General features: G+C 40.0%; 46 protein-coding genes, 2 tRNA genes, 1 other RNA gene and 1 pseudogene. 22 read left to right on the top strand and 28 right to left on the bottom strand.

Going from position 1 to position 57,671, the window contains the following annotated elements; genetic code table 11:
* Window positions 1-287: 287 nt before the first annotated feature.
* On the bottom strand, window positions 288-1,538 hold the full coding sequence (locus DC077_RS09160) for an ArsB/NhaD family transporter (protein WP_109202145.1): 1,251 nt from the start codon (window positions 1,536-1,538) through the stop codon (window positions 288-290).
* A 540-nt stretch (window positions 1,539-2,078) separates the two neighbouring features.
* Here DC077_RS09160 and DC077_RS09165 point away from each other — a divergent pair.
* Entirely contained in the window at window positions 2,079-2,612 is a 534-nt protein-coding gene (locus DC077_RS09165; protein WP_109202103.1) for a GNAT family N-acetyltransferase, read from the top strand.
* A gap of 269 nt (window positions 2,613-2,881) precedes the next feature.
* Window positions 2,882-3,919 (top strand): cation diffusion facilitator family transporter, encoded by a 1,038-nt coding sequence (locus tag DC077_RS09170; RefSeq protein ID WP_275663944.1) that lies wholly within the window; start codon window positions 2,882-2,884, stop codon window positions 3,917-3,919.
* Between the two features lie 145 nt (window positions 3,920-4,064).
* Here the strand turns inward: DC077_RS09170 and DC077_RS09175 are convergent, their stop codons facing one another.
* From DC077_RS09175 to fur, 14 genes are all read right to left on the bottom strand, one after another.
* Complete coding sequence (locus tag DC077_RS09175; protein WP_109217986.1) at window positions 4,065-5,114, bottom strand: cytochrome-c peroxidase; 1,050 nt, start codon at window positions 5,112-5,114, stop codon at window positions 4,065-4,067.
* Window positions 5,115-5,533: 419 nt separating this feature from the next.
* Window positions 5,534-5,875 carry a histidine triad nucleotide-binding protein gene (locus tag DC077_RS09180; protein ID WP_109202105.1) on the bottom strand — a complete coding sequence of 114 codons (342 nt, stop codon included), beginning with the start codon at window positions 5,873-5,875 and terminating at the stop codon, window positions 5,534-5,536.
* 8 nt (window positions 5,876-5,883) lie between these two features.
* Complete coding sequence (gene recR, locus DC077_RS09185) at window positions 5,884-6,477, bottom strand: recombination mediator RecR (protein ID WP_109202106.1); 594 nt, start codon at window positions 6,475-6,477, stop codon at window positions 5,884-5,886.
* A 21-nt stretch (window positions 6,478-6,498) separates the two neighbouring features.
* Complete coding sequence (locus tag DC077_RS09190; protein ID WP_109202107.1) at window positions 6,499-6,828, bottom strand: YbaB/EbfC family nucleoid-associated protein; 330 nt, start codon at window positions 6,826-6,828, stop codon at window positions 6,499-6,501.
* A gap of 387 nt (window positions 6,829-7,215) precedes the next feature.
* Window positions 7,216-9,195, bottom strand: coding sequence for a DNA polymerase III subunit gamma/tau (gene dnaX, locus DC077_RS09195; protein ID WP_109202108.1), 1,980 nt, complete (start codon window positions 9,193-9,195; stop codon window positions 7,216-7,218).
* 34 nt (window positions 9,196-9,229) lie between these two features.
* Window positions 9,230-9,326: signal recognition particle sRNA small type (ffs, locus tag DC077_RS09200), an RNA gene on the bottom strand.
* Between the two features lie 28 nt (window positions 9,327-9,354).
* Window positions 9,355-9,428, bottom strand: a tRNA-Cys gene (locus tag DC077_RS09205).
* A gap of 8 nt (window positions 9,429-9,436) precedes the next feature.
* Window positions 9,437-9,512 (bottom strand) — tRNA-Gly (locus DC077_RS09210).
* Between the two features lie 170 nt (window positions 9,513-9,682).
* A complete protein-coding gene (locus tag DC077_RS09215) occupies window positions 9,683-9,967 on the bottom strand; it encodes an STAS domain-containing protein (RefSeq protein ID WP_109202109.1) in 285 nt (94 codons plus the stop codon).
* Window positions 9,968-10,087: 120 nt separating this feature from the next.
* A complete protein-coding gene (locus DC077_RS09220; RefSeq protein WP_109202110.1) occupies window positions 10,088-10,672 on the bottom strand; it encodes an MlaC/ttg2D family ABC transporter substrate-binding protein in 585 nt (194 codons plus the stop codon).
* Window positions 10,673-10,756: 84 nt separating this feature from the next.
* The gene (murB, locus tag DC077_RS09225; protein WP_239990256.1) at window positions 10,757-11,788 is read right to left on the bottom strand and encodes a UDP-N-acetylmuramate dehydrogenase; all 1,032 of its coding nucleotides are present in this window, start codon (window positions 11,786-11,788) and stop codon (window positions 10,757-10,759) included.
* A gap of 137 nt (window positions 11,789-11,925) precedes the next feature.
* Window positions 11,926-13,833, bottom strand: coding sequence for a peptidylprolyl isomerase (locus tag DC077_RS09230; protein WP_109202111.1), 1,908 nt, complete (start codon window positions 13,831-13,833; stop codon window positions 11,926-11,928).
* A 425-nt stretch (window positions 13,834-14,258) separates the two neighbouring features.
* Window positions 14,259-15,872, bottom strand: coding sequence for an ArnT family glycosyltransferase (locus DC077_RS09235; protein ID WP_109202112.1), 1,614 nt, complete (start codon window positions 15,870-15,872; stop codon window positions 14,259-14,261).
* Window positions 15,857-16,279, bottom strand: coding sequence for a ferric iron uptake transcriptional regulator (gene fur / locus DC077_RS09240; RefSeq protein WP_094568468.1), 423 nt, complete (start codon window positions 16,277-16,279; stop codon window positions 15,857-15,859). Before fur ends, DC077_RS09235 begins: the two co-directional genes overlap by 16 nt.
* Before the next feature lie 278 nt (window positions 16,280-16,557).
* On the opposite strand from fur, the gene DC077_RS09245 reads away from it, so the two are divergent.
* From DC077_RS09245 to DC077_RS09305, 13 genes and pseudogenes are all read left to right on the top strand, one after another.
* A complete protein-coding gene (locus DC077_RS09245) occupies window positions 16,558-17,610 on the top strand; it encodes a class 1 fructose-bisphosphatase (RefSeq protein ID WP_109217987.1) in 1,053 nt (350 codons plus the stop codon).
* Window positions 17,611-18,102: 492 nt separating this feature from the next.
* Window positions 18,103-18,645: a TRAP transporter small permease subunit gene (locus DC077_RS09250; RefSeq protein ID WP_109217988.1), complete on the top strand. Its 543-nt coding sequence runs from the start codon at window positions 18,103-18,105 to the stop codon at window positions 18,643-18,645.
* Entirely contained in the window at window positions 18,639-20,051 is a 1,413-nt protein-coding gene (locus tag DC077_RS09255; protein WP_109217989.1) for a TRAP transporter large permease, read from the top strand. Before DC077_RS09250 ends, DC077_RS09255 begins: the two co-directional genes overlap by 7 nt.
* Before the next feature lie 307 nt (window positions 20,052-20,358).
* A complete protein-coding gene (locus tag DC077_RS09260; protein ID WP_109202116.1) occupies window positions 20,359-21,456 on the top strand; it encodes a TRAP transporter substrate-binding protein in 1,098 nt (365 codons plus the stop codon).
* Between the two features lie 93 nt (window positions 21,457-21,549).
* Window positions 21,550-22,635 carry a TRAP transporter substrate-binding protein gene (locus DC077_RS09265; RefSeq protein ID WP_109202117.1) on the top strand — a complete coding sequence of 362 codons (1,086 nt, stop codon included), beginning with the start codon at window positions 21,550-21,552 and terminating at the stop codon, window positions 22,633-22,635.
* 741 nt (window positions 22,636-23,376) lie between these two features.
* On the top strand, window positions 23,377-24,477 hold the full coding sequence (locus DC077_RS09270) for a TRAP transporter substrate-binding protein (protein ID WP_109202148.1): 1,101 nt from the start codon (window positions 23,377-23,379) through the stop codon (window positions 24,475-24,477).
* A gap of 78 nt (window positions 24,478-24,555) precedes the next feature.
* Complete coding sequence (gene efp, locus DC077_RS09275) at window positions 24,556-25,125, top strand: elongation factor P (RefSeq protein ID WP_094568475.1); 570 nt, start codon at window positions 24,556-24,558, stop codon at window positions 25,123-25,125.
* A gap of 28 nt (window positions 25,126-25,153) precedes the next feature.
* A complete protein-coding gene (gene petA / locus DC077_RS09280; protein ID WP_109202118.1) occupies window positions 25,154-25,750 on the top strand; it encodes a ubiquinol-cytochrome c reductase iron-sulfur subunit in 597 nt (198 codons plus the stop codon).
* A pseudogene (locus tag DC077_RS09285) lies at window positions 25,750-27,018 on the top strand (cytochrome b); the annotation flags it as partial. The gene petA and the pseudogene DC077_RS09285, both read left to right, overlap by 1 nt.
* A 2-nt stretch (window positions 27,019-27,020) precedes the next feature.
* The gene (locus DC077_RS09290; RefSeq protein ID WP_109202120.1) at window positions 27,021-27,842 is read left to right on the top strand and encodes a cytochrome c1; all 822 of its coding nucleotides are present in this window, start codon (window positions 27,021-27,023) and stop codon (window positions 27,840-27,842) included.
* Window positions 27,843-27,942: 100 nt separating this feature from the next.
* Complete coding sequence (locus tag DC077_RS09295; RefSeq protein WP_094568479.1) at window positions 27,943-28,551, top strand: glutathione S-transferase N-terminal domain-containing protein; 609 nt, start codon at window positions 27,943-27,945, stop codon at window positions 28,549-28,551.
* A gap of 9 nt (window positions 28,552-28,560) precedes the next feature.
* Window positions 28,561-29,100: a ClpXP protease specificity-enhancing factor gene (locus DC077_RS09300; RefSeq protein WP_109202121.1), complete on the top strand. Its 540-nt coding sequence runs from the start codon at window positions 28,561-28,563 to the stop codon at window positions 29,098-29,100.
* Between the two features lie 232 nt (window positions 29,101-29,332).
* Window positions 29,333-29,992, top strand: a complete 660-nt coding sequence (locus DC077_RS09305) for an esterase/lipase family protein (protein ID WP_109202122.1) — start codon at window positions 29,333-29,335, stop codon at window positions 29,990-29,992.
* A gap of 33 nt (window positions 29,993-30,025) precedes the next feature.
* Here DC077_RS09305 and xseA read toward each other — a convergent pair whose 3' ends face one another.
* Window positions 30,026-31,426, bottom strand: coding sequence for an exodeoxyribonuclease VII large subunit (gene xseA, locus DC077_RS09310; RefSeq protein ID WP_109202123.1), 1,401 nt, complete (start codon window positions 31,424-31,426; stop codon window positions 30,026-30,028).
* Window positions 31,423-32,289, bottom strand: coding sequence for a nucleoside triphosphate pyrophosphohydrolase (gene mazG / locus DC077_RS09315; RefSeq protein WP_109202124.1), 867 nt, complete (start codon window positions 32,287-32,289; stop codon window positions 31,423-31,425). Before mazG ends, xseA begins: the two co-directional genes overlap by 4 nt.
* Before the next feature lie 727 nt (window positions 32,290-33,016).
* On the opposite strand from mazG, the gene kdsB reads away from it, so the two are divergent.
* The 5 genes from kdsB to rplI all read left to right on the top strand — a co-directional run bounded on the left by kdsB (window position 33,017) and on the right by rplI (window position 36,043).
* The gene (gene kdsB / locus DC077_RS09320; protein WP_109217990.1) at window positions 33,017-33,784 is read left to right on the top strand and encodes a 3-deoxy-manno-octulosonate cytidylyltransferase; all 768 of its coding nucleotides are present in this window, start codon (window positions 33,017-33,019) and stop codon (window positions 33,782-33,784) included.
* 67 nt (window positions 33,785-33,851) lie between these two features.
* Complete coding sequence (asd, locus tag DC077_RS09325) at window positions 33,852-34,688, top strand: archaetidylserine decarboxylase (protein ID WP_109217991.1); 837 nt, start codon at window positions 33,852-33,854, stop codon at window positions 34,686-34,688.
* 222 nt (window positions 34,689-34,910) lie between these two features.
* Entirely contained in the window at window positions 34,911-35,306 is a 396-nt protein-coding gene (rpsF, locus tag DC077_RS09330; protein ID WP_094568486.1) for a 30S ribosomal protein S6, read from the top strand.
* A 43-nt stretch (window positions 35,307-35,349) separates the two neighbouring features.
* On the top strand, window positions 35,350-35,574 hold the full coding sequence (gene rpsR / locus DC077_RS09335) for a 30S ribosomal protein S18 (protein WP_094568487.1): 225 nt from the start codon (window positions 35,350-35,352) through the stop codon (window positions 35,572-35,574).
* A 22-nt stretch (window positions 35,575-35,596) separates the two neighbouring features.
* Window positions 35,597-36,043 carry a 50S ribosomal protein L9 gene (gene rplI / locus DC077_RS09340; protein WP_094568488.1) on the top strand — a complete coding sequence of 149 codons (447 nt, stop codon included), beginning with the start codon at window positions 35,597-35,599 and terminating at the stop codon, window positions 36,041-36,043.
* Between the two features lie 292 nt (window positions 36,044-36,335).
* Here the strand turns inward: rplI and DC077_RS09345 are convergent, their stop codons facing one another.
* From DC077_RS09345 to DC077_RS09395, 11 genes are all read right to left on the bottom strand, one after another.
* A complete protein-coding gene (locus tag DC077_RS09345) occupies window positions 36,336-37,685 on the bottom strand; it encodes a cytochrome c (protein ID WP_109217992.1) in 1,350 nt (449 codons plus the stop codon).
* 10 nt (window positions 37,686-37,695) lie between these two features.
* Window positions 37,696-38,250 carry a (2Fe-2S)-binding protein gene (locus tag DC077_RS09350; protein WP_239990399.1) on the bottom strand — a complete coding sequence of 185 codons (555 nt, stop codon included), beginning with the start codon at window positions 38,248-38,250 and terminating at the stop codon, window positions 37,696-37,698.
* 180 nt (window positions 38,251-38,430) lie between these two features.
* Window positions 38,431-41,352, bottom strand: coding sequence for a xanthine dehydrogenase family protein molybdopterin-binding subunit (locus DC077_RS09355; protein ID WP_109217993.1), 2,922 nt, complete (start codon window positions 41,350-41,352; stop codon window positions 38,431-38,433).
* A 379-nt stretch (window positions 41,353-41,731) separates the two neighbouring features.
* Window positions 41,732-42,925, bottom strand: coding sequence for a cupin domain-containing protein (locus DC077_RS09360; protein ID WP_094568492.1), 1,194 nt, complete (start codon window positions 42,923-42,925; stop codon window positions 41,732-41,734).
* A 106-nt stretch (window positions 42,926-43,031) separates the two neighbouring features.
* Window positions 43,032-43,799 carry a YoaK family protein gene (locus DC077_RS09365; RefSeq protein WP_239990397.1) on the bottom strand — a complete coding sequence of 256 codons (768 nt, stop codon included), beginning with the start codon at window positions 43,797-43,799 and terminating at the stop codon, window positions 43,032-43,034.
* A gap of 604 nt (window positions 43,800-44,403) precedes the next feature.
* Window positions 44,404-46,167 carry a carbon-nitrogen hydrolase family protein gene (locus DC077_RS09370; RefSeq protein ID WP_109217994.1) on the bottom strand — a complete coding sequence of 588 codons (1,764 nt, stop codon included), beginning with the start codon at window positions 46,165-46,167 and terminating at the stop codon, window positions 44,404-44,406.
* 377 nt (window positions 46,168-46,544) lie between these two features.
* On the bottom strand, window positions 46,545-48,278 hold the full coding sequence (locus DC077_RS09375) for a hypothetical protein (RefSeq protein WP_133243712.1): 1,734 nt from the start codon (window positions 48,276-48,278) through the stop codon (window positions 46,545-46,547).
* A gap of 575 nt (window positions 48,279-48,853) precedes the next feature.
* Complete coding sequence (locus DC077_RS09380; RefSeq protein WP_109202135.1) at window positions 48,854-50,137, bottom strand: NAD(P)/FAD-dependent oxidoreductase; 1,284 nt, start codon at window positions 50,135-50,137, stop codon at window positions 48,854-48,856.
* A 499-nt stretch (window positions 50,138-50,636) separates the two neighbouring features.
* Entirely contained in the window at window positions 50,637-52,013 is a 1,377-nt protein-coding gene (locus tag DC077_RS09385) for a cytochrome c (protein WP_109202136.1), read from the bottom strand.
* 19 nt (window positions 52,014-52,032) lie between these two features.
* Complete coding sequence (locus tag DC077_RS09390) at window positions 52,033-53,799, bottom strand: GMC family oxidoreductase (protein ID WP_109202137.1); 1,767 nt, start codon at window positions 53,797-53,799, stop codon at window positions 52,033-52,035.
* Between the two features lie 19 nt (window positions 53,800-53,818).
* A complete protein-coding gene (locus DC077_RS09395; RefSeq protein WP_109202138.1) occupies window positions 53,819-54,583 on the bottom strand; it encodes a gluconate 2-dehydrogenase subunit 3 family protein in 765 nt (254 codons plus the stop codon).
* A gap of 542 nt (window positions 54,584-55,125) precedes the next feature.
* Between DC077_RS09395 and DC077_RS09400 the strand changes: the two genes are divergently transcribed.
* Together DC077_RS09400 and DC077_RS09405 are read left to right on the top strand one after the other, a co-directional pair.
* A complete protein-coding gene (locus DC077_RS09400; RefSeq protein WP_094568499.1) occupies window positions 55,126-55,320 on the top strand; it encodes a hypothetical protein in 195 nt (64 codons plus the stop codon).
* A 226-nt stretch (window positions 55,321-55,546) separates the two neighbouring features.
* Complete coding sequence (locus tag DC077_RS09405) at window positions 55,547-57,109, top strand: AbgT family transporter (protein ID WP_109202139.1); 1,563 nt, start codon at window positions 55,547-55,549, stop codon at window positions 57,107-57,109.
* Window positions 57,110-57,671 lie beyond the last annotated feature (562 nt).

The raw sequence follows: 57,671 nt of genomic DNA on the forward strand, positions 1-57,671 counted from the left end.
TAAACTTGTCAAACTTATTTTTAACTATTTTTTAAACCGTTTCTTAAAGCATTTTAAATTCAAACTTAAACAACTTCGAACCTAAAACTAAACCTTGAAACCAACGTTAAAAAAAGAGACTTAAAAAGTAAAACTGTTTAACAACTTTATTTAAAAACATTCAAAGATTTCAAAAAAACACTACTTATTTATATTGCTTATTTCGTTGCTTTTTGCTGTTTTCAAAAGGGCTGTGTCGCCTGAGGTGATGTATCTTACCCCTTTCAATTTTATTTGCAACTCTTTTTTTAATAAAACCAATAAATCCAACCTGCAGCCATCGCTAAACAGCTTCCAGCTACTAAAAAACCTGATTTCAAAAACTCCCCAAAAGTAATAATTACGCCATGCTTCTTAGATTCTTCAACCGCAATAATTCCGGCTAAGCTACCAAAAATCATTAGATTACTAGCAAATCCGGTACCTAATGTTAAAGCAGCACCTAATGAGGCGGCATTACTTCCTGAATGAAGGTATGGCGTTAATAACATTACTGCCGGATTATTACCAACACTATTACTCAATATTGCTCCGGTAAACAGCAGAGAAAGTGGATCATTAAGGTCCAACCCCCAAGTTTTTAACTCCGCCAAAAATAATTGAGGAAGACCAGTCATAGCCATCGCCTTATTGACTACAAAGAGACTCGCTATCAAGATCAACAAGTTATAATTCACCTCTTTTAAAACATCATCCGATGCGATCTTTTTATTGAGCAGTAGAACTCCTGCCGCAGCAAGCGCTACTAATGATTGGGGCCAAAGATCCCAAACAAATGCAATCATCACTACAATCGCAACTAGCGTTGCTTTTAAAAGCTCAACATGGTTGATAGCTATATTATCCTTTCGTAGCTGCTTATTAGATGATAGCTTATCAATATTTTTCGTATCAGATAGCTGCCAGCGCCCTCTATAAATAAAAGAGGTAACACCCCACACTAAAACCATCGATAGTAATGCTGGAATGCCCGCTATTTTTAACAACTCCGTAAAACTTAGATCGAGAGATTGCGCAATAATCATATTTTGCGGGCTGCCGATTAGTGTTCCTGCAGAGCCTGTATTAGCAGCAAAACAGAAACCTAAAACAAAAGGAATAGGATTTAAATTTCGCGCCATCGTCAAAGATATGAGAAGAGGAGTCATCGCTACAACAACTACATCATTTGTTAAAAGAGAGGAGAGCCCTCCCGAAACACCGATTAAAATTGCCAATAAAAGCGGACTACTCACATTTAAAGAGGCAACTTTGTAAGTTGCATAACTATAAAAACCTGAAACTCCAAAGGCACCAGAGAGAACCATCAACCCAAATAGTAATGCTATAGTTTTATAGTTAATTGCATCCCATGCTTCTTGCCCGGTAATATCACCGATCACCATCAGCCCTAAAGCACCAACTAAGGCACTACCTGTTCTATCTAGCTTAAAACCCGGCAACTTTCCTAATGCCATTGCCAAATAGACTAATAAAAAGAGAACTACGGTACTATTTATCATCCAATAACCCTGCTTACCTTATCGATCTAATTATCATTTATTCTTTACAATCTACTTCTCATTACAGCCTGTTTTATAACAACTACTTAAAATTCCGTAGAAAATATTATTACTCTTTCTATGATGCCCAAAAGAAGCAAAAGAAACAGAAGATTAAAACCAATCATTGTTACCACTTATCTATCTCACTTTATAATATTACCAGTAAGAGTGAAAAGTGATAAAATAAGCACCCCTCATAAGCTCTTATTGCTCTATATAATATTAGAGATAATAGAGAATTCTATATGAGAGTTACGTAGTATAATTTAGGTGGTAGATATTAATAGGATAGAACTTATAGATAAAAATAGATTCTCTTTCCTTCTAGAGTCTTTTTTAAATTCATCCTGCCATAACTAAATTGAACACTATAAATGATCGAATCATTTAAGAAGTAAAACCATTTAAAGATGATCTATCCTAGAATGATAGGATATTTCTCTCTTCCCTAATCTTAGAATCCTCCCATCTATTCAAAATTAGAGGTACTACCTTATGTTTTATCAACTCGCTAAAAACCGCATACTTGAAACCGATCGATTAATCCTTCGCCCTATTACATTAGATGATGCCGAAGATCTTTTCGAGTATGCAAGTGATCCTGAGAATACAAAAAATACATTCCCTACACACCAATCACTAGAAGAGAGTAAGTGGATTATCGCTAATCTCTTTATGCGTAGCCCATTAGGAAATTTTGCTATTGAGCTTAAAGAAAATGGAAAAATGATAGGTACCTGTGATCTTCGTATAAATGAAGAGGAACGATCTGCAGAATTAGCCTACGCTATCAATAAAAAATATTGGGGAAATGGCTATGCTCCAGAAGCTGCAAAAAAATTACTCGATTTTGCCTTCAACACCCTAAAAGTTGAGCGAATCTGGGCTAAATATACAGCAGAAAATGGTGCCTCTGGTCGAGTTATGGAAAAAATTGGCATGGAAAAAGAGGGAGTATTACGCCATACTAAAAACCTCTGTGGCGATTTTGTTGATCAAGTTGTCTATAGCCGAATCAACCAGAAATAGAAACGATACACTCTGTTGATATTTAAACAGGCAATATTCGTGAGTGATACTTGCATATAGACTCACATATACACTTTACCTACCTCATTCAATGAGCTCATTTAATAAACTCGTTTAATAGTTCAATAGGTAATAATTAAGTATCACTTCAACCTATTACTTCAATCTTTTATTATTTTTTAAATCATTTTTTAAATCTTTTAAAGATTTTAATCTCATTACTTAAATCTTAAAAAACCAACACTCAGTAGAAACTTAGGAGCATCATCATGATGAACGCAGATGATCGCGCTAACTATAACTTTCAAAAAATTATACTTGGCGTTGCAATCTTCCTCTTCATATTAAAATTTATTGCTTGGTATGTTACCTCTTCAGTTGCGATCCTAACAGACGCACTAGAAAGTATCACTAACATGCTTGCGGGCGCTTTTACACTTTTCAGCCTCTATCTATCAGCTAAACCAAAAGATCATAATCACCCCCATGGACATGGGAAAATTGAATTTGTCTCCGCAAGCGTAGAGGGAGCTTTAATTCTATTTGCCGGAATTATCATTATTTATGAAGGGGTAAAACGCCTCCTCTTTGATGACACTTCTCTTTCGAGCTTAGGATCAGGACTCTTCTTAATCGCCATCACCGCCATTATCAATTATGTTGTAGGCTACTTCGCAATCAAAAGAGGAAAAGAACATAATGTCCTACCGCTAATTGCCGGCGGTAAACATCTCCACTCAGATACTTACTCAACTGTGGGTATTATTATTGGGCTACTACTTGTATGGCTAACAGGATGGCAATGGTTAGATGCTGCAATTGCACTTATTTTTGGAGGAATTATTATCCATTCTGGAATTCATATCATTCGAGAGTCAATTGCTGGCATTATGGATGAAGTTGATGAAGATCTGATCGAAGAGTTTGTGGAGACTGCCAATGAACATCGATCCCCCTATTGGGTCGATCTTCATAAAGTGAGATTTATTAAGTATGGAAATCATGTTCATCTTGATGCTCATCTTACCCTTCCTTGGTACCTTAATATGCGAGAAGCACATGTTGAACTCGATAAAATGACTAAAGCATTAGAGGATAAGTTTGGCGAGAAACATGAGATGTATATTCATACAGATGATTGTAAGCCTTTTTCTTGCGAAATATGTGCGCTCCAAGAATGCCCACAAAGACAGATGAAATTTGTAGGCGAAATAGAGTGGACGGCAAAACTTGTTGCAGAAGATCAAAGGCATACAATTGAAGATTTGGCGGAGCAGAAGATCAAACGTATTGAGGGTAGAGATTAAATCTTTCCATTTTCTAACTAATTCCCTTAAAAACAACACTATAAATAAATATTATAAATAATTTACTTTATGAAAAGCCCTTATGACTGGATCATAGGGCTTCTCTATTTTATCTCTATTTTATTAATAATGACTAAATTAAACCTTAACTCTCTTCTACAACAATCTCCTCATCTTCATCGAAAGGACGTGGTAAGGGAGTATCATTATTAGAAGGGGGCAAGATAGGCAAAATAATTTGTGGCTGATCACCCGTTAAGGTTCCATAAAATGCAACAATCTTTTTGACTTCATCATCAGTAAAGTTTCGGCCTAATTGTAGTCGTCCCATAATTTGGGTTGCTTCCTCTAAGGTATTGACTTGCCCATCATGAAAATAGGGATAGGTTAAAACAACATTTCTGAGCGTAGGCACCTTAAAAAACATCTCATCTGACTCATTCCCAGTATAATCGGCTAAGCCTTTTGCTAGATTGTCAGTTTTATACTCTTCTAACAGTCCCATTTTCTGGAAGCTTGATCCACCGATCCCCTCGCCGTAATGGCAAGCTACACAGCCACTGTTTCTAAAGAGTTCATATCCTGCTAATTCCTCTGCCGTAATGGCATTGTCATCACCTCGTAACCACTGATCAAAACGAGAGTTTGGTGTAATTAAAGTCTCCTCAAACACAGCAATTGCATCAGTAATACGATCGATATTAATATCCCCATCACCATAGACTTCAGTAAACTCATCAACATAGCCCGGTATTGAGGCTATAACATCAACAACTAGATCATGCGTGGAGGCCATCTCTTTTGGATTTTCAATAGGTCCAGCGGCTTGCTCTTTCAAATCTGCTGCTCGCCCATCCCAAAACTGCACAAAATTGAGACTTGAGTTCAATACAGTTGGTGAGTTGATAGGGCCTTCTTGCCACTTATGTCCAATAGATGTCGGCAAGTTATCTGAGCCTCCCATGCTAAGATTGTGACATGAGTTACATGAGATAAAACCTGACTTCGAAAGCCTAGGATCAAACCAGAGCTTTTTCCCTAACTCAGCCTTCCCCTCATCGACAACAACCTCCTGGATAAGAGGAATAATAGGCTCCTGACGCACTGATCCATTATTCGCAACAGTTTGCCCAAATGAGACCCCTACCGTTAAAGCTAATATTCCGAGAGTATACAACTTCTTCCTACTAAACATCTATCGTCTCCTTTTATAAAAAATAGTGAAAAAGGTATCAATATCACCAATTGACTAACTACTTAGAACTAATCAATCTTTTCCTGCTTACTTATAGTAAGTAATTTCATACAGCAAACCTAGCCGTAGAGGATCTATTTCAAAAAAAGCCTATTTAAATCAAATAATCTCGTTTTATGCTTGCAAATTTATATCCGATCCATACATATGTAAATTATCTTAAATAATAGAGATTTATTGACACCGCCCTACTATCCATCATAGCCACCTATAAATCATCAAAATCTTTTATAAAAATATTTCTTTCAATAAAAAAGCAGTCAATTACGCTATTGACTGCTTCAAACTTCAGATTTCAGATTTCAAATTTTTAGTGTAAAAATTAGTACAAAGCTAATTTCATCTCATAACATAAGCGATTAACCCGGTGGCCAAGTTAAACTTCTACCGGCTAATAGATGAAGATGGATATGGTCAACAGTCTGCCCTCCATCTCCATTACAATTAAAGACAGTCCGATAACCTTTTTCGGCAAATCCTTGCTCTTTCGCAATTTTTTGTGCAACTAAGAAGAGTTTTCCCATCAATTCCGCATCTTCACCTGTTAGGTCATTTAATGTTGGAATCTCTTTCTTTGGAATCACTAAAATATGGATAGGTGCTTGAGGCTGAATATCTTCAAATGCCAACACCTCATTATCTTCATAGACAATCTTTGCCGGGATCTCTTTACGAATAATTTTACCGAATATTGTACTCACACAACCTCCTAATAACTTTTTCGCGCTGAAAATGCATGGGATAGAGTTCCACCATCGAGGTACTCTAACTCACCTCCTAATGGAACACCATGTGCAATTCGACTTACTGCAATATCATATTGTTTTGCAATCTCAGCGATATAATGAGCCGTAGCTTCACCTTCTACCGTGGTATTTGTCGCTAAAATAATCTCTTTAATGACACCCTCCGATAATCGCGACTCCAACAGATCTAAACCTAATTCATGAGGTCCAATTCCATCTAAAGGAGAGAGACGTCCAAAGAGAACAAAATAGCGACCTTTATATTCTATGCTCTGTCTTAATGCAAAAACATCAACTGGATTTTCTACAACACAGAGCAGTGACTCATCTCGGCTCATATCTAAACAATCATCACAAATGTCATTATCCGTTAAGTTGCGACATTGAGAGCATTTTTGAATAGTATTGACCGCATAATCAAGCGCTCTACTAATACTCTTTGCACCATTCTGATTGCGCTCTAAAAGATAGAGTGCCATTCTTAATGCTGTCTTCTGCCCTACTCCAGGCAAAATTCTCAAAGCATCAACGACATCTTGTAATGATTTAGGATACACTCATTCCCCCTTAAGCTTCGATTAGAATCCTGGAATTTTCATCCCTGCAGGAAGACCTAATCCCCCTGTAACTTCAGACATTTTCTCTGAAGATGTTTTCTCTACCTTAGCCAAAGCATCATTAAATGCAGCCCCTAAAAGATCTTCTAACATCTCTTTGTCATCTGTCATCAAAGAGTCATCGATACGAATAGCTCTTACGACGTGACGACAGCTCATCTCTATCTTCACTAACCCGGCGCCTGATTCTCCAGTTACAGTAATATCTGCTAAAGCTTCTTGCGCTTTTTCCATCTCTTTTTGCATGCGCTGCGCTTTCTGCATCATTCCAGCAATTCCACCTTTAAACATAAGGTCTCCTTCTACTCTCTGTAATTTCTATTTATAATCTCTACCCATCCTCATGATTGATAGAGCTGAATTAATCATTAATTTTACAATTGGTTTTTACAATTGCATTTTCACAACTGCTTTGACAAGGCAATTTATATTCAATGAGAATGAGGATCAATAGTAACGAAAAATTGATCGCTTCAATAGCTCAAATAATAACCTCTTCCCCAAATATCTTCTTAGCTCATCGTCTATTGGCGAAAAGGATCTAAAAAATTGTATCGATTTTAAAAAATAGCACAATTGAATCAATATTAATATTAAGTTGCGGTAATTAACCTTTAAAAAATTTTATAAAAGCGAAAAAGAGTCGAGAAAATTTCTAAAGAGAATCTAATCATCCCCTTATTCAATGAGTGATTTAACTGTACGTTCTAATAAGCGTGCCCCATGCTCTCGCTGTAAGTATTGGACAACATCATCTTCTAAGAGATCCTGCAATGCTTTTTGAGCTTTCTCTTCATCAAGCCGCTCAACACGCTCATGAAGATTTTCTGCGGCTAATGTTTCCACATATTCGATTTTGCAGGAGATCTCTCTCCCTAATTGGGATGATATCGCTAAAGCTAACCTTGTTTCAGCCTCGTCAACTCTAAAATCTTTAACTGATAATGGGCGTTCTAAAACTAATAAGTTATCTTTAAAGCTTTTAAAAACAAGACTATGTGCAATTCCAGACAGAACGCTCTCGAGTGATAACTCTGAGACAAGCATCAACCAAGCTTCATTATCAACCAATTGATCCGCATTAATCAGCATCCCCCCTCTAACCGACTTAGATGCTGGTAATCTATTTACACTATCTTCATCACTCTTTAGCTGTGGATCAACTTCTATATCAGCCGGTATATCAGCTTGCATTTCACTAAGATGAGCATCACTGCTCTCCATAGGTAATACTGTTTCGACATCTGTCTCATTCCAAGGAAGATCGATATCTGCAACTCTCTCTCTCTGTTCAAAAGTATCATCTTTGATGATTTCCTCACCCACTGTACCCACTACTTCACCACTTAAATCTTGAGCATGTGAGCCCTCTTTAGAGACTTTAGAATCGATTGTCTCTGCTGTGATAACCGTTGACGCTAATGAATTAGAGTCACTATTAGTTACTCTTTTTTTTTGAGACATTTTTTGCGATGCGATTTGTGATGTTACTTGAGATGCTGTTATCGCCTCATTTCCGGTTTTTCCATCAAGAGAAGTCGAGCCATTATCATCTGTTGTTTGCGCAGTGACATCTATTGGAGCTTGTGGTGCAAAATAGAGCATTCGCAATAGGGTCATCTCAAATCCAACCTCACTATTTGGGTGATTTTGTAGATCCTTCCGCCCATTTAATGCAATTTGATAGAAGAGTTGAAGATCTTCAGCCCTAAACTGCTTTGCTAATAGTTGGTATTCCAAAGATTGAGCATCTGCGACTTCTTGTGAAATCTGAATCATCGTTAAAAGATGAAATGCATCAATAAGCTCTTCTAAAAAACGGTGATAATCCAATCCATTATCCCGAATAATATTGAGAGCAGATAACAGCGATTCAACCTGACGAGATGCTAAAGCAGAAAGGATCAATTGTAGATATTGTGTATCGATTAATCCCAACATCTCACGTGTAGGCTCATAAGCAATATTTTGCCCTGTATATGCTATGGCTTGATCTAGTAGAGAGAGCGCATCGCGCATACTCCCATCTCCCGCTTTTGCAATCAATCGCACTGCGGAAGAATCAAAATCGATCTTTTCACTACTTAATATCTTCTCTAATTGCGCAGCAATCTCATCATCCTGAATTCTTTTCAGCTGGAAACGTAAGCAACGGGACAATACAGTTACAGGGAGTTTTTGCGGATCTGTTGTCGCTAATAAAAACTTAACATGACTCGGCGGCTCTTCAAGCGTCTTTAATAGAGCGTTAAAACTACTATTAGAGAGCATATGTACTTCGTCAATCAGATATATCTTATAACGACCACGTGTCGGCGCATATTGAACATTATCTAAAATCTCTCGCGTATCCTCTACCCGAGTACGAGATGCCGCATCAATTTCGATAAGATCGACAAATCGCCCTTCATCAACTTCCTTACAGATGGAACAAACACCACAAGGGGATGAAGAGACACCTTTTTCACAATTGAGAGATTTTGCAAAGATTCTTGCTAGAGTAGTTTTACCAACACCCCGAGTTCCTGTAAATAGAAATGCATGGTGCAGTCTATTATTATCTAAACCATTTGAGAGGGCTTGAACTACGTGAGGCTGACCAATGACTTCGCTAAAGGTTCGAGGCCGCCATTTTAGTGCGAGAACTTGTTGAGTCATTATGTCATCACTTTCAGATAGATATGGAGATGACCCGTATTAGCCGACCCATAACACATGAAGGTCTTACTAGTGCTGCTTCCTTCCGGACCTGACACGGTTTGCAATAGTTCATTGTTAGGAAGCCAATACAGGCCACCACTGAACGGGCCATAAAATTGGAGGCTGGAGCCAGAATCGAACTGGCGTCTACGGATTTGCAATCCGCTGCATAACCATTTTGCTATCCAGCCTATATATTTGGAGCGGGAAACGAGACTCGAACTCGCGACCCCAACCTTGGCAAGGTTGTGCTCTACCAACTGAGCTATTCCCGCTTAAGTGAAGATACGTATTATATCGACTATTTCATTTCAGTCAAACATTAGAGCAACAATTGAACAATATTTGACTGAGTTACTTTTACTGAATTACTTGCAACTCCGCTACAAGTTAGTCGCAAGATATAAATATAAAACCAATTCGAAAATATTAAGCGTTAATTCACCTATGAAAAGAGATCCTTAACTTGATATAACTCGAGTAATTGTACTAGATTCTCAGGGATTGAGTCAATAGCAAGATTTGGAGATAAACGCTTAGCTTCCACAAGTAATGCAATTAAAGCACTATCACACTCCTCTACTCCGGAAAGATCGATAACGCTAGGGGGATTTGATTCCCACTGACCCTTTAGCTGCTTCCACTTCTCAGGGATAGTAAATTTATCAAAACACCCCTTTAATTGATAAATTGATGCTTCTTCTACAACCTCTGCGATTCTCTTTTCCATCACTTCCCCTTCCCTTAACGATTTATCATCATAACCTTATCTCTATAAAGAAAATGAGGTGGTAAGTTCTATTTACCACCCCCTTATCCCTCTTCTATTCCCAACAACCTTCTACAGAGATTACTTATTCTTTTGCTTTAAGATATTGATCATCCCTTCAATACCATTTCTTGAAACTAACTCTCTAATTTCAGAGCGATAGTTTGCAACGATACTAACGCCCTCAACAGAGACATCATAAACCATCCAACGCTGCCCGGCTTTAATCATAGAGTAGTTAATTGCAATTGGTGGGCGATCTTTAGAGATGATCTCTGAGCGAACAGTCACTTCATCTCCTTTCGCTGCATTAGGGGGAAGAGGTAATACCTTTAGCTCTTCATCAGAGTAGTCGAGCAACACCCCTGCATAGGTATTGATCAAGAGACGCTGAAATTCATTTGTAAATGCCGTTCTTTGTGCAGGTGTCGCCTCTCGCCATGAACGCCCCATGACCCATTGAGAGATTGTTCCAAAATCAAAACGAGGAACTAAAATCTTTTCAACGATGCCATAAACCTTATTAGGATCTTTTTTTAGTGTTGCTCGCTCCGCTTTTAATGTTTTAAAGAGCTGATCAGATGTATTTTTGATAACACTAATAGGATCTTCTTGTGCATTTGCGGCTTGGAAGAAGGAGAGTAATGTCACAAAAAAACCAAACATTATGATCTTTTTAAAGCTATATTTCATTTTAAGTCCTATCTAAAACTAATTAATGGGCTAATTATAACGCTTTAAGGGGAAAAACTACAATATTAAAGGCTCCGGCTCAAGCATAACTCCAAACTTTTCAAACACACCCTCTCGTACTTTAAGCGCATGACTCCATAGTACTTTCCCATCATTACACCCTAAATTAACAAGCACTAAGGCCTGTTTCTCATACATCCCGGCTCCATTCTCATAGAGCCCCTTATAACCACTCAACTCAATCAACTGCCCTGCGGCAAGCTTACAATAACCCAATTGATCTGGGTACATTACAAGCTCAGGGTACTCTTCTTTAACTTTTTCAGCCTGCTGTTTTGTAACAATCGGATTTTTAAAGAAACTCCCAGCATTACCGATAAAGTCAGGATCAGGAAGCTTACTAGAACGAACAGCTATAACCGCATTCATAATATCACTCATAGTAAGCTCCTCTATCTGCTCTCCTCTAGAATCGAAGTACTCCTGAAGCGCCCGATAGCGAAGTTGAGGCTCCATCTTTTTAAGAAGCTTAAATGTCACTGATATGATCAAATATCGACCGCTCTCCTGCTTAAAAAGACTATCTCGATAACCAAATTTACAAGCAGCACGATCGAGTACTTTTATTCTCTCTTCTTGAAAGTCATACACCTCGACTGCCGTAATAAAATCTTTAACTTCAGCGCCATATGCGCCTATATTTTGTACTGGTGCTGCACCGACTCTACCCGGGATTAATGCAAGATATTCTAGCCCTAGATATCCTCGTTGATTCATTTGAACTACAAATGGATGCCATTCTTCTCCTGCCATTGCTTTTACAATGATGAAATTCTCACTATCTCCTAAGATCTCCACCCCCATCAACCGATTGAGTATCACCGTTCCTGGATAATCTTCTGTAAAAAGAATATTACTTCCCCCACCTAATATCAGTTGTGGCTCTGGTAATTTTTTTAAAGAAGGAATCAGAGCTAAATTATCTAACAGAAAGAGATAACGACTCTTGATTGCTACACCAAAAGTATTGAGCTTTTGTAGTGCATAATTTTCCTGAATATTTTCAACTTGCGTCATTTGCTGCATCATTCATGCCTACCATCTAACTATCGAATAGCAATTATCGAATAGCGCTATTTTTTTGATAAAAAAAGAGAGGTTGATATCCCTACCAACCTACTCATCATTATTACTAATGCCTCATACTAACAACTCATACTGACAATCTATTCAAAAAAGCTATTGTTATAGATCTTAATATTACTGTTATTCAAAAGATATTGTTGGAATGCACGATATTCATAGCTCGCCTCAATACCTTGTAAGTACTCTCTAATTTGCATCTGCTCATCATCTGAAAAATCATCTAATGAACCCTTAGCAATATTATTGATTGCAATAACAACAATATGCCCATCGATATCTTCTACCAAGTAAGAAGGTTTCCCCTCCTCTAGAGCCGGCACTTTTTGAAACCCATTAGAGACGGCATGTTGCTCCACAGGCTTAGAAAGACGCCCAATAGAAGAGATTGAAAGATCATTATATTGGTTATAAGCAAATCCCAATTGTTCAATATCATTTCGGAAGCTCTGCTGATCTCCCGCCTCTAACATTGCAGTTACTTGCTTTTGAATACCCTCTTTAGCCTTCTCCTGAGCAAGCTCAGCTTTTATCTCATCAAAACTCTCTTCCAAACTCTTAGGTCGGCTCGACTCTTGCTCAGCAATACGAACAATCATCGCATGATTAGGTTGATCATTGTAAGCAAATGGTAATGAATTACGGCCATTTTCCATCACATCATAACTATTAACTGCATTCCAAACTGTCGGATTAGCTAACAAGCCTTCTTGATTGTCAACATTCAACCAATCACTCTCTTTTAACTCAACACCTAAATCCTGAGCAATCTCGCTTAAAGATTCAGTATAGGTTTCAGCCAATTCTTGAAGACGCATCTCCTGCTCGAGATAACGATCAACTTGCACCTTCTCTTTTAAGGAGATTTCTGCCGCCTCTACTAAAGCCTCATGGCTACTATATGGAGAACTAATATTGAGCAGATGAATCATATGCACCTCACCATCAGTAATAATAGGCACTGATATAGGCTCCTCAATCGTTAAAGAGAATAGCGCATCATCAAAGATTGGAATTCCTGCAACCCCATATTTGAAATTTCCATTCTTATTATAATAGGCATTATCTAACGCAGTAATCCTCTCTTTAGCTTGATCAAAAGTGAGTTCTCCTAAGTCAATTTTCGCCTTCAACTCAGATAAGAGTGCGATTGCATCTTCTTTTTCTGCTTCTGATGTATATTCAATCGTAAACTGCTCTGATAGCCGCTGCTCACTTGCTTTTTGCAAACGCTCCACTTCAGCAGCAACCGCCTCTGCATCGAGATCAGATGATGAATTCGCACTTGATTGCGGTAATAACTCGATATACTGCAACTTAATACGATTAGGAGTTACATATTTCTCATGATTAACATCATAATGCTGAGCAATCGCCTCATCAGAGACAGCTACGCTATCTAAATCCTGTAGATAATTATAGCTAGCGACCTCAATATCTCGTGTTTGACCGGCAAATTCTATCTGCTCAATTAATGATTTCTCAGGAATAAAAACACTATTCACTAATGCTTCTCTTACAACCTTTTCCTGAACATCTCTTCTGACTGCTTCCTCAAAGGACTCAATATTGTATCCTGCATAAAAAAGCGCTGTTTTGTAGGTCTCTTGATCAAAAACACCATCTTTTTGAAAAGCTGGAATCGATATAATCTCTTCTGCAACAGACTTATCAGAAGCTCTGATTCCCCACTTCTTAATCTGCGCATCCATCGCTCGACGCTGCAAGAGATCTTGCCTTGCAATTAAACGATATTGACGTTGCAACTCTTCTGACAGATCGACATTTTGAGCATTCGCATTGAGCAGTTGTTGATACTGTGCTTCAACCTCTTGCAAAGAGATCTTCTCTCCATCAACTGTCGCAACAGTATCCGCACTTGGGCCACTAAATATTTGAGTCCCCCCAATTCCTGCAAGAGAGATAGCCACCCCTCCTAGTAATACCTTTGCCCATACACTATTTGCACGGTCTCTGATGAATTGCATCATAATTAAAAATCACCTTTATTATTTGAATTAATGGCTGATCGATATATGCGATATCTCGATATTTCTACAAACCCAAATTTGAACTCAAAACTTTAAACTCAACATTAAATAAAAACATTGAAATATTAAAACATAAATGTAAGAACTGAGATAGTCACCAACAATTAAATTATCCACCCCATACTACTACTCTATAACCACGACAGATAATTGTAAGATATGGAATGTGCAATATGAAATGTACAATATGAAATCTGCTCTCTAAGCCTCAATTGTAAATGGCAAATTATACCTATTAGCAACTAATTAATAAATAAGTCATTTAAACCGACTCCTAACTCAATTAATCACTGAATCATTACTAAAAAACCAGCTCTGAAAAATTGAGATAAGAGATACCATGAAAAGACTGATTCTAGGACTTCTTACTCTAATGGCCTACTCTCCTCAGGGAGTGTCTTCATCCAAAGATCGAAATCTCCCGCCTTTATGATCATTAAATATCGCCCTCTAAATGGTTGCCAATATTCGACCATCTCATCTAACAGCTGATCTCTTCCTTCAAGATAAAGAATGATCCTAGATTGAGGATCCTCTGCGATCAGGGTGTTAAAGTCTTCCATAGTCCCAATCTCAATAATTGGTTCCTGAATCTTTCCTACAAAATGTAAATGTCCTCGATAATCTGAAAGATGAGCAACCTTCATTCCTTTTGATTGGTACCAAGAGACACGCTCCCCCGCCGGGGTTAAATCATAAAAATCTGTCGCAACTCTGACAACTCCAAAGTTGATAGCAAGTGTTAATGCCACACTCATTAAGGCCAATGTCATAATTCGAGTATTTGTGGCATTAAAGAAGAGAGTAATACTAAATAAGATCAATCCCGCTCCCCAAAAAGGAGAAACCTCACCAACCCAATTAGGGAGTCCCCAGTAGAGATAACTTTGAGGAATAAAGATCAACAAGGCTCCGACAACAACCATCACTAGAGTTATTAGAGCAACATCTCTTTTACGGCTAACTCCTTGCCGGTAAATTCGAGCAATAATTAGACCAAAAGCTGGATAGAGTGGCAAAAGAGCATCGAGCGAGGTTAGACTTAAAACACCCAATATGACAATCAGATAGAGAAACCAAATAATCACAAAATTGAGTGACTCATCTCGTTCTGCACTTCTAAAAAGCTGATATATCCTTAGCCAAAAGAGCCAAGGGAAAAGAACAACAACAAGATTGAGCAGATAGATATAAAAAGGTGGTGTATTGCTCAACGCGCCAATTAAATACTTTAATCCTAATGCATCAAATAGCGAAAACCCTAAACTTTCTGCACTATAAAAGGCCCATATTAAAAAAAACAGAAGTGCAATTACCGTGGAAAGAATGCCGTAAAGATAAATTTGACGCCACGATCTGCTCGCCCAATAAGGTGCAAGAAAGATGATAGGGGCTGTCACCAATAAGAAGATCAATCCTGAGGAAAAGAGCCCTAATGTCAGCGCAATCACAAAGCCGACCCACCAAACTTTCTGATCAAAGCACCAAACTCTGATAAGAAAGTTCATCGTTAACATCAGGTAAAAAGTGAAATAGAGGTATTCTACATTAGCGGTTGCAAATAGAGTCCAGACAAGACTACCTATCAGTACTAACGGTGCATTTGCCCGCACTTCTCTTCTATCGGGCCACAACTGATAAGCCGCCCATGCCGTTAAAAAAAGCGTTGCTAAACTAAAGAGTGTCGCTAATAAGCGAAGTGTAAATTCAGAAACACCAAAAAGCTGCCAACCTCCCAATGCCAACCAGTAATTGAGAGGAAAAAGCGTATGCTGATAATGACCATTGATAATGGGATAACGCCAATCTCCCGATTGATACATCTCCCATACAACTCCGGAAAAAAGCGTCTCCTGAAATGGAATTAGAGGGCGTGAAAACCACGTAGCAAATATCAGGATTAGCCAAATACTAATCCAGATAAATGCATAACGACGAGTCGTAAACTCTTGTCGTAAAAAGATTATTTCTCTCTGCATTGAGCACAAATACCGTGCAAAATTGTGCGAGCGTCTGTTAACTCATATCCTAATTCTGCAGCAATTTGAGCCTGCTTCTCATGGATTTTCTCATGAGAGAACTCACCAATATGCCCGCAATTAATACAGATAATGTGATCATGTTGATCGCCATCATCAATCTCAAACATCGACTGACCACCATCAAAGAAATGGCGACGAACTAGCCCAGCTTGTTCAAACTGAGTCAATACTCGATACACCGTAGCAAGACCGACCTCTTCCCCTGAGCTGCTCAACTGCATATAGATCTCCTCTGCCGTGAGGTGACAAACAGGAGTTGCCGCTGCTTTTGCTAAAATATCTAAAATCTTTAGACGTGGAAGCGTTACTTTTAAACCAGCATTTTTTAACTCTGTTGAACTCATATTTAGTTATTAATCTCCATTAACTTGATTAGATGGATGATAAATTATTTTATAATCCTTAGAATGATCAATCTCTAGATCCCCTTTCTAAGATATTAATCTAAAGGTGAGTATAACCGTAAAACATCACAATTCCAAGCATAGAAGACGTGCGCTTTTTATCACTAATGGATGGGGTCACAAACTACACACTTACTACAAATAGCTTTATCTAAAGCTCTAAAAAGGATATCATATTCACAATTTTTTATTACCTAAATCAGACTCTGGAGATTTAAATGACTCACTTTGGCGTAACGCTCTCACAATTTATTATGGAGGAGCAACGTCGCTTCCCCGAAGCTACCGGTAATTTTACCCTTCTCCTTAATGATATCGCGGTTTCCTGCAAGATGATTGCGGCAGCTGTCCAAAAAGGTCAACTTGCCAATGTTATTGGTGCAACAGACAATGAAAACTGCCAAGGAGAAACGCAACAAATCTTAGATGTCATCGCAAATGAGCTTTTCATCAAAAATAATGCTAATCGCGGACATGTTGCCGCTATGGCGAGTGAAGAGATGGATGATGTCTTTAATATTCCTGAAAATGTTCCAAGAGGAAACTACCTTCTCATATTTGATCCGCTAGATGGTTCGAGCAATATTGAGATCAATGGCCCTATTGGTACCATCTTCTCAATCTTAAAAACTGATAAAAAAAATCCAACTGAAGCGGATTTCTTGCAAGAAGGAACTAAACAGGTATGTGCGGGCTACTGCCTCTATGGTTCGGCAACTATGATGGTTTTAACAATTGGATATGGGACTCATGGCTTTACGCTCGATCCTGCTATCGGTGAATTTATCCTCACTCACCCCAATATGCAGATTCCCAACACGACCTCTGAATATGCAATCAATCAGGCGAATCGAACTCTTTGGGAACCACCTATGCGCCAATATATTGATGATTGTGATCTTGGTGTTGATGGCCCTCGCAAGAAGAAATTCACAATGCGTTGGGTCGGAGCGATGGTGATGGATATCCATAGATTAATTCAACGAGGTGGTCTTTTTGCTTACCCGATGGATAGTTCACTAACAGAAAAGGGTGGGCGCCTTCGCTTAATGTACGAGGCTAATCCAATGGCCTTTTTAGTCGAACAAGCTGGCGGTATCGCATCAACAGGATATGAGCGCATTTTAGACTTAGCACCTGAGAAGCTTCATCAGCGCGTTCCTGTAATTATGGGATCATCCGATGAAATGCAGATCATCCTTGATAACCACAAAGCATATGCGAACGAAACAGGAAAAAACTTCACACACAAATGTGAAAAATATGCCTAGTTAACAAGCTATTTAAAAACGAAAGAGACGCTGATAATAACTATTGTCAGCGTTTTTTATAGCTTTTCTTCTCCTAGAACCTACACCTATTCTTGCTTCTACTATATCGGCGCCACATCAAAATCATCGATCGATCATTATAGAAACGCAGACGCTTGTGACTTAAAAAGATTGAAGCTTTAATTAGGTAATTTTAAAAAGCAGAAAAAACAGGTCATAAAATTAGCTCAAAGAGAAGATCTAAATTACAAAGAACTGAAAGAAAATCATATCGATATCTAACAAAAAGAGAAAGGAGGATGAGATTGCCGACAATCCAGGATAACTCAGACATTTAAGAAATTTTGCAAAATGTAGAATATACAGTACATTAACTGATGCGCTCTGTTACTTGCATGTAACAGCCTTTTTTAGATTCAACTAAAAATTTCACCTCAATCTAAAATTTTCAACCTCTATTTTCAAGCAAAACTATATAAGCGGTTCTAAACCATGAATATCTTAAAAAAAATCTCGCACATTATCGACACTATTAATATTGCACTAGGAAAAATTGCAATTATAGCTATTTTTCTAGCAACAATTATTTCTGCGGGAAATGCACTCTTTAGATATGCCTTCAATATGAGCTCTAATGGTATGTTAGAAGTTCAATGGTATCTCTTTGCAGTGGTGTTTTTGCTTGGATCAGGCTATACCTATCTAAAAGACCAACACATTCGGATAGATATTATCTCTAATCGTTTTTCATCAAAAGTGAAGGCGACTGTAGAGATTATTGGTATTGTCTTTTTCCTCTTTCCCGCCTTCATAATGCTTTTTTATCTCACAATTGGCCCTGCTATCAGCTCCTGGCAAATTTGGGAAATGTCCTCAAACCCTGGTGGACTTCCAAGAGCCCCTATTAAAGCATTACTTCCTGTTGGAATGTTTTTCCTTATCCTTCAAGGAGTTTCTGAACTTTGCAAAGCAATTATCACGCTTCGCACTTCTAACGACATCGCTAAACACTCGGAGCAACAGCAACAATGTTAGATTTTTTACCCCCATTAATGTTTATAGCCTTAATTCTATTTCTTTTAAAAGGCTATCCCATCGCTTTCTCATTAGCAGCTACAGGCTTACTCTTCTCACTTGTTGGTATCTCTATCGGTCAGCTCGATTTTGCGCTCCTAGGCGCACTGAGCGACCGCTTTTTCGGTATTATCAGTAATGATACCTTACTTGCGATCCCCTTTTTCACCCTGATGGGTCTCGTCTTAGAACGAACTGGAATGGCCGAAGATCTCCTCGATACCATGGGGCAACTATTCGGAAAAATGCGCGGAGGATTAGCCTATTCAGTCATCTTTGTCGGCACAATGCTTGCCGCAACAACCGGAATTGTCTCTGCTTCTGTTATTGCAATGGGATTGATCTCTCTCCCTATTATGCTTCGATATGGTTATTCTAAAAGAATCGCATCAGGGGTTATTGCAGCATCTGGCACTTTAGCGCAAATTGTTCCTCCAAGCCTTGTTTTAATTGTCCTTGGAGATCAGCTAGGCGTCTCTATTGGTGCGATGTATAAAGCTGCTCTTATTCCTAGCGCCCTACTGATCGGTGCCTATATTCTTTTTATCTTTGTTCTGACATTAGTAAAACCTCAATCTATGCCGGCAATTCCTGAAACGGCAAGAACACTACATGGAAGGGCTTTAGCAAAAAAAGTCGTAACAAGTGTCATTCCACCAGTAACGCTCATTTTCCTTGTATTAGGAACTGTTTTTCTAGGAATGGCAACTCCTACAGAAGCTGGTGCTATTGGTGCTGTTGGTGCTATGATTTTAGCAATATTTAAGAAATCGCTAACTAAAAAGCTCCTCTATCAAGCGCTCGATCAGAGTGTCAAAATTACAACTTTTGTTGTCTTTATTATGATCGGCTCTATGTTTTTCTCGCTAGCATTTACGAGCTTAAACGGAGGTATTTGGATTGAAGGGATTTTAGGAGATCTTCCCGGCGGAGTTCTTGGTTTTATTATCGCCGTTAATATCTTAATCTTCTTTGTAGCATTCTTCTTAGATTTCTTTGAAATCACCCTTATTCTAGTTCCGCTCCTGCTACCAATTGCCTCTTCTTTAGGGATAGACCTCGCCTGGTTTGGGATCATCTTAGCGATGAACATGCAGACCTCTTTCATGCACCCTCCTTTCGGCTTCTCACTCTTCTACCTTAAGTCAGTCGCACCAAAAGAGGTAACAACCAAAGATATCTACTACGGCGCAACACCTTTCCTATTGCTACAGATCATCATGGTTGTCATTTTAATCTCTTTCCCTGATATTATTAAAACTGAAAAGATTGAACGCTTTGAAGGATCAGGATCTGATATTGAGTTCAACCTCGACACCGGGATGGATAGCTTTAGTGACTTTGACGACTTTGGTGTTGATTTTTAATATTAAACTACAAACGCCTACCAGGCTTATCGATGAGCAGACAGATATAAACCATAGCTCTGCTCTTGCGCTCTATCTCTTCAGATAGAAGACGCATTCTAAAAGGGCTACCTTTAGACATTAAGCGTTAGACCTTTGATAGATTTATCGATCATGCTCTATACGTTTAATTTTACATAGATGCTAATTACATCAGCTAAATTACAATTGACAAGTTATGCTAATAGAGCATCGATGACACCTATAATTACTAATTACTAAATACTAAATACTAAATCATTATCACTAAGAGAGGATTAATCTGACTATGGAACGTCGACAATTTATCTCCCGAGCAGGGGTTATTGCAGGAGCTGGCATTGGCGCACTCGGTAGCGCAAAAGCAAGTAATAACGCTAAAGTAAAATGGCGTATGACCTCAAGCTTCCCAAGACATCTCGATCTACTTTTTGGAACATCTCAACGGTTAGCTGACTCTGTCTATGCAATGAGTGATGGGGAATTTGAGATCCAGGTCTTTGCTGCCGGCGAAATTATTCCATCAACCCAAGTTTTCGATGCAATTCAAAATGGCACTGTTGAATTAGGCCATACGACATCGAACTACTATCATGGAAAAAACAAGGCATTATCAATCGATACCTGCTTACCCTTCGGGCTTACAACACGAATGCAGAATGCTTGGTATTATGCCGGCGGTGGAACAGAGGTTTTACGAGAACTCTTTGATAAATATAATATCGTTAACTTCCCTGGCGGCAACTCAAATACACAAATGGGAGGCTGGTTTCGTAAAGAGGTGAAAACCGTTGATGATCTCAAAGGCCTTAAATTTCGTATCCCTGGCTTTGGAGGTGAAATCTTCTCTCGCCTTGGCTCAATTCCCCAAAATATTGCTGTTGGCGACATCTACTCATCACTTGAAAAGGGTACCATTGATGCAACAGAATTTGTCGGCCCCTATGATGATCAACGCTTAGGACTCCAAGAGGTTGCTCCCTACTACTATACGCCTGGATTCTGGGAAGGTTCTGCAATGCTCACCTTCTATGTCAATAAAGATGCTTGGGCAAATCTTCCTGAAAAATATAAGATTATCTTTGAGCGTGCCGCTGCTGAAGCAAATATGTGGATGTCTGCACAATATGATGCGAAAAGCCCAGAAGCATTAGCAACATTGATTCAAAATGGGGCTAAACTCCGTTCATTCTCACGCGAGATCCTACAAGCAGCTTATGATGCCGCACAAGAGATCTATGCAGAAGAAGTTGAAGTTAACGAAGACTTCAGAAGAATCTATACTCACTGGAAAGCTTTCCTTAACAAAGAGTATCAATGGTTTAGAGTCAACGAAAATATTTTCCAGCAGTTTATGTTCTCCCAATTTAGAAAACAGACAACCTAGAGAAGCCTAGAGAATATAATGGCAATATGAGTTAGCTTTATCAGATACCTCTTCTCTTCAATCACTATATATATTATGGGGAAATAAAAAGATATGAAGCGCCGCAAATTTATAGCGCAAGCAGGTTTAGTAACTGGAGGGGCCGCAAGCCTCTCTCTACTTAAAGCTGCGACACCTGCAAAAGTTAAGTGGAAGATGACCTCAAGCTTTCCACGACATCTCGATATTGTATTTGGAGGATCACAACGTTTAGCAGACTCCATTTATGAGATGAGTAATGGTGAATTTGAGATTCAAGTTTTTGCTGCCGGCGAGCTCGTTCCCTCTACACAAGTCTTTGATGCGATCCAAAATGGAACTGTAGAAGTAGGTCATAGCACCTCTAACTACTATCATGGGAAAAATAAAGCCCTCTCCATAGATACTTGCCTCCCCTTCGGTTTAACAACCAGAATGCAAAATGCTTGGTGTTATGCCGGTGGTGGAATTGAGGTTTTACGAGAACTTTTTGGAAAATATAATATCGTCAACTTTCCAGGAGGGAATTCAAATACACAAATGGGAGGCTGGTTCCGAAAAGAGGTGAAAACAGTCGATGATCTTCAAGGATTAAAATTTAGAATTCCAGGCTTTGGGGGAGAGATCTTTGCACGACTCGGTGCCATTCCTCAAAATATCCCTGTAGGAGACATCTACTCTTCACTCGAAAAGGGGACTATCGATGCAACTGAATTTGTCGGTCCCTACGATGATCAGCGCTTAGGGCTTCAAGAAGTTGCACCCTACTATTATACTCCAGGATTTTGGGAAGGATCATCGATGCTCTCTTTCTATGTCAATCAAGATGCATGGAATAACCTTCCCCAACGATACAAAACAATATTTGAACGAGCAGCCGCTGAAGTTAATATGTGGATGTCTGCGCAGTATGATGCGAAAAGCCCAGAGGCTCTAGCAACCTTGATTCAAAATGGTGCTAAACTTCGTTCATTTTCTCGAGATATTATGCAAGCTGCCTACAATGTAGCTCAAGAGATATATGTTGAAGAGTCAGAAGTAAATGAGGACTTTAGGCGAGTCTATACACACTGGAAAAACTTTCTCAATAAAGAGTATCAATGGTTTAGAGTTAATGAGAATATTTTCCAACAATTTATGTTTTCACAATTACGCAAGTAACAAGAACAATTTTTGATGACTCAGTATCGATAATCGATTAGTCATCAATATCACTTAATGAATGTCACTCAATAAAGATCGCCCTAGGAATCAGGAGATAAGAAATTAGGTAATAGAGGAATCATGGAAAGAGAGAACAAATAATCGAGAAAAGCACTTCTATTCATCTCGAATCTATATTTTGTACTTTTAATGTACTTTTCACCCATAGTATTTCCTATAATTTCGGTCTATATTGATCTATGGTATAGAAAATATTGTATTCAATATTAGCTAACATATTTTTAACATGTTTTTGTATTACATATTTATATTACTTAATTAACAACCTAGTTAACGATTTAATGATTTGACGATTTGACGATTTAATAAAAGTAGTGATGATAAACTTTTAAGAGTGATCACTTTTATTAGATCTATTGCATCTGACGCTCTATCTCTTATAAACCCTATGAGAGATAGCAACTGATCTCAATCTATCCCTTGAGATAATCTGTGCAAGGACGATTTACCCATCGAATGCAAAATGCGAAATAGATGCTTAATGACTAACAGTGGGGAGGATGCCTCTCTATCATGCTTAATTTAAGCAACTAACCTATTTAATTAACTTAACTAACCTAACCCATTTAAATTTTATCAAGAGATTAATTGGCTCGACAAACTCTACTGAGTTCTACTCTGAGCTTTTTGAAGAAGAGTCAATATCTCACAATGCATTCGACAAAGGGAGCAGTAGAGATGAAACGTCGTGATTTTATGAAAAAAGCAGGAGCAGCCGCAGCTATTTCTGGATTAGCAGCAACTTCAATGGCTAAAGCGGAAACATTTCCAAAAGTGAAATGGCGTATTGCCGCAGGTTTTCCTAAAAATCTCAATATACTATTTGCAGCATCAACAATGCTATCTGAAAAATTAGCAAAACTGACCAATGGTCAATTTGAAATTCAAGTATTTGCCCCCGGCGAACTCGTTCCTGCCAACCAAGTTTTTGATGCAGTCTCCCAAGGAACGGTCGAAGTTGGCCATACAGCCTCTTACTACTATCACGGGAAAAATACAGCGCTCTCTATTGATACTGTCTTACCATTTGGGATGAGTGCCCGAATGCAAAATGCTTGGTTTTATGCCGGCGGAGGATTAGAGATCCTTCGAAAAGTATTTGCACAATACAATATCATCAACTTCCCAGGCGGTAATACAACTGCACAGATGGGAGGATGGTTTAGAAAAGAGGTTAATACTTTAGAGGACCTTAAAGGTCTTAAGTTCCGTATTCCAGGTTTCGGTGGAGAAATTCTTTCAAGATTAGGCGTCATTCCACAAACAATCCCGGCAAGCGATGTCTACTCCTCATTAGAAAAAGGGACTATTGATGCTGCCGAGTTTGTAGGACCTTATGATGATGAAAAATTAGGACTTCAAGCCGTTGCACCCTACTACTATACACCGGGATTCTGGGAAGGCGCTGCCACTGTCTCTTTCTATGTCAATGATGCAAAATGGAATGAGCTTCCTCAGCTCTATAAAGATCTTTTTGAAACAGTATGTGCTGAAATAAATCAGTGGATGATTGCAAAATATGATGCTGAAAATCCACCCGCATTAGCGACATTAACAAAAAATGGTGCAAAACTTCACTCCTTCTCAAAAGAAATTTTAGAAGCCTCTTATGAGGTAGCTCAAGAAATCTATAAAGAGGAGTCAGCTAAAAATCCAGACTTTAAAATGGTCTACGATCACTGGAAGGCTTTCCTCAACCAAGAATACCAATGGTTTAGAATCAATGAGAATATATTTCAAAGCTTTATGACAACCCAATTGCGTAAACAAAATAGGTAAGATGTAAGCTGAATTTAAAATGGAGTTCAGGTATAATCTGCATAGAAAAATTTATTAGCAGGATATAGTGATTATAAAATGGCAACATATACAACAAATCAATTCAAAAGTGGACTAAAGATTATGCTTGATGGGGATCCATGCTCAATCATCGAAAATGAGATGGTTAAGCCTGGTAAAGGTCAAGCATTTAACCGCGTCAAAATCAGAAACCTCAAAACAGGTCGTGTTATCGAAAAGACCTTCCGTTCAGGAGAATCTGTTGAAGGTGCGGATGTCATGGATGTTGAACTCCAGTACTTGTATAACGATGGGGAATTTTGGCATTTCATGAATCCAGAAACATTTGATCAGGTCGCTGCAAATGAGAGTGCGGTAGAGGATGCAAAAAAATGGTTAATGGAGCAAGATACTTGCACTGTTACACTCTACAATGGCGCTCCACTTACGGTGACTCCGCCTAACTTCATTGAAATGAAGATTGTTGATACAGATCCTGGTCTAAAGGGTGATACTGCGGGAACAGGTGGTAAACCTGCGACGCTTGAGTCAGGTGCCGTTGTTCGTGTACCACTCTTTGTACAAATCGGTGAAGTGATCAAGGTTGACACACGCACAGGCGAGTATGTGTCTCGTGTAAACAAGTAAAAGTAATTTTTTAATGGAGACGAAGAACATGAGTTCGGAGAATGTTAATCATAAAAGGAGACGAGTCCTGAGCTATGCAACGGTAGCAGTTGCGGCTTTTGGAGCAGGATTTCTCGGGGTTCCTTTTGTTAAGTCTTGGATGCCAAGTCAACGAGCAAAAAGTGCGGGAGCACCTGTTGAGGTTGATCTATCTAAGCTTTCCCCTGGCGAGTTACTCCGTGTTGAGTGGCAAGGGAAACCGGTTTGGGTACTAAATCGTACTGAAGCAATGTTAGAACGTTTACTAACTTCCCCACCGGATGCATTAGTTGACCCTGATTCAAAAAGCGATCAACAGCCTCCATATGCTCAAAATGAGTACCGTTCAATTAAACCTGAATATCTCGTACTCGTAGGTATTTGTACTCATTTAGGTTGTTCGCCAACCTTTAGACCTGAAGTTGCACCTGCAGACTTAGGTCCATCTTGGCGTGGTGGCTTCTTCTGTGCATGTCATGGCTCACGTTTTGACCTTGCAGGACGTGTATTTAAGAATCTACCTGCTCCAATTAACTTACTTGTTCCTGATCACTACTACAAAAATGAAAACTCAATTATTGTGGGTGTTAGCGGGGAGGGGGCTTAATGACAACTCAATCTAAATCGAAATTGGCTCGTTTAGGCGACTGGATCGACTATCGATTGCCATATAAGCGTGCTTTAAGTACTCATGTCACTGAGTATTACGCACCAAAAAACTTTAACTGGCTCTATGTATTTGGTGTTTTAGCGGGCGTTATGCTTGTGAACCAAATCTTAACGGGGATTTGGTTGGTCATGTACTACAAACCCGATGGAGCACTTGGTCCTACGGGTATTCCTATTGCTTATGCATCATTAGAGACTGCGGTCATGCGGGATGCGAACTGGACATGGCTCATACGCTATATGCATGCCGTTGGTGCATCAATGTTCTTTATCGTTGTCTATATGCATATGTTCCGTGGTCTTATCTATGGTTCACACCGTAAACCTCGTGAACTGGTATGGATCTTCGGAATGTTGATCTACCTTGTTCTGATGGCTGAAGCCTTTATGGGATACGTACTCCCTTATGGTCAAATGTCATTCTGGGGTGCTCAAGTTATTATCTCACTCTTTGGTGCTATTCCCTATATTGGTGATACATTAGTGACAGGCATTCGTGGTGACTTTGTTATCTCTGAAGCGACATTAAGCCGTTTCTTTGCACTTCATGTGATTGCCCTACCACTTGTCTTAGTTGGTCTTGTTGTTGCACACATCTTAGCGTTGCACCAAGTTGGCTCTAATAACCCTGATGGTATTGAGATCAAAGATCACCTTGATGAAAATGGAAAGCCATTAGATGGTATCCCATTCCATCCTTACTACACAGTTCATGATACTTTTGCAGTAGGAATTTTCTTGATCTTCTTTGCATTGATCATCTTTTACGCTCCTGATATGTTTGGTCTCTTCTTAGAAGCACCTAACTTTGAACCTGCTAATCCATTAGCAACACCTGCACATATTGCACCTGTTTGGTACTTCACACCTTACTATACAATTTTACGTGCTGTTCCATCATGGTTTGGTACGCAAATTTGGGGTGTTTTAGCTATGGGAGCTTCAATTGCAGTTCTCTTCATCTTACCTTGGTTAGATAGAAGCCCTGTACGCTCTATTCGCTATAAAGGTGCTTTCATCAAAATTATGATTGCTCTCTTTGTTATCTGCTTTATTATCTTAGGATATTTAGGAGTGGTTCCTGCGAATGATACTCGTACACTAGTTGCACGTATCTGTACTATCTTCTACTTTGTCTTCTTCCTTGGCATGCCATGGTGGTCTAGATGGGGTAAAGTTAAACCAGTTCCAACAAGGGTGACAATGAAATGAGAAAAATCATAACTCTATTTACTAGCTGCCTCTTCTTTATGGCAGCGAGTGCAAACGCACAAACTTCTGAGGATTTAACAGCTAAAGCATTAGATCAGCTTGGTGACCCACAAATTAATGTGACGAACTACGAATCTCTTCAATCAGGCGCTAGACTCTATATGGACTACTGCCTTGCCTGTCACTCATTAGAGTTTCAACGCTACAATATTACAGCTCGTGATATTGGATTGCAGGAAGAAGATATTCAAAAGTTAATCAATACTGGTAGCTATGATCCTCGCGAAGCTGAATTTATAGCAACAAAAGATGGAGATCTCATCTATACAGCAATGGATCGTGGAGATGCTCAAATCTGGTTAGGTGTTGCACCGCCGGATCTCTCGACTATTGCTCGAGCGAAAGGTCCGGACTACATCTTTAAATATCTACTTTCATTCTATGAAGATGAAAGTCGCCCTACAGGAATGAACAACATTGCATTCCCTAATGCGGGTATGCCTCATGTTTTAGCTGAATTACAAGGGACTAATCGTCCTATAGTGGAAAAGGTAGCTATTGGTGAATGTGACCTATCACAGCCTGATGAGTGCCAATATGAGGAAGTTGTTGTAGGGCTCGAGAAGGTAACTGATGGTGCAATGACAGAATTAGAGTTCCGTAAATCTGTTAATGACCTCACTAACTTCCTTACATACGTTGCCGAGCCTGCACAGCTTGAACGTAAGAAATATGGTCCTTGGGTTCTAGGATTCTTAGTGATCTTCACAATACTTGCGTATGCTTTAAATCGTGAATATTGGAAAGATGTTAAATAAGTATTTAATGAACCCCATTCATAATTGGAAACTATAATAAACCTGTAAGGAGCAATTAAAATCTAATTGCTCCTTACTTGCGATTAAGGAGAGCATAATTATGTCAACAAGACGCACAGGATTTACCCTTTTTACGGAAAAAAACTCTTTAGATGGTGATCGAGTCAAAGTCGTCCTGCTCGAAAAAAACATCACCTGTGAGACAGTAATTGTCGACCCAACTAATCCCCCAGGTGACCTTTTAGAAGTTAATCCTCAAGTTATTCTACCTACACTTATTACTCGTGAAATCGCTATTTATCATACAGATACTATCTTAGAATTTTTAGATGAGCGCTTTCCTCACCCCCCACTACTCCCGAATGACCCTATATTACGGGCTAAGTTTCGCCTAACTATTAAAACAATTGTTAACGATTGGTATCCTCTCGTTGAAAAACTTATTGGTCGTAAAACAGCAGATAATAGAACTAATAAAGCGATCGCTGATCTTCTTGTGGCCTATTCGCCACTATTTAGTGAGACAGCCTACTTCCAAAATGAAGACTTCTCATTAATCGATGCCACAATTGCCCCTTTCTTGTGGTGGGTTAAATATTTGGATATTCCACTTCCAAAAAAGGCTCAACCTGTCTTAGATTATTACGATCGTTTATTAGAAAAAGAGAGCGTCAAAGCTGCTTTTGATAAAAAAGAGAAAACTATTTAAGGACTTTTTATGATGACCTCAAATAAGCCCTACTTTATTCGAGCCCTCTATGACTGGATACTCGATAATAATTGCACGCCCTACATTGTAGTAGATGCAACCCTTCCCTATGTCGATGTACCAGAAGAATTTATCACCGATGGTAATATTATTCTTAATGTTCTTCCATCAGCCGTAAGTAATCTTATTTTAGGCGATGAGTGGATCTCTTTTTCTGCTCGTTTTTCTGGGATCGTTCATGAAATTAACTTTCCTGTAGGGGCTGTTGCAGCAATCTATGCTCAAGAAAATGGTGAGGGAATGGGCTTTCAAACAGAGGCACTCCCTGATGATTATTTTGTAGATATGATGAAAATCACAACGCCCTCCTTCTCCAAAAAGAAGGGGCCTCAACTAGATATTATTGAGCCAGATAAAGGGCAACTGCCAACCTCTCATAAAGAGAGTTCTAAAGATGAGGAACAATCTGATAAAGAGAGCTTACAAAATAGAGATAAGGATAAAGATAGTAACAAAAATAAAAAGCCGACTCTAACAATTATCAAATAGATCAATAGATTAAAATTACAAAGATCAGGGCATTGAGTAGTATTTAAACCCTACAATAATAACTAAAACCATCCTCGTAGCATTATACTTCCTATTAAGCTACGAGGATTTTTTTATTCTCTATTATCATAATTTATCGATATTTAATGCAAAGCTGATTTTAGAAGTTTACTATGGGGCTTCCCTACATCATATTAACAACGCCTAGGTCCTCTACTCTATTTCTGAAAAGATGAAAAAAGAAAAATATGAAGATATCAAGGATGTCGTCCTAATACATGGTTTATACCAGAATACACTTATTATGAGAGTATTAGGGTATCGTCTTGAAAAACTTGGGTATCAAATACATTACTTTAAATATCCTACACTCATAACCATCTTTGAAAAAAATGTCAATTCTTTCTGTCATTATTTAGAGAGATTCTCCTCCCCTTTTGCCATTATCGGACATAGTTTAGGCTCTTTAATTATCTTAAAGAGTCTAGAAAAATCAATACATCAACAACTAAAGAGAGTCATCGCGATTACCCCTCCATTTCATGGATCCCGAATTGTCCAATATCTGACAGATCATAATGCATCCTTTCTAATCGGAAAATCTCAAAATATTCTATTACCAAACTATAATCGATATTGGAAATTCCTCATTCCTTTGGGGATTATCGCAGGAACCCACAATCAAGGTCCGACTTCTCTGCTACTAGAGTCAATCACCGATACTATTGATAAAGATTCACTAGTTGGTGATGGTACAGTCTATCTCGATGAGACCAAGTTAGAAGGGTATAGTGACTTTATTACCCTTAACCGCTCTCACTCAATGATTCTTTTTGATCCAAAGACTGCCTCATTATGCGATCACTTCATAAAACACATCTGCTTTAAATAATAAGATGATCAAACAATAGAAATAGAACAATAATCAAGAAGAATGAATTGAAACCACCGCTACATCAATCGTTCCATCAGTCACTTCTATCTCCAGCTGATCGCAGATCTTGACATCAGTAATACTTTTGACTAACTGCCCCTCTTTAGTGGTCATAGAATATCCGCGTAAAAGCGTATTGAGAGGGCTCAATAGCGTTAACTTCTCTACGGTATTGACAAACGCTTGCTCTCTTTCTTGATATTTTTTTCTAAGCGCTCTCTCCATCCGATCACTCATCATCTGAAGTCGATCTTGATGACGCGCTATCTGATCATTTAAAGAGATTCTCTTCAATCGATCATTGATAACTGAATAACGCGCCTGAAGTTGCTCTAATTGATAATGAATCGCTCTTCCTAAACCTGCTTTTAGACGAATCAATTGCTCTCTATTTTGACTTAAGCGCGATTTAGGATCTTTAAGATAGAGTCGATAGGAGAGATGATCGATCTCTTTTTCGAGCGTACGTAACTTATCCCGCATCATTTTCATTAAACGGGATTCAACTTCTGAAAGATATTGATAGAGCTCATCTCGAGATTGTGATGAATATTTTGCTGCCATAGATGGCGTTGGAGCTCGTAGATCGGCGACGAAATCAGCTATTGTAATATCTGTCTCATGCCCTACTCCTGTGATAATAGGTATCTTAGAAGCAAAGATTGCGCGAGCAACTACTTCTTCATTAAAGCACCATAAATCCTCTATACTGCCCCCTCCACGGATAAGAAGTAGAAGATCACATATATTCTCTCGATTCGCACGCTCAATTGCATTAGCGATATCATGCTCAGCCCCTCTTCCTTGTACATTAGTTGCATACAGCTTAAGAGGAATATCGGGTCTATGGGATGAGAAAACCTGTAAGACATCTTGTAACGCAGCGGCGCTTCGTGAGGTGATAATACCTATCTTACGTGGATGCTTAGGGATAATCTGCTTATAATGCGTATCAAATAACCCCTCTTCTGCAAGGCGATTTTTAAGTGCTAAAAATTGTAGATAAAGATCACCAACCCCAGCCTCTTCAACACGAGAGACTATTAACTGATACTCTCCTCGAGGCGCATAGACGGAGACTTTTCCAGTTAACTTTATTTTCTGGCCATTTGTAATCAATGAACGATAACGCTCTGCTTGAGAACGCCAGATGACAGACTTAAGCATCCCACCTTCATCTTTAAGATTAAAGTAGATATGCCCAGAACCAGGATAAGCCGCATTAGAGACCTCTCCTTCAACCTGACAATAGAAAAATGCACCTTCAAGAAGATCACGAATCGCAAAGTTGAGCGCCGTAACTGAATAGACAGCATCAGATAAATGACGTTTTTCTCGACTCTCTAGAGGATATCCCCCCCTTTCTGTGCTGAAAAGATCATGCCGACTCATAATCCTCCTCGCTTTGCCTCATTCCAATAGCGGTCTAAATCTTCGAGCGTTACTGATTTTAGTGGCGCTGTGGCGCTCTTCTCAATATAATTAAATCGACGTCTAAATTTTAGATTAGTCAATTGCAATGCTTCTTCAGGATCAATCTCTAAAAAGCGTGCTAAATTGACCAATGAGAAGAAGAGATCCCCCAACTCACTCTTCATCGCTTCTCGATCCCCGCTCTCCATTGCCTCAAAAAACTCTAAACGCTCCTCTTCAACTTTCTCAATAACAGGATCAATCTCATCCCAGTCAAAACCTACTGTCGCAGCTTTTTTCTGTAATAATTCTGCCTGTCTTAAAGGAGAGAGAGCTCTGGGGATTCCCGAGAGTAATGATGGATTGACCTCTACTCTCTTCTCTGCTCGCTCTTCTGCTTTGATACGAGCCCAATCAGCCTTCTGTTCAACGATTGAATGGTACTGCTTTCCGGCAAAAACATGGGGATGTCTACGTATTATCTTCTCATTGAGACGCGCCATCACATCACTGAAATCGAAAGCTTCTCGCTCCTTTGCAATTTCACAATGGAGAAGGATCTGTAGCAATAGATCCGCGAGCTCCTCTTCTAATGCAGCTTCTCTAATCTGCTTTTGATCATTAATACAAGGCTCTTCTATTTTATCATTAATATTCTCTTGCCGAGCTATCTGATCCGCTTCGGTTAATTCAACAATAGCATCAATCACTTCAGCGGCTTCTTCTTTTAAATAGGGAATCAGAGAAAGATGCGTCTGCGCACGATCCCAAGGGCAACCATCCTCAGCCCGCAATCGAGCCATCGTCTCTAATAAGTGATCTAATCTCTCTCTATGAGCCATGATGCTTTCCTACTCCCTATTCTTATTGATTAGCTTAATGCCACTATTAATGCCACTAATTTACAACTAATGATGGGGCTTATGATACCCGTTATATTGTTATTTTTAAATAAAACTAAAGACCGAATAGCATCCTAATAATCTGATCAAAGTATCTTTCAAAATATCTTTCAAAGTGAATGATGAGATAAGATGCCAAAATTTGACTTTTAGAAAGTAATTGACCTAAAAATAGATACCCACAGATACTGTGGATAACCTTGTGTATAACTCTATGATAAGGAGCATAAAGGGCATTAAAATGGCTCATCTATTAAAATGACCAATAATTAGACACCTCTCTAAAGCTAGTAATATCAATCGATTTCACAAATCATAAACTCACAAAAGTCAAATAGCGACATAACCCTCTAATTATCGAGCTTTTGAAAAGATGTTAATAAGTCAAGCTAATTTTAGATCTTTTTTTCTGTTTTTTTCACAATGAGAGACGCGTTAAAAAGTGGTGCAATCTTTGAACAACTTCCTATTTTCTTCATCAAATTTTTTTCTCTTTTTAGGTGAAAAACCCAAATCAATGATCACTAATTTAATTCTTCGCGCCAAACGCACCCTATTGCTATAATCTCTCCCATTAATCAATGGAGTCTTATAAAAAACTATTTTAATCGCTCCATTCAATTATTCTATTCAACTTTCATTTACAGAAGAGAGCATTAAATTAATTATGAGTTATACCATTATCATCCCCGCACGATTAAAGTCGACTCGCCTTCCTAATAAAATGTTACGCGACCTTGCCGGCAAGCCTCTTATAGAGTGGACCTGGGAGGCAGCATTGAAGAGCGATGCGAAGCGCATTATCGTTGCGACGGATAGTGATGCAATCTATCATCATTTAAAAGCTTTAGGCGCAGAAGTCATTATGACAAAAGATTCCCATGAATCTGGAACTGATCGTCTCAGCGAAGTCTCTCAAAAACTAGAATTCCCCGATGATGAAATCATTGTTAATTGGCAAGGGGATGAGCCTTTTCTACCCACTAATTTAATCGATCTTGCAGCAACAGCCCTCAAAGAAAACCCTTCTGTTGCAATGAGTACATTGGCAACCCCGATTCATCAATGGGAAGAAGTTCATAATCCTAATGCCGTAAAAGTTGTTCTCAATGAAGCTGATGAAGCACTCTACTTCTCAAGAGCTGCAATTCCTTACCAGAGAGATGCAATGCCGGTAACAGGGGTAATTGAAGACTCTCCCTATCTACGTCATATAGGTCTATATGCTTATCGTGCGAGTTTTCTCAATGCCTATCCCCATCTAATCCCCTCCCATCTTGAGTCTTTAGAGAAATTAGAGCAGCTCAAAGCCCTGGCGAACAATTATAAAATTGCTGTCGCAATCACTACAGAAGCACCCCCTGCCGGTATCGATACTGAAGCTGATCTAATCACAGCAGAATCTTGGATTCACTCTTTAGGCTCCCTCAAATAAGCATCTCGACTAAATCATAGACTAAACTCACGGTCGGCTTAATACTTAAAAATTTAGGAGATTATCCATGTTTCTCAACAACCTCTCTTTTCAACGCTTCTCATCTGCTCTATTTCGTAAAATTACACGTATCAAAACAGCATGGTTTAAAAACCTTTTCATCTCCCAATTTGCGAAAATCTACAAGATCGCTTGGCAAGATTATGAGCGTCAAAGTCCAGAACAGTTTATTAACTTCAACGATTTTTTTACCCGTGAGTTAAAAGAGGGGGCTCGCCCCATAAGCGACGCAGCGCTCATCTCCCCTGCTGATGGGAAAATTGCAGCAAGTGGAGCATTAGATAAGACTCAATTTATCCATGCCAAAGGTCACAACTTCACCTTAGAGTCATTAATTGCTGATCCCCAATTAGCAGACACTTTTAAAGATGGTTCTTTTGCAACAATCTATCTTTCACCAAGGGATTACCATCGTATCCATATGCCAGTGGATGGAACCCTTCTACGGACCATTCATATCCCGGGGAAACTCTATAGTGTCTCCTTAAAGACTGCTGAAAAAATCCCCGCTCTTTTTGCGGAAAATGAGCGTCACGTCTCACTCTTTGAGACCCCCTATGGCAAGATGATCGTTATCTTAGTCGGTGCCATTAATGTCTCTAGTATTGAAACTGTCTGGTCAGGAACCGTTACACCACCCTATGGCAAATTACTACAATATAGTGATTATCAAAAAGAGGGGATCTCCTTGAAAAAAGGGGAAGAGATGGGTCGCTTCAATATGGGATCAACAGCAATCGTTATTACAGAGAAAGGGAATTTAATGCTCGATCCTCTCATCAAAGAGTATCAGCCCATTAAACTTGGTGAACCGCTCTTTCATCTTCAAGAGGAGAGCTTCTAGCACTTCTCCGCTCTTTCCCCTTTCTTTTATAAATCTTAACAGGTATAATGCTTTGCTTGATTTTGAGTCTTTTAATGAGATGGTGCTTTCTAAGCTTTTTAGTTACTGAAAAAGTTTAAAAAAAATAGTGCCAATCAAACTACAAGACTCTAGGTCTCCTTGTCTTTTAAGTTGTGTTTAGAAGACTTTAAATATTTTTTAAATCCATAAGGAGCATGAATAATGCGTCATTACGAAGTAGTATTTCTGGTTCATCCAGACCAAAGTGAACAAGTTCCTGCAATGATCGATCGCTACAAAGCAATCGTGACTGATAATGGTGGCGTAGTCCATCGTTTAGAAGATTGGGGCCGTCGCCAATTAGCATATCCTATTCAAAAAATTCATAAAGCACACTACGTTCTTATGAACATTGAATGTGATAAAGCCTCTTTAGAAGAGCTACAAAGCGCATTCCGTTTTAACGATGCGGTTATCCGTGATCTTATCATCAACAAAGAAGAAGCGGAAACTGAACCATCTGTTGTTGCAGCAAAACCTGAGCGTCATCATGACAATCGTGAAGTTGAAGCTGAAAGCAACGATGATGCTGACAACGCAGATAGCGAAGAAGCATAAGCATCGGATCTCTTTTAAAATATAGACAAAAGGTAATAAAATTATGTCACGTTATGTTCGTCGTAGAAAATATTGTCGTTTTACCGCTGAAGGCGTTAAAGAAATCGACTATAAAGATATTAATCTCTTAAAAAATTATGTTACAGAGACAGGTAAAATCGTACCTAGCCGTGTAACGGGTACAAGCGCACGCTATCAGCGTCAGCTCGCAACTGCAATTAAACGTGCTCGCTACATTGCATTGCTCCCATACACTGATCAACACTAATTTGTCCAAAGGGAGATAATCAATGAAAGTTATTCTTTTAGAAAAAATTGAAAATTTAGGTTCTCTTGGCGACATGGTCGATGTTAAGCCAGGATTTGCACGTAACTACCTTCTTCCACAAGGTCTTGCGACTGAAGCGACTGAAGCTAACGTTGCTCGCTTTGAAGAGCGTCGTGCAGAACTCGAGCAGAAACAAGCTGAAGTATTAGCGGAAGCAACTGCACGTGGTGAAAAACTTGCTGGTTTAGTGATGACTATCGCTGCAAACGCAGGTTCAGAAGGTCGTCTATTCGGTTCAGTAACAGCTCAAGATATCGCAACTCTTATTACAGATGCAGGTGTACCTGTTGAGCGTAAAGAAGTTCGTATCCATGATGGTGCAATCCGTTCACTCGGCGAGCACACGGTTACACTTCACCTCCACGCTGATGTGAATGTTGAAATCACTGTTAACGTAACAGCTGAATAATCGATTAGGTTTTAAAGCTACATACATATTAGTAGCTTTAAAATTCAGATCAAAACATCAATAATAAAATTCATCCTAAGACAATGAATCAAAAAAGCCCACTCAATAGTGGGCTTTCTCTTATCTACCTTATCTATTCTATCTACCTCATCTGCTATTCCTACTATTATCCTTAATGTAGAATGTAGAGTGTAGAGTGTAGAGCTACATTATAAATCATCTTGGAAATCATGAATCGGAGATTACAGATTCTGAATTCTAGATTCTAGATTCTAGATTCTAGATTCTAGATTTATAAATGGAGTAGAGATTCTCCTTGAGGGGCAACCTGATCTGCTTTGATCGGTTTTTCAATGCCTCCCCACTCAGCTCTCACCCAATTAAGAAGATCGGCAATCTCCTTAGCGGTTAATGCACCTTCAAACCCTGGCATAGCGTACATACGCTCCCCATTAGAGTAGGAGGTTGTGGGTATTCCATTGAGTACAACGGCAATTAGAGTTTGTGGATTCTCCATCATCACGATCGCATCTCCCTCTAATGCAGGCGCTACATGTGGAATTCCCTTGCCCTCTATCCCATGACAAGTCGCACAAGCAGCTAAATAATTCTCTCGACCCGCTACAAGATCTGCCTGTTTCATCGCTCCTATAATTTGATTAGTCATAATTGGAGAGCGCTTAGGCGAAAGAATCTTCCCCCCTTTATCGGTAAGAAGATAGGTTGCCATAGCAATCACATCTTGACGATTCATCTGACTTGTCGAGAAATGGGTCACTGTCTCCATTCCCGCAAAAGAATCCCCTTCCGGCGCAATTCCAGTTGCTAAATACTCAGTAAGATCTTCTAATGAGTAACCTCTTTTCGCCAATGTCTCAGCTGTAATATCAGGAATCGCTAACCCATCTTCAAATCCTCCGGTCAATGCCGCTTTAAAATCCACCCCCATCATAAAATTTCTAGGAGAGTGGCAAGCGCCACAATGTGCTAATCCCTCAACGAGATAAGCACCTCGATTCCATACTTCAGAACGATTAGGATCATGCGGTGCCAATCGATCTGGAAAGTTAAAGAGTGTCCAAAAATTCAAAAATGGGCGTACGGGCCAAGCAAATACCCCACTATTTTGAGCATTAGGAATTGCTAAAGGAGGAATACTCATCAAGTAAGCGTAAAGCGCATCGATATCTTCATCAGTCGTAATATGGGTAAAGACGTAAGGCATTGCCGGATAGAGATTTCCACGCTCTTTTCCAACACCATCTTTTAATGCACGATGAAAATCTTCCCGCGTATAGTTACCAATTCCATATCTCTTATCAGGAGTAATATTGGTAGAGTAGATCGTTCCTAATGGTGCCATTGTAATCGGAACACCCCCTGCTCCCATCTCTCCTCCTTCCCGGGTATGACAACCAAAACAATCTCCAGCAAGCGCTAGCTCTCGCCCTTTAGGTATCAATGCTTCCATCTCTGCTTCACTCAAAGTACCTTTAGTAGTCACAGAATCTTGACGAAACACACCGATTAGGATTAATACCGCTAAGATAATCAGCAATAATAAGAGCCAGATGAGCCAGCGCTTTAAGCTCCCTTTCTGCTTACTGCGACGATAATAATCGATATCTTCAACATAACGCATCTTCTACTCCTTAATCGATAACACAACCGGGGGTGGCTAAGGCGACATCCCGAATTGCTTCATAATAACGGACATACCCTGTACAACGGCAGATATGATCATTGAGAGCCTCCTCAATGGCTTTTTCTAGATTAGCTCTCTTAATGGGGTGGCGATTTAAGCGATCTAAAAAGACAGTTGCACCCGCAACAAATCCTGGCGCACAATAACCACATTGAAAAGCAAAATTATCAATAAAAGCCTGTTGAATAGGCGTTAAGATCAATACTCCATCTTTTTTTGTCGCTTGCCCCTCAATCGTCACAATATTTTTGCCGGCAAAATAGTGCGCTCCAAAGATACATGTTCTCGTTTCACTTTTTGACCCATCAGGATGAATCTCCATAACAGTACAGGCATGGCAAATCCCCTGTCCACAGCCGAAATGAGTTCCTGTTAAATCGAGATACTCATGTAAAAAGTCGATCATTGTCATCGTCAATGGTACTTCAATCGGTCCAACCTCTTCCCCATTAATTGTGAGTGTAAGAGGTTTACGCTCAATTGCAGGATAACGTTGCTGAATCTTTTCACTATCAAAGTGCTCTTTCACTATATGGCTCTTCTCGTCATGATTTTGTTGATCATTTTTTTGTAGATCTAATCCTTGTTCATCTAATCCTTGTTGATTCGATAAAGTGCCCACTTGATGCTCTTTCTCTATCTCTCTACTCATCTTTACTCCCTTTTTTTGATACTCGTAATGCTACTCTGAGAGCGCTTTCTGAATCTTATCGGCCGTTACTGGAAAATGGTAAAAACGTTTTCCAGTTGCATGAGTTAAAGCATTGCTTGTCGCCGGCAAAATAGGAATCATACCAAGCTCAGCCATCCCTTTCGGGGGAGATGTTTCCGATAAAGGGGGAAGAAATTGTGCCGTCTGATTCCAGACTGCAACATCTTTTGCCCGCGGCAATCGATAGCGATTAAAGTTCCAAGTACCATTTCCCGGGCCATCCTCATAGAGTGGAAGCTCTTCCATTAGCGCATGCCCTAATCCCATTGCCGTTCCGCCCTGGATCTGTCCTGAGACTAATTCAGGAACGATGAGCTTACCGGGATTCATAATCATATGATGTGAAAGAATCTCCACCTCACCACTAAAGCTATCCACACTCAACTCTACAAGTGACGATGCCGGTGTGACTGTCGTTGGATCTGCTCCTGATCGATCTGTATCTGGGAAATAAGCAACCTTTCGCTTAATAAAATCATATCCCCCTGTCGTCATCCTCGCTTTTAAGCTTGCCGGCGCCCCTTTCCCATATTTTACGGCAAGCGCATCTAGGGGAAGATTGAGCATCCCTACTGTGGGAATATCAAACTCTGCACGCGCCCACTGCCAGCTAGAGTAAGCATGTACGGCAACACCAGTGACCAATCCCATTTCATGTGCTTTTTTCGCCACAACCTCAAAGGAGAGTGGTGTCATACCGCCACCACCGATACCGAGTTCTGTAATTCGAAGATCTGCCAGAGACATATTGAGGCTATTAAAAGATCCACCCCCAATCCCTTCACTCCAGATCGCTTTTGCCGCCGGCCAGAGTGAATGTTCTAAAAGAAACTTCCCGGCTTGTCGCGTTCCAAAGCCGATATAGTAAACACCACTTGAAGAACTCATATCAGGAATCAATGCCGGTACCCAATAAGGATCACTCTTCGCGAGTTGATCCTGTTTTTTCTGATCTGCCCAACTGGTATAGAGCGGCAATTCATCAAATTGCGTCACGCCAAATTCGACATAATCAGGAACCTTTCCTAACGCTTGCCAAATCATCACCTGTTGCGCTGTTGTTCCACCCGTTCCAATCTCTTGAACACAATGGCGCATCGAAAGTTTACCCATCTCATCAAATTCTAGTGAGAGAATTGTAGGAACACCACTTGAGCCATAAACTTGCTGTACTTGGGCAAATCCTACACCATAGAGTCGACCAGGATTTTCTGCCTCATACTTCATTTTTGCCTCATGACGATGACGCCAAAGTGGATGCTTTTGTGCCATCTCTAACATCTCGATATTGCGGGGATCTCCGGCAAAAATGCCTCCTTGAGTATTAGTATACCCTTCTCGAACTGCATTCTTTTTACGTAACTCTATCGGGTCGACCCCCAATTCATGCGCTAACTCATCGACCAGTAATTCTGTAATTGCCATCGATTGAAGAGAGCCAAAACCACGCATTGAACCGGCTTCAACTGCCGGTGTTGCCATCGCTAAAGCGGTCAAATCAGACTTAGGAAAATAGTAGATCGACTGCGCGCCCCGCACTGCCACATGAGAAACTGCAACAGAAAGATTCTCTCTCCCCCCACCATTACATTGATAAGTTCCTTTTAAAATCTCAAATTGGCCACTTTGACGATCTGCTGTAATAGTAACCTCCATCTCCACCGCATGTCGCTTCATGCCCATCTGAAATTGCTCATAGCGATTATTAGCCATTCGTACCGGCAATCCATCACTATAGAAACTAGCCGCCATCGCATAGATTGGGAAAACAGAGTAATCCTTAGAACCATAGCCTACTGTCGAACCCGTCAAAAGTAGGATATTTTCAACCCCTTTAAAACGACTCTCCTTGAGCAGATCTGCTGCCATATTCGCAACTCCTGCCGGCGATTGCGTCGCTGTTAAGATATGAAGCGTTTTATTTTTAGCATCATACCAAGCATTACAGTTATCGGGTTCCATCGCACTCGGATCGATCGACTGCGAAAACCCTTTTCGCGTTAGAACAATTTTATTAGGATCCTCTTTTGCCCGCTCTACCTCAGCAGCTATCGCTTCAGCATGTTGCATCCCTATATGTTGAATCTCCGGCTTCTTATCGGCCTTCTCTAAAGCACGGATAAAACCACCACCACGATCCTTATGCTTAAGACTTGCGACTAAAGAGTTAGTAGAATACCCCTCGGGCGGCCAAATCACCTCATTGCCATCAAAGACGCCTTTAATTGCCGAGTCTTGGTAAGGGGAAAATTTTGAAGGGGCTATCGGTGTCTCTCCACCAATCCGTACATAGCGAGCAGCACCATAATTTTTTGGCGGTTTAATACCGGTCACTGCGCCATATTGAATAACGCTCTCATCAAATTGTAATAGACGTTGTGCGGCACTAAATCGGTCAAAATCCTTATAGATCAAAATCGCAACAGGATGACCATAGATAGGAGGCGTCTCCCCTTTCGGAAGAAGAATATTACTCCCATAAAAGCCGGCACCCATGCTGGTATCTTGAGGAATATTGAGTCCATCTCGTACTAGATCTTCCTGCATCACAAGACGATCGGGCTGTAGCTCGCTTCCTAGAATCGAAAGATCGATCCCTTCAAAAGTTCGATCAGCCTTCGTACTTTTAAGCATAAAGGCGTAAGCTTGTTGATCTGGCCAACCCTCCAGATCTTTCGCACGATAATCTCGGGCAAAATTTTTCTCACCTGTTATTTTGCGAATCGCATCCCAACGCATCTTTGCCCGACCATCACGTCCCATCCAATCTGTGGATGTCGGTCCTGAATTGATCTCTACAGCTTCCGCGATGGGAAGCTTTCCTACCATTATCGTAATACCAGCAATAACACCGAGTTTAATAAAACCTCGGCGGGAGATCTCCATACTCATGACTTACCCCTTACTTAATCTTTTATAATCGATCACGATCGGATCGATCTCTATATACTCTCTCTATATTATCCTCTATTGCAACAGATCGAGCGGACTAAATCTAGTTGAATCTAGCGGAGTCTAGCTGAAGTAAAATCTCGATCTACTTAGATTACTAATGACCAATTCACAATGAGTAATTCAAATAGATGATTTAAATAACCAATCAAAAAACCAGTATCGATTCAAAATAAGTAGATGAATCGATACTGGTGATATTAAAAATAAAAAATAAAAATAGAATTGTGCGTCAATTGTAAGTGAGTTAATGGTCAATCGATAATGGATTTACTATACTTCCAGATCCATCAACACAATAGATCACTCACGACAGCAACTATTTACCTTCTGGCTTTTTATACCAAATAACAGGCTCTGGACGCCCTGGATTTGGGAGCGCTTCTGCCTCTTCAAACGTTAAATTGAGATGATCTGCAACGATCTGTGTAGGTGTACTCGCTAACCAAGCATTAAGAGAAATATCGGAGTAACGAGAGATCGGATAAGCATCTGGACGTTTAAATACTTCGATAAAGCGAACAGGCTCATCACCAATATTTTGGATATAGTGTCCCGCTACAATAGGAACAACCCCTACATCACCTGCTTGATAGTTGAATGTTCTTGCCGTTCCTTGTGAGTTAAAGACCGTCATACGCGCCTTACCCTCAATAAAGTAGAGCCACTCTTGCGCACGTGGATGCCAATGGATTTCACGCATACCACCAGGTTCGATCTCTACAAATGCTGCTGAAATCGTCTTCGCTTCAGGGAAGTTACGCTCATCTACAAAGTAGACTTTACCTGCTTCACACTCATGAGGCGTGATTGAATCACGATGGAATGTAAATGGTGAAGGAACATCACCATGTTCATTATGCTTACGCACAACATTGATCGGCCCTGGAACTTCACCTTTAAAGATATACTTCTCAACTTGTGGTAATTTTTTCAGCGTATCCACATCCATCTTGAAGTTTGCTGCGATCACATCTTGTGGAATATGAGAAATTAGCTCTGTTAAGAGGAAGGTGTTATTTTCAGAGAAATCAGCTTCACTAAAGACTAAAAGGAATTCACACCCTTGATCTAATCCTTGAATAGAGTGGGGAATTCCGGCTTCAAAGTTCCAGATATCACCCTCTTTAACATCATCAATAAAGATTCGGCCATCTTCATCAATCGCTGTAACACGAGCATTACCATAGAGCATATAGCCCCACTCTGCCTCTTTATGCCAATGAAGCTCACGATAAGCACCTGGCTCAAGCGACATATTCACGCCAGCAATATCAAGCGATGCCGGTAGTTCACGATTAGTAATCTCACGCGTCCACCCCCCCTCTTCTAAACGCATATGAGCATCAGAGAAGCTAAAACGTAAGTTAGGAATGGTGCCATGATCTGTTGGTGGTGGCACTAAAATATCTGGATTTTCACGATCGCGCATGATGTTACGTGGACCATGGTCGATCCAACCTTTACCATCTGATGGGCGAAACGGCTGCGGGGTATTCTTATCTATAGGCATAGAAAATCTCCATTGTCTATCTAAGTTAATATCATCAGCAATCAAGCATATCGATTGAATCACTGATTGGAAAAACGAACTACTCCTTACTCTCCAGAAATGATGCTTAAGAAGCAGGATCGATTGAATCATCCCCCTTCTCTTTTGCCAAAAGAAGGTAGATTAAGAGTAAAATTAATAAAATTGCCGGTAAAAGAAGGGCCGCCTCACCAAAGCGAATCGTCGCTAATGTGCCAGCATACCCCCCTAAACCAAACCCTAATAATACTGAGAAGAAGATCACAGCTTTTCGCCATGTACCTCTATCTCCCTGAATCGCTTGCATTAAATTACTAAATGCTAACTGTACCACTAAAGTGACGGCCACATTCCCGTAGAGCATCCCTTTCACCTTATGAAAGGCATTTCCCTGAAGGCCTGCAACAAATGAGATGATGATGCAGATTGTTGAGATGGAGAGAATATTATTAAAATAACCACTCGCCAGAATAATAAGTACCAGCGCTTCAATAGCGATGATCACGAAGGTCCAGCTATGATTATTCTTATTTCGATAGATCCTCTCAACAATTGCGGTTAACATCGAGCCAACGCCAAAGGCTAACACGGTAAACATAATCGCATAGAAATGGGGCCAATTTTTAGTTGCGATCGTCTCCCCTAAAAGAATAATATTGCCCGACTGTACCGTACTAAAGATTTTAGAGACATGGTAGGTATAGCCATTCATCAATCCTGCGATAATCGCTAATACAAAAGCGATTTCAGGACGCTCCATAATCGGGACGGCAGTCGATGCAGGATTTAACATTGAAGAAGCCAATGTATTCCGACTTTTCACCGACTGCTCCGGCTGTGATGAAGAACTTTTCATAGTAGATCCCCTCAAATAATGATAAATCGTGATAAAACCTATAAGGTTAAATAGTAAATCTTATTTTGTAAGTCTTATTTTCTTCTACATACTCACTGCGATACATTTACTCCAACATACCATTATTTACAATTTTTTTAATAATCTATTTCTACAAACTCGCTATAAAGATTTAAAAGCTAATATAAATACCAGTGTCGACTTAAATATTTAATTAAAAACCAATTAAAAAATTAATCAAACAGTTAATTAATCAGTTAATTAAGCAGTTAATTAAAAAGTTAATCTTAAGAAGAGAGATGGTAATAAAAATAGACCGATAGATATTATATTTTTACATATAACATTCATAATCTATATAACAGGGAATGGCTCCTTTGAATGCTATTTATGTTATATCTCAATGTCTGTTATCTAGTTGCAAAACTTGTCATAAAACTAGTTATTACGCTAACTCCACTATATAAAATTTATTTTTCTATTTTCTATTCTTTAATGCTCCTACTTCACATAATAGGGGTGAATCGCTATCAATAAAGAGCTTCTCCCATTATTTACTGAATTAATATTACGCATATTATCTATCAACACCCTCTCTTACCCTCTACTCTTGCACCAATGGGGGGAACCAAATGGCAGCTTGCCCATGAATTAATCGCTCTTGACTAATCCATGAGTCAGGTGCGGGTACGACCGTCTTACAATAGAGCAAATCCTCTCCAGATTTTGCTAATAATGCCGGCGTTAATACGATGGGCTCAGGCCCATAGATAGCACTAGCGGTAAATCCCCCCTCCTCTCTTCCACCACAAACGACCCAGAGTTGATGTAATGTTGCCGCTGCATAAGGATAATAATTAGCCCTTCCTGTAGGGGGATTAGGGGTCGAATAGAGAGCGGCATCAATCTCTACCTTTAAAGGAAGTGGTAATCGCGCTGGCGCGGCAATAATATCGGTACGCTCAACACTATAGAGCGCCCCTAGTTCTGCTACCGCTAATTCATACTCCAGTGCCAGTCCGATTCGTCCGATCGAAGTCTCCACGACCGTGATCCGATCTCCTGCAACCGCCCATCCCTTATCAGATGCATCAAGATGAGTTGCACGATAACGACCTAAAATATTGCCCTCAGGCCCTGCTAAAACAACTGTATGGTAGAGTCGGTCATGCTCAACTTCAGGATAGGATCCCACAACATAACCGCCCCCTTTCGCTGCAATTTGCGATATTTTTGTCTCAAAAGAACCACCTTGCTCTTCAGTTGCCGCAAAAATATCCGTTTCTGAAAGGGGATCAGCAATCGTAGAGAATGCCGGTAAAACTAAAAGCTGATTCTTTTGAACGCTCACCTTATCAAGCAGAGAACTCTCTTTAGGCCATTGAGCTGCGCTCAACAATACCTGCCGGCGTTCTTGAGTCGCATTAGCATCATCAGGCACACGGTGAAGAGCTAAATGGGGGGTATAAAGCGAAACTCTTCTTCTTGCCAAAATTACATCACGATAAGCATCTGCTTCTGCCGGCTCAATTGTAGCGCGATAAATCCCATTTAAACCAGGAGCAAGTTCTTCAGGAGGAATCACGGGGGCTTGCAACACTTTTTCTCCTGTTGGTGCCCAAATACTCGATCCACCATTATAGTATAGCTCGGCTCCCGTCAATGGATTAGCCTCAATTCCACTGCGAGTTGCACAGATCGACCAAACGCCATTAAGCGCACTAATATGTTGCACATGTGCAATTGTAGAGTGATCCCCAACTCGCTCACTCGGCGCTGCATTAGGCATAATCCGATCCGACACCGAGTGCCAACCAATAATCTGCGCCCCCTTTAACGTCAAGAGACGCGCATATTGCCAATAGGTATCGTCATAACAGATCAGAAGTCCAATTTTACCGAGCGCTGTATCAAAGACCGTCGTTTCACTATTTCCCGGGGCAAAAATGCGCTGATCTTGACTATTAAGTCCCCGTTTACGATAAGTCCCGATAATCCCCTCAGGCCCTAATAAGACCGCGCTATTGTAAGCAAGTCCACTCTCTTGATCTCGCTCTGCGATACCTACGCTGATATAGAGATTATATCTCTTGAGCAGAGGTAGAAGTGCCGCAGTTGTTTTGCCGGGAATGGTATCTAAAAAAGGGGAGATCTCTTGATAATCCCGGAAAAGATAACCACAAGTCGCCGTTTCAGGAAAAACAGCATAATCGATCTCTTCCTGACCGATTTTTTCAACAGCAGCAACAAGACGCGTAATATTGCCTTCTAAATCACCCCATGCCGGAATAAAATCGATCGCGGCAACGGTGACCTTCTCTTTTCCGTGCCTACCTATATGCTCACTCTTTTTTATTATTTTCTGCATATCTCACCTTACAATCCCTATAACGATCTGGGCCCTATTTAAGATGTATCATTTTTTAAGATATAACTTACTTGTAACTTACCTGTCGATAACCTAATCGATGTAACCGCATAGAGATAAGTTATAAATTATTATTAGAAGATATTAGCAATTAATCATGGTAAGTAAAAGATTTCTTTCGATTATTGACAAAAAGTATGCTGAATATCACAAAATTAAAAGATCAAATGAAAGAGATCTCAAAAGAAAAGATCTCAAAAAAATATTTTGATAAAAAAAGAGTACTTATCAAAAGTACTCCTTCATTAGCGCTTATTGACTCTATTAGACCAATAAAGATCTTGTAATAAGATAATAGATAATATTATTCCACTAGATTACTCCGCTACGGCAATATATCCCTTACGTGGCAATTTCCACTGATTCTTCTCAGCGGCAATTAGCGCGCTTCGTTGTAACAGTCGCGGTGCCGAGTTGTAGTAACCTGCGGCATTAGGGCCAAAGCTAATACTCATTCCAAAGATCAGATCGCCGTAAGGGTTTATTCCACGATAGTTGGAATGAACGCCTAAAACTGTCGCCGCCATCTCAGGATCTTTCTCAATCTCTGCCGTTGCAGTGATTTTAAGTGCTTCTAAAATTGCATCGATATCATCATGTCGATGATCTTGATCTAAAACAAACTGTGTACTCGCTGCATAGCCATCAGTGATATTTTTGGGCTTACGATTTACAAACTCCTCAGTTCCATACTCAATCGCCGCTCCATAACTATTAAGATAGATCGTCTCTGGCGTCTGCCGTACAACCTCTGCATAAATTGAATCGATAATAACAATATCTCCCGCTTTTGTCGGATAATATACTTCATCGTGCGGAACATCACGCGAGATCATATTCTCAAGTAGATCGATTGTTAGACGAATACGCCCATTATCGAGCAGAGGATTATAGAGAAAGACTGAATAGAGGTTGATATGCTCAATCTCCCATGGAATGCCTTGATAGATCACACGCTCCCCTTCACGTGCCAATCCCATATTGAGGAATGTACGAAGACGCTTAAAATAAGCCGGCACAGAGTTACGAAAGCTGACCAACATTGCCAAAATAATTAAGATCGCAAAACCGAAGAGCACCATATTGCCTGATGAATGCAAAATAACGAGCATCGCTGAAAAGGCAATAATAAATGAGAAGATCTCATAGAGCAGTAACATTAAACGCCAAGGAAGATTCGCCCGCTTTGTATGACGATTCTCTTGCACTTTGCGCTCATGATGTCTCACAAGACGGCGTAAAACCCATGAGAAAATATAGAGTAGACCAAAAAATGTTCCTAAACTATAGAGAAGGATCTTCCCCTCATTGGTAATAAAGTTCCAAGTTCCTTGAGTAATCCGCTCAGAGAGCGTCCCCTCTTTCTCTAATTCTCGATATTGTAAGTTGATCAACTCTAGTTGATTGGCATAGTAGGCGCGCTTAATCTCCCAACTATTTTTGATCTTATCGAGTTGCTTTAAAGAGGCGGGATTGAGTTCAGACTCATCAATCTCATTAAGATGGATCAATGCTTCATCAATCGCAATAAGGTTCTGCTCTAGCTCAGCACGAGTTGTACGGATAAAATCACGCTTGCGCTGTGATTCCGTTAAATTTTGAAGTGAACTGAAGACAGGCTGAACAATCTTGATCAGCTCTTTTTGCCAATCATAATGGAGAATCTCCTCCTCTTCATTATCGGAGATATCAAAGAGCTCAACCTCTAATCCCCCAAGCGCAGTCCTTTCAAACATTCGTTCAAAATTACGTTTCTGCTGATCGAGCTGTGAGAGCGTCACCTCAAGACTCATTCGGTGATCAGGATCGGTAGTCTCTTTCAATTCTGCAATAATCACTTCTCGTTTTGCATTTACATCATCAAGATTACCCCGAATCTGATTAAGCGATGCAGTATTCTCCTGCACAACACTTCGTGGTTCGCTACTTTGCGTATTGCTCTGTGCAAATGTTAACCCGCCCCCCATCAAAGAGAGTAGGAGTATCGCTATTAAGAGAATGCCCCCACTGGAGCGATGAAAAATATTTTTCTGCATTCCTTTTTTAACCAAAATTCCTCTACTTTGCATAAAACTGATATGCGTTTAAGATTTAATCTTCTAAGACTCTTCTCTTTCTCCATAAGTAATATATACGCAATATCGTATTTTCACCTTGATCAGAGTCTGTCACAAATAACTTTCAAATAAAGTTAAACAATTTTAAATAATTTCAAATAGTTTTAAATGGTTTTAAATGGTTTTAAATAGTTTTAATATCTAAAATTTCAATATCTGAAATACTATCTATCAGGCATTCATCAAACAATGAGATCAAATGTAAATAAAACAGATAAACAAATAGATGGAAACAGGCTATTCAACAAACACCAATAGATATAAATAGGCATAAATAGATGTTAATAGATATGAATAGATATTGAGATTAGCCCCATTTTACAGAAGTAACATATAATTGCTACTCACTGACCGAGCCAATATTCTAAGCGAAGTAAAATAAAGACCTCTGCAACTTGCATTTAAAGAGTTAAACCGCAAAAGACCCCAGTATTAATTATGAATACTAGGGTCTTCGGTTATGAACTATTCTGCACTTGCTATAGCTCTTTATCATCTAAATGACTTTCTTAAAGCTTCTCTGCCATAATCTCGGCAACATCCGGGCCCCAAACAGGAACTTTTCCATCTGTTTCAAAGAAGAGGGTCTTATACTGCATCTTCAACATATAAGGGATGCGCCCCATCTTTAGAACTTGTGTGTCACCACCAAACCAAGAGTTAGAACGGATATAGAATCCTTTACCGCTTCCAATATCACCGATACAGAAGACCCAAGGTTTCAATGGCTCATTTGCCTTTTCAGGTGCCATCTTTCCAAGATCCATGGCGACTTGGCGACCAATGATTTCACACTGCTGATGCCCAATAGCACCTAATTTGGGCATCGTCACCGCTGCACAATCTCCCGCTGCAAAAATATTTTTATATTTTGGATTTCTCATTAAGAGATCTGTAATAATAAAACCTTGATTATCACTAATCTCTAAGCCTTTTAAGAAATCGTGCGCGACCCAATCAGGGAAGACAATCTTAAGCTCTGCTGGCAACTCCATTCCATTGGCAAAGATGATGGAATCTTTCGTTAGCTTCACAATATCTTTGGTATTGTTCACATATTTAAAGCCCATCTTCCCAGCAACTTCAAGCAACTGCGGAACAACTTTATCGCCTGCATCTTCTGCAATCATCTCAGCAGGTGTTGTGATAGTGATCTTGGAGGCATCTCCCATTTTATGGCGTTGAAGCCAGTCAGCTAAACCTAAACTGATCTCAACAGGTGGGCCTTCACACGCCGCCATCGCATCAGGAATCTGTCCGCCGGGATAAGGCTCTAAACCTTTTGCGCCATCACCTTGATGGAATCGAGCAGAACCTACAACAATAGGCCCACCTTTATAGGTTCCATCATGTAATTTTTTACGTAATTTATTACCGTGATAGAAATCTGATACCGTATCACCATACTCTGCGAAACCTTCAATCTTATCAAAAGCTAACTTAGCACCTAGTGCGATCACAAGATAATCGTAACTCATCTCATGCGCTTCTGCGCCAGGACGCTCATTAGGGATAATAGAGACTGTTTGTGCCGCCGGATCGATCTTTGTCACTTCTGCATGGATAAAATCGATCTTATCTTTCTTTAATGTTTTTGGAATATCCATCTTTAATGAATATTCCGGATTACGATTTTCTAACACTTCTGCCGGAATATTGGGTACATAGAGCAAGTAGGACTTACGGTCAATAACGGTGATATCAACTTCATCCTTCGCATATTCACGAATCTTTTGGGCTGCGCCTAAACCGGCAAAATTCCCACCAAGAACTAGGACTCTCTTTTTACTCATATAACTATACCTCTCTATTAAATTAAAGATGGTTCTATCTTCTCTCTAGTAGATCTTCTATCTAAATATCGACCACTTAAAATCAACTATTTAAATATCAAGAAGTTTGATCTAATTAACGACCTAATTGATGACCTAATCGATGATCTCATCAAATAGAGAAAATAGAGATTACTAGATTCATTATATATTACATAAATACTATATGTTTATTTGTTTTTTAAATCTGATAATTGATCTAATAAAAAACCCAATAATTGATTCTATAAAAACTAAAAAATAGATTGAAAATAGATTTAGAATAGATTCAAAACAGATCCAAAAATAGAGATGAAAATGATAATCAATTATTGAGAGTAATCCATTAAAAAATAGTTAGCCTACACAGCCTCCTACAAGAGACTCTTGCAAGAGAATATAAAAAAAAGAGCTTACCCATCAGGATAAACTCTTATCTCTTACTTATCTCTTACTACATCTATTATCGACACACAGTAATCTACTCTACATTATAAGGCGGTACACTATTGATCTCTGATTCTTGATAACGAATCATCTCTGGCGTTGTAACCTGATCACGAATCACTCGCACATCATGCGCTTCGATCCGCTTTGCACTATTGCCCCAACTATTACGGACAAAGTTCACAAGATCGGCTACTTCACGATTATCAAGGCGCCATGCATAACCTAACATTGCATACTCTGTCGGCGCTTCAATCGTTCCCGGCATATGGCTTCCTTTCAAGATCAATGTAATTAAGGAGTCCGCATTCTCATTTAAGATCGCTGAATTACCGGCAAGCGCAGGGAATGTCTCGGCATAGCCTTTACCATCAGAACGGTGACAAGCAGCACAATTATTAAGATAAGTTAACGCGCCCGGCTCATCAACACGACCATTGGAGAGCGCATCAAATGTGGCAGGATTATAGTGATATTTCTGACCATTAGGATTCACTGGCGATAGTGATTTGATATAACTTGCAATCGCATCAATATCGGCATCTGTTAAGTGCTGTAAGCTATCATTGACAACAGCAACCATTGAGCCAAAAACGGCAGAAGTACTATTCCGTCCACTTTTCAGTAGTGTTGCTAACTCTTCATGGCTCATTCGCCCTAATCCATCCATATCGTCGCCACGGAGATTAACAGCATTCCATCCCTCTAAAGTTTTTCCACCAGAGAGATAACGGCGATCAGGATCATTCTTATAGGCGACTTCCGCCATCGCTTCATCTCGCGGCGTATGACAGGTACCACAATGTGCTAACCCTTCAACTAAATAAGCCCCCCGTTCGATAGGATCATTGCTTGTAAAAGCAGTTAACTTCGTTACCTCCGGCGCAAAAGCTAAACGCCAAGCATTAACCGGCCAATTCATATTAAAAGGCCAACTGCCCGATACAACCGGCATCTTATTATTGACCGGCTTTACCGCATACATAAAGTAGTTATAGAGCGCTTCCACATCTTCACTCGCGACAGAGGCAAATGAAGGATAAGGCATTGCCGGATAGAGCGCATCACCCGATTTTTTCAATCCATATCGCACTGCATTATCAAAATCTGTTAAGGAGTAATTTCCAATACCAGTCTCCTTATCAGGCGTGATATTGCTTGGATAGATCAAACCGACAGGCGTCCCGGAATCGAGCCCTATACCGCCGGCAAAATCTCCTTTATCGCTAGTGTGACAAGCGGCACAATCCCCTGCTTTTGCAAGATACTCACCGCGAGTAATCAACTCTTCTTTACTCAACTTTGTAGTAGGCTGAATTTCTGAACTCGCCCCTTTATAGAAACTAAAGAAGCCAATTACAACAATGGCTAAAATAATAACTAAAATTATAATATTTCTGATAATTCTCATCGCTATCTCCTTCTAGTTATTAAGCCATCGGCCCGGGGTTTTTAAGATATTTGGTCACAATATTGTGTACCGAATGGTAGGCTAACGCGCCTACAAGCGCTGTTGGGTTATAACCAACGTTCTGTGGGAAAGCACTTGCACCAGAGACAAAGAGATTAGGTACATCCCAATGTTGCAGATACTTATTCACCACACTCGTTTTCGGATCATCACCCATAATTGCGCCACCGGTATTATGTGTACTTTGATAGATTCGAGTATCGTAAGGCGCATCTAGTGCATAAGGTTTATACTCCACTTTACCTCCAGCTGCCTCCCCTACTTTTGCCATCTTCTCCATCAAGTAATTGACCATCTTATTCTCATTCTCATGCCAATTGAAGGTGAGTCGAAGAAGCGGTAGCCCATGATTATCAGTGTAGGTTGGATCAAGATCGAGATAGGCATCACGATAAGACATCACTGAACCAGAGATACCGATCGAGAAGATTCGCTGATATCCCTCTTGCGTCGCTTTTTTCCAACCACTTCCCCACTTTGGTGAGCCAGCTTCTGTTGGGCTCTGTAAGATAGGACGACCACCATGAATAGAAGTACGGATACTCGCGCCTCCTAAGAAGCCTAATCCTGAATGATCAAAGGTTACCTCATTGAAGTCATCCATTGTCACACCACCGGCACCTGTACCGATAAAGGTATTCAGTTTTGTCCCTTCCGGCATCACGACTTTCACACTCACATCACGCTGATAGGCATAACTTCGCCCTAAAGTCCCCGTCTCGGTCTTAGGATCATACACCTGACCAATCTTCGATAGGAGCAGTAAGCGAACGTTATGAATCGCAAAGGCATTGAGAATGACCATCTCAGCCGGCTGAAACACTTCATTTCCCTGCGCATCAATATAGGTGACGCCCGTCGCCTTTTTCCCACTGCTATCCGTATTAACCTTAATAACATTGGCATTGGTTCTTAATTCAAAATTAGGGCGTTTCAGTAATACTGGAAGAATCGTCGTTTGCGGTGATGCCTTAGAGTAGTTATAACAAGCAAATCGCTCACAGAAACCACAATAATTACAAGGGCCTAAACGGACACCATACTGATTGGTATAAGGCGCGGAAGCATTCGCCGCCGGCGCAGGATAAGGATTATATCCCATCGCTTCACATCCTTTCTTAAAGAGTTCTGAAGCATAGGAATTGATTAAAGGCTTATTGGGAAACGCCGTTGAACGCCAGCCTTCAAATGGATTTCCGCCTGGCTGTTGCACCCCTTTAATATTACCTGCCTGCCCCGAAACACCACACACCTCTTCAAACTTTGCAAAAAAGGGCTCTAACTCCTCATAGGTAACAGGATAATCTTGCAGATACATATCTTTGGGAATCGCATCTTCGCCATACTTCTCTTCATAGTAACTTCTAAGACGAAGTTGATTTGGAAGATAACGATAAAACATACCATTCCAATGCAATCCGGCACCACCGACATTATTTCCAAGTAGGAATGAACCATACTCACGGTAAGGAACTGCGGTATCCCCCTCTTTATGTCGAATGGTTAAGGTATCTTTCGCTAAGGGCTGAAACATTCTGCCTCTCACTGCGTAATTGAGCTCATCGATCACTTGCGGATACTTCGCATCGGTTGCTGTCGTCTGCATATGTCCACGCTCAAGTGCGACAACACTCTGGCCGGCAGCTGTCAGCTCGACACCATAGATCGCACCCGTCCAACCAAACCCAACTAATACTACATCTACTTTTTCTTTCTCTATTGCCATAATATGCCTTTATTCTGCGCTATTTCTTAGGAAGGATGGAGACAGGTGGTAATGGATATTTCACATTATAACGATCTGCCCAGTCGAGATAATCCCCTCTTGCGCCGGGGAACCCGACCATCTGCCAACCGGCCATATTGCGATTTCCGCCATACATCGGATCGGAGAAGAAGCCCTCTTTACAATTGCCCCATAATTGAGAGAAGAAGACCGATGCAAAGACAGCATCATCAGGAAACTCAATCTTCCCATCACTTAAGAGTGTCATCGCTTCTGTCTGCTCTTGATGGTTGAGATCAACAAATTGACGCTTATACCGATCGATACACCATTGATTAAATGCCGCTATTCCTGATTTATAGATATCTCTAGGAGTCATATTGAGTTGATAACCCAATGTAGGGGTCTGCTTCATAATCTCAGGATGAAAAGGGCCTTTCATATACCAAAGTTGCCCATGACCATAAGGAGTATCCATCTGTCGATCAATAAACTCCGGCACACCTGTTGCAATCGCACCTGGGCCTAACTCATCTTCTGGAATTAAGAGATCTACAGCGCTCTGAATAAAGTCATACTCTTCATCACTAAAGAATGTCGGCATATATTTTGCCGGATTTTCTGGAAGATCTGCCATTGAATCGACAGATCCAGGCGCTTCAGGAATGGCGCTTGCCACCTTTCCGGCACCCACTGCCGTAATCGCCGCTACAGGGATCGCTTTTAGGGTTGTCCCTAAAAATCCCCGTCTAAACTGATTCACCTTTTTATCATCTTGAGCCATACAGTACTCCTCTTATCTAGGACTCGCTCTGAGTCTATTAACCTATCTCGCCAACCTATCTCAATCGACTGACCGGAATAATCTGATTAAATGAAAATGAATAACACCATTAAATTTAAACTCCACTTAAGGAACGTTAAAAAATAATAGATTCATTATTCAAGCTAGACTTAACTTTTATTTAATTTTTCATTTAATTTTCATTTAATTTTTCATTTAAATTTATGATTAACTTATTAACAGACTACCACTAATACCGATTTAAATAAATTGACTAATGTATCTAAACATTTAATTTCTTTACTATTTTTTTACCGGAGAGGACGATATTTTATAATTAGATGATCTAGGTCAAATTCCTATTCAGACTCAACTTCTAATAAAACAGATAGATCTCTTCGCTCTCTTTCCTCCACCATTCATCTCTAATTCCTGCTTTCAAGAAGTCTAAAATCGGGTAGACTACCCTTTTGATAAGAAGATTAATAAGGTCAGCAATGATCGTTAGAAGCGCAATAAGAGCAGATAAGAAGGAGGGAAATATGAAAATATCGACAAGACTAGCACTACTAATAGCAACAGTAATGTTTCTAACAGCTTGTACAATTCGTGCAGATATTCCAAATCGAATGGTGATCGATTCTGATGGGATTGTGATTGATTCTAAAAATAAGAAGAAAAAAGATAAAGAGGGCTACTTCTGCCCACCTGGACAAGCGAAAAAAGGGAACTGTTAATTAAAGCTTAAGGTCAAAGCTCTCTCTGATCAGGAGTAAAGTCAGATTGTCTAATTTGCTTTCTTGCTCGTAAAAAATAGGTGTGATATACCTTTACACCTTTATTAAAATTTACAAAATGTTATCTGTTTTTAGTTGTAGCGATATCCTCGCTCGCTTTTGGATATAACGATGCTTTTACCGAAGCATCTGATCGATCCTAAAATAGATAACCGGAGAAAACTATATGACCGTCAAAGTAAAGAAGAACCGGCTACTCAATACGCTTGAGTGGCTTGGCAATGCATTACCACATCCTGTGGTTCTATTTATAATCTTAATATCCCTGATACTGATCGCTTCTGCTGTGGGATCTCATTTTGGACTAAGCGTCACCGATCCTCGCCCTGAAGGTGCGCCGGGAAGAGTGCCTGGAGGAGTGATAGAAGTTGTGAATCTTCTCAATCCCGATGGAATTCGTAAGATTCTCTCTAGTATTGTCACGAACTTTACAAGCTTTACCCCATTGGGAACCGTACTTGTTGCGATGTTAGGGGTTGGAATTGCCGATAGTGCCGGGCTCTTCTCTGCAGGAATGCGTTTAGTTGTCCTAAAAGCACCGATCCGTTTTACCACTCCTGCGATTGTTTTTGCCGGCGTTATGTCTAATACTGCCGGGGAATTAGGTTACGTCGTTCTCATCCCTCTTTCTGCGGTGATCTTCCACTCAATAGGGCGTAATCCCCTTGCCGGTCTTGCAGCTGCCTTTGCCGGCGTTTCTGGAGGCTATTCAGCGAACCTTCTCTTAGGAACGGTTGATCCCCTCTTATCAGGAATTACGCAAGAAGCTGCGCGTATTATTGATCCTGACTATATCGTTGGTGCTGAAGCTAACTGGTATTTCATGGCTTTTAGTACCTTTATTGTCACCTTCCTCGGCTGGTTTGTGACTGATAAAATTGTCGAGCCACAATTAGGTCCTTACGATTCTTCGGAGATGAGCGAAGATGAGGATAACATTGCCATGTCTGCAGAAGTCACCCCTATTGAGAAGAAAGGACTCATCTGGGCAGGTATCAGCTTTGTCATCTTAGCCGTAATCGTTGCATTGATGGTCGTGCCGGAAAATGGCATTTTACGTAATCAAACAACAGGAGAGATTGCAAACTCCCCCTTCTTCCGCTCCATTGTTATCTTTATCTTTATCTTCTTTGCGGTGCCGGGTATTGTTTATGGCGCAATTGTGAAGAAGTTTAAGAACGATCGAGATATTATCAATGCAATGGCAGGCGCTATGAGTTCAATGGGACTCTATCTGGTAATAGTCTTCTTTGCCGCGCAATTTATTGCCTTCTTTAACTGGACAAACATTGGACAAATTCTGGTTGTTCACGGCGCAAATTTTATTACCAGTATCGAAATTAATAGTATTGTACTCTTTATCGGATTTATTATTATCTGTGCTTTTGTCAATATTATGATGAGCTCCGCTTCGGCACAATGGGCAGTCACAGCACCGATCTTTGTTCCGATGTTGATGCTTGCAGGCTATGCACCAGAAACAATTCAAGCAGCCTACCGTATTGGTGATTCTGTCACCAATATTATTACTCCGATGATGAGCTACTTTGCACTTATTGTTGCGATCGCACTTAAATATCGCCGTAATGCCGGCATTGGGACAATTCTTTCGATGATGGTGCCCTACTCTGTTGTCTTCTTTGTCGTTTGGGTCGCTATCTTCTGTATCTGGGTCTTTGTGTTGGGAATTCCGGTCGGCCCTGGTTCTGCAATCTACTTCAACCCATAGAAAAAAGATTAGTAGCTCGATCAGCAACAAAAGATCTATAACAAGGGATCTATGACAAAAAAGCTGTCACTAGCAGTGATTCTACCGCTTGTAGTACTTATAGCGGTAGATATAAAACAAGATAAATTATAGCTATCAAAAAAGCCCGATGACATTACCTATACATTCGTCACCGGGCTTTACTTTTTCTGGAAAATTCTACATTGATAGAGCTCCCTCAATCAGGTGAATCTCAATCAGATAAGTCTCTAACAAATAACTCAATCAATAATAATTGATCGATTATTATACATTGTGAATTGTAGTCTACTGAGCTCTAAAATAGAAAATATTTTAAAACTAAAACTTAAACTAAAATTTAAAGCCCTTCACCACTTTATTAAAATCACGCTGATCAACCCCCATCTCTATCTTAATAGAGCCACATTTAGGGCAAAATGAGGGTGGCGATAAATTATCACTTTGAGGCTTTCCAACCCATTTACAATCTAAACAGAGGTATCTTAATGGTGTATCTTTATAGGGTATTGGCATAATGGACTCTCTTTAGTAAAAAATTAAA

This window comes from Ignatzschineria cameli, assembly GCF_003121895.1.
Taxonomy (GTDB): domain Bacteria; phylum Pseudomonadota; class Gammaproteobacteria; order Cardiobacteriales; family Wohlfahrtiimonadaceae; genus Ignatzschineria; species Ignatzschineria cameli.

Excerpts from the sequence above, each read along its gene's own strand:
- DC077_RS09170 (WP_275663944.1), top strand. The coding sequence starts at position 2,882 with ATGATGAACGCAGATGATCGCGCTAACTATAACTTTCAAAAAATTATA.
- DC077_RS09190 (WP_109202107.1), bottom strand. The coding sequence starts at position 6,828 with ATGTTTAAAGGTGGAATTGCTGGAATGATGCAGAAAGCGCAGCGCATG.
- DC077_RS09390 (WP_109202137.1), bottom strand. The coding sequence starts at position 53,799 with ATGGCAATAGAGAAAGAAAAAGTAGATGTAGTATTAGTTGGGTTTGGT.
- DC077_RS09365 (WP_239990397.1), bottom strand. The coding sequence starts at position 43,799 with ATGAAAAGTTCTTCATCACAGCCGGAGCAGTCGGTGAAAAGTCGGAAT.
- asd (WP_109217991.1), top strand. The coding sequence starts at position 33,852 with ATGTTTCTCAACAACCTCTCTTTTCAACGCTTCTCATCTGCTCTATTT.
- kdsB (WP_109217990.1), top strand. The coding sequence starts at position 33,017 with ATGAGTTATACCATTATCATCCCCGCACGATTAAAGTCGACTCGCCTT.
- murB (WP_239990256.1), bottom strand. The coding sequence starts at position 11,788 with ATGATGCAGCAAATGACGCAAGTTGAAAATATTCAGGAAAATTATGCA.
- DC077_RS09295 (WP_094568479.1), top strand. The coding sequence starts at position 27,943 with ATGTCAACAAGACGCACAGGATTTACCCTTTTTACGGAAAAAAACTCT.
- rplI (WP_094568488.1), top strand. The coding sequence starts at position 35,597 with ATGAAAGTTATTCTTTTAGAAAAAATTGAAAATTTAGGTTCTCTTGGC.
- DC077_RS09370 (WP_109217994.1), bottom strand. The coding sequence starts at position 46,167 with ATGCAGAAAATAATAAAAAAGAGTGAGCATATAGGTAGGCACGGAAAA.
- petA (WP_109202118.1), top strand. The coding sequence starts at position 25,154 with ATGAGTTCGGAGAATGTTAATCATAAAAGGAGACGAGTCCTGAGCTAT.
- DC077_RS09235 (WP_109202112.1), bottom strand. The coding sequence starts at position 15,872 with ATGCAGAGAGAAATAATCTTTTTACGACAAGAGTTTACGACTCGTCGT.
- DC077_RS09245 (WP_109217987.1), top strand. The coding sequence starts at position 16,558 with ATGACTCACTTTGGCGTAACGCTCTCACAATTTATTATGGAGGAGCAA.
- DC077_RS09250 (WP_109217988.1), top strand. The coding sequence starts at position 18,103 with ATGAATATCTTAAAAAAAATCTCGCACATTATCGACACTATTAATATT.
- DC077_RS09395 (WP_109202138.1), bottom strand. The coding sequence starts at position 54,583 with ATGGCTCAAGATGATAAAAAGGTGAATCAGTTTAGACGGGGATTTTTA.
- DC077_RS09220 (WP_109202110.1), bottom strand. The coding sequence starts at position 10,672 with ATGTTTGGTTTTTTTGTGACATTACTCTCCTTCTTCCAAGCCGCAAAT.
- DC077_RS09230 (WP_109202111.1), bottom strand. The coding sequence starts at position 13,833 with ATGATGCAATTCATCAGAGACCGTGCAAATAGTGTATGGGCAAAGGTA.
- xseA (WP_109202123.1), bottom strand. The coding sequence starts at position 31,426 with ATGAGTCGGCATGATCTTTTCAGCACAGAAAGGGGGGGATATCCTCTA.
- DC077_RS09305 (WP_109202122.1), top strand. The coding sequence starts at position 29,333 with ATGAAAAAAGAAAAATATGAAGATATCAAGGATGTCGTCCTAATACAT.
- rpsF (WP_094568486.1), top strand. The coding sequence starts at position 34,911 with ATGCGTCATTACGAAGTAGTATTTCTGGTTCATCCAGACCAAAGTGAA.
- rpsR (WP_094568487.1), top strand. The coding sequence starts at position 35,350 with ATGTCACGTTATGTTCGTCGTAGAAAATATTGTCGTTTTACCGCTGAA.
- DC077_RS09165 (WP_109202103.1), top strand. The coding sequence starts at position 2,079 with ATGTTTTATCAACTCGCTAAAAACCGCATACTTGAAACCGATCGATTA.
- DC077_RS09385 (WP_109202136.1), bottom strand. The coding sequence starts at position 52,013 with ATGAGAATTATCAGAAATATTATAATTTTAGTTATTATTTTAGCCATT.
- DC077_RS09265 (WP_109202117.1), top strand. The coding sequence starts at position 21,550 with ATGAAGCGCCGCAAATTTATAGCGCAAGCAGGTTTAGTAACTGGAGGG.
- DC077_RS09380 (WP_109202135.1), bottom strand. The coding sequence starts at position 50,137 with ATGAGTAAAAAGAGAGTCCTAGTTCTTGGTGGGAATTTTGCCGGTTTA.
- dnaX (WP_109202108.1), bottom strand. The coding sequence starts at position 9,195 with ATGACTCAACAAGTTCTCGCACTAAAATGGCGGCCTCGAACCTTTAGC.
- DC077_RS09270 (WP_109202148.1), top strand. The coding sequence starts at position 23,377 with ATGAAACGTCGTGATTTTATGAAAAAAGCAGGAGCAGCCGCAGCTATT.
- fur (WP_094568468.1), bottom strand. The coding sequence starts at position 16,279 with ATGAGTTCAACAGAGTTAAAAAATGCTGGTTTAAAAGTAACGCTTCCA.
- DC077_RS09400 (WP_094568499.1), top strand. The coding sequence starts at position 55,126 with ATGAAAATATCGACAAGACTAGCACTACTAATAGCAACAGTAATGTTT.
- mazG (WP_109202124.1), bottom strand. The coding sequence starts at position 32,289 with ATGGCTCATAGAGAGAGATTAGATCACTTATTAGAGACGATGGCTCGA.
- efp (WP_094568475.1), top strand. The coding sequence starts at position 24,556 with ATGGCAACATATACAACAAATCAATTCAAAAGTGGACTAAAGATTATG.
- DC077_RS09355 (WP_109217993.1), bottom strand. The coding sequence starts at position 41,352 with ATGAGTATGGAGATCTCCCGCCGAGGTTTTATTAAACTCGGTGTTATT.
- DC077_RS09300 (WP_109202121.1), top strand. The coding sequence starts at position 28,561 with ATGATGACCTCAAATAAGCCCTACTTTATTCGAGCCCTCTATGACTGG.
- DC077_RS09290 (WP_109202120.1), top strand. The coding sequence starts at position 27,021 with ATGAGAAAAATCATAACTCTATTTACTAGCTGCCTCTTCTTTATGGCA.
- DC077_RS09405 (WP_109202139.1), top strand. The coding sequence starts at position 55,547 with ATGACCGTCAAAGTAAAGAAGAACCGGCTACTCAATACGCTTGAGTGG.
- DC077_RS09260 (WP_109202116.1), top strand. The coding sequence starts at position 20,359 with ATGGAACGTCGACAATTTATCTCCCGAGCAGGGGTTATTGCAGGAGCT.
- DC077_RS09255 (WP_109217989.1), top strand. The coding sequence starts at position 18,639 with ATGTTAGATTTTTTACCCCCATTAATGTTTATAGCCTTAATTCTATTT.
- DC077_RS09215 (WP_109202109.1), bottom strand. The coding sequence starts at position 9,967 with ATGGAAAAGAGAATCGCAGAGGTTGTAGAAGAAGCATCAATTTATCAA.
- DC077_RS09360 (WP_094568492.1), bottom strand. The coding sequence starts at position 42,925 with ATGCCTATAGATAAGAATACCCCGCAGCCGTTTCGCCCATCAGATGGT.
- DC077_RS09175 (WP_109217986.1), bottom strand. The coding sequence starts at position 5,114 with ATGTTTAGTAGGAAGAAGTTGTATACTCTCGGAATATTAGCTTTAACG.
- DC077_RS09345 (WP_109217992.1), bottom strand. The coding sequence starts at position 37,685 with ATGCGTTATGTTGAAGATATCGATTATTATCGTCGCAGTAAGCAGAAA.